A 57671-nucleotide genomic window follows, 5' to 3' on the forward strand; every position below is an offset into this window, starting at 1 on the left:
GACGGTCTCAGGTTCGAATCCTGACGCGCTCACTAAAAAAGAGAAATCAATATTTGGTTTCTCTTTTTTATTTATATTTACTCATGTGTTTCTGCTATATACTTTACTCTAAATCGATTGATAAATATTATATCGGTCATTCTTGTGAAGATTTGCAGGAACGATTAAGAAAACATCTTGCACATCATAAAGGATTCACTTCAAAAGCAAAAGATTGGATAATTGTCTATTTTGAAACTTTCAAAAATAAATCAGTGGCTTACAAACGAGAGATCGAAATAAAAGCTTGGAAAAGCAAAGCAAAAATTAAAAAATTAATCGAAGGTCAATCCAGATAGAGCATCCCGATTTTTTAATCGGGACGGTCTCAGGTTCGAATCCTGACGCGCTCACTAAAAAAGAGAAATCAATATTTGGTTTCTCTTTTTTATTTATATTTACTCATGTGTTTCTGCTATATACTTTACTCTAAATCGATTGATAAATATTATATCGGTCATTCTTGTGAAGATTTGCAGGAACGATTAAGAAAACATCTTGCACATCATAAAGGATTCACTTCAAAAGCAAAAGATTGGATAATTGTCTATTTTGAAACTTTCAAAAATAAATCAGTGGCTTACAAACGAGAGATCGAAATAAAAGCTTGGAAAAGCAAAGCAAAAATTAAAAAATTAATCGAAGGTCAATCCAGATAGAGCATCCCGATTTTTTAATCGGGACGGTCTCAGGTTCGAATCCTGACGCGCTCACTAAAAAAGAGAAATCAATATTTGGTTTCTCTTTTTTATTTATATTTACTCATGTGTTTCTGTTACATCTGTATTCAGCATCCACTGACAAATGAATCTTACGGCAGATATTGCCGGAACAGAAAGATTCTACACGAACAACTTTATTATAGTAGATCAACTTTCCGAGTATTTCAGGTTTAACTGATTTAAAGAAGTGAATCTCTTTCTGATGATTTTCAAAACCTCTCATCACTATTTCAGATTTTAGAAAACTTACTTGCCGGCCAATATTATTTTTCTTATGCTAAAATAAGATAAAAAAAAGCATAAAATGTTTCAATACGAAGGAAGATATTCCGAATTTCTTCCAGCATTTTATTTTTTCCTTCCGTTCAAAATTCCCCATCAATACTACTGTTTCAAAACACACAATTGTTCAATTTCGATTTTTAGTGAAATAAAATGCAACTACAATGCATTACTATTATATATTAGCAAAAAACCAAACCAAAACTCACACAATATGGATAATGAAAATTTTAGTACCCTTGAACTCCTTCGCCAGCAGTTCAGATACCCCTTCCCTACATTAAAAAATCCCAATGCCGAACAATTACAACAGATTACCGAAAATCAATGGATCGACGGAGAATACCTTTGGTTGTATGAGCAGAACCCCGACCTTCGGAAAAAGTACAAAAAAACCAAAACAGCACATATAGCAGCCCAATGGTTTCCAACAGCACCACCGGAAAGGTTCAAACCCATCTGCAGATTAATGCTATGGACTCTGTACAATGATGATCTGTATGAAGAAAGTGAGCCGGAAGATATCGGATATGTACACACCCAGTCTATTGCAATATTGAAAGGTGAAATAACCGCTAAAGATTCAGGAATACCTTTAGGACCTATGTTAGCTTCTTTAAGAGAAGAACTCTTGGAATTTATCCCAGAGGAATCAGTTTCCCGTTTTACGCAAATGATCAGTAGGTATTTTACAGGATTAGAAACGGAATTAAAATACAAGAAAAACAAAGCCTATCCCAGTGTAAATGAATGTATTGCATTGCGTGAAAATTCCATCTGTCTTTATCCCTTTCTACAGCTTACGGAGTTAGAAACAGGAATCGTGCTTCCGCCGGAGATTCATGCACATCCTGTAATCATTCGCCTTCAAACACTTGCCTGCCATCTGGTTACTTTTTTTAATGAAGTACAATCTGTACTGAAGGATGAAGCAACTAATAGTATTTACTACAATATCGTAAAAGTGATCCAACACGAACGGCAGATGTCCCTCAAAGAAGCTTGTATTGAAGATTTACGTCTTCACAATGAAGATCTGAAAGAATTTTTAGAACTACAAGCCAATCTTCCTGATTTTGGGATCTGGCAGGATGCGGTGATCAACTGGGTACATTATATGAGCATGGTGCTGAGCGGATGGAAAAATATATCTACAAAACTGGATCGTTATACCGCAGCTGAATTTCCTGGAGCAGCAGAGCTAAAAGCAAAGCTAAATCAGGTTCAATAATACTTTGAACAAGAATATTTTTAATTTAAAATATCCTATCATAATAACAAACTATCAAACATCAATTTATCACTTTAATTTTAAAAAAAATGAAACCAGAAGATTACAACCCGTCGAATTACCTACCTCAAGGTTATTACCCTTGGCCAGATAAAATCAATCCGAATGTGGAACAAATGGGTATTGATTACAGAAACTGGATTGATACTGATTATGTATATTTATCTGAAAATATACGTGAACGATACAAGAGCATGAACCTGCACAGGTGTTCGGCAAGAATGTATCCTTATGCAAGTTATGAGCGCGTAACACCTATGCATCGGTATGTTGTTTTCCATACCATATTTGATGATCAACTTGAATATTCAACCGAAGAAGAGGTCAGTAGATATTGCGACCGACTCGTAGCAATATTCAGAGGAGACAGTCTTACTCCGGAAGATCCCGGTTATTTCATCCAAGCCGCCAAAATCAGAGATGAATTTGGTGCTTTTATGCCTGATGAATGGATGAAACGCTTGGCAGATACTTTTTACACCGTTACAAGATATGGTGCTCAGGAAGAGGCAACTTATAAGGCAACCCAAACAGTACCTTCACTTGCATTGTTTAAAGTACTCCGTGAATATTCAATTGTAATATTCCCTTATTTCTATCTGGTTGATGCAGAGTTCCATACCTTTTTAACAGAAGAAGTAGAGCGCCATCCTGTGATACAACGTGTTCGATCTCTATGGTCCAGAATTATTGCCTGGCAGAATGATATCCAGGGATTGAAAAAAGAACTCAGCAAGGATACTGAAGTTATGAATATCGTTATCGTCTTACAGAGAAACTATAACTTGTCATTAGAAGATGCCATGACTGAAGCCATGAAAATTCATGATGATGATCTTGCAGAACTTGTTGCTTTACAGGAAGACCTTCCCGATTTTGGTAAGTACCAGGAAGACGTAAAACAATTGTTCCTAGGCTGGGGCAGCCTGATACAAGGTCTGAATACTTTTTACCTGGTAGATACCAATCGTTATGATCCCGAATGCTTTGCATGGCCAGATAGGGAAACTGAAGATACATCACTTTAGATTATAACTGATTTCATCACAAAAATTATAGATAATGATATACAATTTTGTGGTAAAATACTCAAACAACAGTTCTACAACTAAAACAGCATCAATCTTGGTGCTGTTTTTATTTTTTGCTTGTTCTCAGTCATGGAAACTGAAAAAAATAACATCGAGAAAATATGCTAAATAAAAGCCACTGTAAAATACAGTGGCTTTCAGATTTATAGTTAAAAATTATTTCAGTCGATAAGAATCACCATTCCAAAGATAAGTTTTAGATGCATTTTTCTTCTTTTCCCGCTCTTTCTCATCTTTTTCCATCTCTTCCATTTTAAAGATAAAAGCATTGGGAATTCCGCCTTTATCGTTAGGAAAAACAAATTGTTCACTGTGATAATAAACATCTGCATCACCAACATTCATCAACTGAGGAAGTGCAATCATTTTTTTATCTTTCACCAAAACATATTGGTCATAGCTCGCAATTCCGCAGGCTTCACCAGAAACCATTGCTTTTAAAGTAAATTCTATATTTTTAAGCTTATGATTGCTCTCAATATTGAAAGTTCCGTAGCTCAGACTTTCGCCTGAACCGGTATCGAAAGAAACCTCATCAATCAATGTGTTTCCTTCAACCATTTTGATGGAAGCAATATTTTGCATAATCATAATCTCAGGATATTCCTTGTCTTTTTTACTAATGGTTTTCGTTAATCCAAAAAGAAAATCATATCCATTTTTAGTTCTGTAGCCTACACAAAGATTTCCGCCCCAAACATAACCTTCGGAAGTTTTATCACCTTTCTGGTAAGATATTTTATACCAATTTGCTCTTCTTTCTCCTAATTTAAGGATGGTTTCATCTTTTTTGAGAATTAAGATTTGTTGATTCGTTTGGAGAGAATCCAGAATTTGAGCATTAACATTGGGCGATTGTCTTATTCTCGTAAAATGGGTGAAAATTTTCTGTGCTTTATTTTCTTCAAACTGAAAAACTCCATTCGCATACTCGTAATCTTCTTCCTGCGCAGAAAAAAGCTGAATAATGCACAAAAATAAAATGGTGATGAATGTTTTCATATTAATATTTTACGATTTACTTTTCAAGCAATAAGCTTACCCATTCTTCACGCTGCAATTTCTTTTTCAATTCTAAATTATTTTCTTTACAAACTTCTAAAATGTCATCTACATCGAAGAAACATAATCCTGACAGTAATAATTTCCCGCCTTCATTCAAAACGGAAACATACGTTGGGATATCTGAAATCAAAATATTTCTATTGATATTGGCTAAAATAATATCGTAATTCTCTTTTCCTAGATTATCTGCTGTTCCTAATTCTATATCCAGCTCAACATTGTTTCTTACCGCATTTTCTTTTGAATTTTCTACTGACCATTCGTCGATGTCAATTGCTTTTGTATCTCCGGCTCCGATTTGTTTAGCATAAATCGCCAAAACTGACGTTCCGCAACCCATATCTAAGACTTTCTTGTCTTTGAAATCAATATCCATCATCTGCTGAATCATCAGATGCGTTGTCGGATGATGACCTGTTCCGAAAGACATTTTCGGTTGAATAATGATTTCGTGCATTCCTTCCACAGACTCATGGAATTCTGCTCTGATTAAAACTTTATCATCAATATTAATAGGTTCAAAATTCTTTTCCCACTCTTCATTCCAGTTGATATTGGGCATTTCTGTGAAAGTATATTCTATTTTCACTTCTTCGTTTTGAAAAAGCGGTAGCGCTTTCAGTTCTTCTTCTTTGAAAAGATCTTTCTGAATATATCCTAAAATCCCATGAATTTCTTCCGTAAAACTGTCGAAACCTATTTCAATAAGCTCGGCCATTAATATATCACTCCAAGGTTGAAGAGGTTGTATTTTAAAATCGAATTCTAAATAATTTTGCATGTGAGTAATTTGTTGCAAAAGTAAATATTTAAAAAATTATAAATTGAAAGATTAGAAAAATTAACCGTTAAGATTGATTGGAAATATTAAGAATAGTAAGTTTTGGCTAAAGCCGATGTATTGAGGCAAAGAAAAAGCGGACTAAAGTCCGCTCCTATTGATATTACATCTTGATATAAAGTTGCAATTATTTATAACTACCCCGTCTTTTTGTTTCACAAAAATCCACCCCTTCAGAGAAGGGAATTTCTTTATGGGTTTGTAGAAAAAATAGATCCGTTTGCAATCAACGCACGTCTGTTCATTTTCAAAATATCTCTTACCCATTCTGCAAAATCTTCAGGTTGAAGAACTTTATCAGGATTTCCGTCTGTTAATCCGCCCTCAATTGACATATCTGAAGCAATTGTACTAGGAGTTAAAGTGACAACTCTGATGTTTTGTTTTCTCCATTCCGCCATCATTGATTGAGACAAAGAAACCACTGCAGCCTTTGAAGCTGCGTAAGCTGACATATTAGGTCCGCCTTTCAAACCTGCTGTTGATGCAACATTTATAATATCACCCTCACCTCTTTCTTTAAGGAAAGGATAAACAGCTTTCGCAGCGTAATACACTCCGAAAAGATTGGTTTTGATCACCTGCTCCCAAACTTCAGAAGACATGTCTTCAATGCTACCAAAGTCGCCGATTCCTGCGTTGTTGATGAGAATATCTACACCGCCCAATTGCTCTACAATTGATTCTATTCCTGCTTTTACATGAATTTCATTATCTATGCTGAAAACTGCGTACGCTGCTTTTACACCCAATTTCTGGATTTCGTCAACAGTCATTTTAAGATTTTCTTCGTTTCTTCCGGTGATTCCTACATTCACTCCTTCGCTGGCAAGGATTAAAGCCACAGCCTTTCCTAGACCCCTACCACCACCTGTAACGATGGCGTTTTTTCCGTTTAGATTCATTATTTAAATTTTAATGGTGCAAATTTACAAAACCATTTTTTTAAACAAGCGTTTATGATTTTGATTTAATAAAAATACATCATCAGGAAATTCTATATCAAGACAAAACCAGCTCACGAATAAGCTGGTTTCTGAAAGTAATATATAAAAAGTAAAAATTAATCTAAGGAATAAGAACTGAGTGTTGAACCTCAAATTCTTCTGATGCAGAGAACTCGTTTCCGAACATGTCCTGAGCTTTTACCTCAACTTTATGTTTTCCGAGGGTTAATTTGTTTCCAAATCCGACTGTCCATATGTGTTTCGACTGTTCAGGGTTTGAAGGTCTTCTTCCCGGAAAAAGATTGTCTGTATTATCCCATTTGAAAACGGCTTGTGCAAAATTCGGGTCTATGGTTTCGCTGTATTCCATTTCTTCCCATTTTCCGCCGTCGATTCTGTAATGTACTTTGTCTTTTTTGCTTCCCATAAAGAAATTCGCCAAAACCTTAGCCGAAGTTTTTGAAGGATACGGAATCACTTTCGGAACATACAATTGAATTTGATAATCTTCAGGTTTTCCCGCAGTTTTGTATTTTACGGTGTATTGGTTATCTTTAAAACTAATGAAAGAATATCCTTTTGCCGTACCGTCTCTCATCGTAGAAGTCGGCAAACCGATTTCATCTGAAGTTCCTGACCACCAATCTCCGCAAGTTGTACCAACGTTGTATTCATGAAGATCTTTTGTACCGTTCCAGCCCTGAGCTTTTCCGTAAAAAATCTGTTGTTGAATGTGCGTGTGAGCCGATAACATCAATGCATTCGGAAACGGAGCAAGTGCATCAAACAATTTCTGACGATCTGAATTTCTGAAATTATCTTCGTTGTTATGTTCCAAAGGAATGTGGAAAGACACAACGATTAGCTTGCTTTTATCAACCAGTTTTAGATCATTCTGAATAAACTGCATTTGGTCTTCTCTGAAACCGCCCCAATATCCTTTTCCATCTCTTGGATCCGGATACAAAATATCATCAAGCACGATGAAATGGACATTTCCGTAGTTGAAAGAATAGTTTGCAGGACCGAAAGTAGCTTCGAAAGTTTCGTCTGAAAGCTGATCTTCTTTCGCATCATAATTCATATCATGATTTCCCATCACGTTGTACCAAGGCAAACCAATTTCTTTCATAACATCGGCGTAAGGTTTCTGCAGGCTCAAATCGTCGCCTACCAAATCACCCAAACTGATTCCGAAAACTGCATTTTTCTTGTTCCCTTTAACTTCATTAACGATGGCTCTTTTAAAATAATCCAATTGCTTTTCTGTGTAAGGCTGAGGATCTCCGAAAACCAAAATGTCGAAATTTTTGCTTTCGTTCTGTTTATTCAAGCCAAAATTTAATTCTTTCGGAAGTGTTCCCGTGGGTGCTGTTCCTTTGTACTTAAAATCTGAAGGAGAACCTTTCGGCTTGTACTGATAATAATATTGCGGTAAATTATTTTGATTTAAACCCATCATGTATCCTGAAGGTTTAATGACAAAAATCGTCTGTCCATCTGAAATTGGCAAGCTGTATTTTCCATTTTTATCGGTTAAAACAACCTGAGCTCCGTTGGATACGGCTACGTTTTCAATTCCTTTTTCACGGTTTTCTTTCTTCTGGTTTTTATTAAGGTCTTCAAAGACAAATCCTGAAACTGAAGTTTGGGAAAATGCCATTGCTGAAACGAATAATGACGGAATGATATATTTTAAATTCATTTTATTTTTTGATTATTTAATAATTTCTATTCTAATTACGGTTTATTCCACCAAACTTTTACATTGATATCATCACCACCCATTTGCTGAACTGCTGCCTGATAATTTGACGTATTTAAAACTCTCGGATTGGGCGGATACATTAATCTTGAAGGCATCATTCCGTTATTTAAGAGACCTCCGTTGTTTGGCAGTATCGGAAAACCTGTTCTTCTCTTTTCAAACCACTGTTGCTGATCGACAAAGAATAAAGCCACGTATTTCTGAAGCATAATTCTCTCTAAAGATCCGTTGTAAGCGACATTTGAATTTGTAAAATAATTCGATGGCATCGTAGAACCCCATTGCTCGATGGTTGCTTTCACCCCATTTTCATAAAAAGTCTGTGCATTTCCTGGGATAACTCCTCTCCAGACTAATTCTGAAAGAATAAACTGCAATTCTGCATAAGGAAAAACCAAAATATTAAGAGGAGCTTTTGATAAATTCTGGTTCATATTTGAGGGCTGATAATCGAAAGTCGTACCGTAAGCATAACCTGTCGGAGCTCCTTTATAGCCAATATTCGCCTGAGGAGGTGCAATATTTTTTGCCTGACCAAAAAACAGAGCCATTCTCGGATCATTATTTGCTTTTAAAGTTTCAACAAAAAATGCTGAAGCTGCTCTTCCTGTAGTAAAATCCTGAGGTCTTGCAATGGGCGGAAGAAGTGGTGCAACTCCCGTTACATTTACCTTTGTCGTTTCTGCATTGCTTTGAATTAAAGGATATTTTACAGGATCATTAATGATTTCGAGGATTCTTTCATTCACATTTACTTCCCCATTTCTTTTTAAAATTCTTGTCAATAATCTTAATGATAGAGAATTACAGAATTTCTTCCAGTTGACAATTCCGTTGGCATCGCTTTCTGCTTTGTAGAAAATGTCTGAACCTGTTAATAATTTCGTAGTAACAAAAAGTGAGTTGGCCGTTTTTAAATCATCTAATAATTTAACATAAATATCTTTCTGTCGATCAAATTTGGGCTGGGTAATTCCACCATCTAAATTTGAAGCTTCCGAAAAGGGAACATCTCCGTAAGTATCCGTTAGATTTGAATAAACCCAAGCATTCAGAACCATAGCAATTGCCTGATAATTGACATCATTATCTCTCAACGCTGCTTTTTTCATATCCTGAATCTGCATCAGCCATTTGTAACTGTTATTCCAAAAACCAGCACCTGTATTTTCCGTAATATTATATCTGCTCAGCGTATTCCCTTCATTCGGAAAATCAAGAGAAACCTGCATGATATCAAAAGTGAAATCGTTGGCTCTCATATAATTAACCGCAGACATATTATACTGAATAGGAACTAATAATTTTGACGCTACAGGCTCGCTGATCCTACTTTCGTCAACATTAACCTCATCTAAATTTCTGTCGCAAGACATAGAAACCAAACTTATTCCTGCAATCAATACTATATTTAAAAGTAATTTTTTCATGATTTTAAAATTTAAAATTTAACGTTAAGCTGAATACCTACTGTTCTGGCTGTTGGTAATTGCCCCATTTCTACACCCGGTGTGATTTGGTTATCATTTAAAGTTGCCGCTTCCGGGTCAAATAATGGAAATTTCGTCCACATCCAAAGGTTTCTTCCGAATAAAGACAAAGTAAGATCGGTAATCTTAAGCTGCTCGGTTACATTTTTCGGGAAAGAATAGGCAATTCTGGCATCTCTTAATTTAATGAAAGAGGTATCGAATGTATTTGTTTCTACGTTGGCTCTTCTGTAATAATCTGCGTAATAGGCTGATGCCAAAATACCTTTTGTATTTGGTGAGAACGTTCCATCCGAGTTTTGTACAACACCTTGTCCTACAATAAGACCTCCCGGATTATCTCTTCCTGCCAATGTATGCCCAAGCTTTCCTTGTTCAGTCATTTTGTGGTGAGACTGAGAATATGCCATTCCACCGTACTGACCGTCAAATGAGAAACTTACCGTAATATTTTTATATCTGAACTCATTCTGAAGACCTGCTCTCCATTTTGGGTAAGCATTTCCTATTTTTTTCATCTGAGTTGGCTTGGCTGTTAGTCCGTCATTGGCATTGAAAATCACCTGTCCGTCTGGTGCATACATCAATCCGTAACCGTACATATCCCCTAATGAACCGCCAACAGATGCGTTATAATAAACAGCTCCACCTACACTTGCCATTGTGTAAGGCTCACCTTTGAACTCTTCGGGAAGGGAAAGAATTTTATTTCTGTTCATCGACCAGTTTGCATTCACACTCCAAGAGAAATCTTTATTTTTAATCGGATAGGTATTTAAAGTCATTTCCAACCCTCTGTTTCTTACTTCTCCTGCATTGATAATCCTATTGCTGTAGCCCGTTTCCCACAATGTTGGGATTCTTACAATCTGGTCTTTAGAATTGTTCTGATAAGCTGTAATTCCGTAGCTGATTCTATTTTTAAGAATACTGAAATCCATACCCGCTTCAATATTGGTAATCATATTGGGTCTAAGGCCGGGATTCGGATACAATGAAGGAGATTCTACAGATCCTGTGAAATCACTATTATTATAGTATTTGATTAACATATATGGGTCTGTATCATTACCGACTTTTGACCAGGAAGCTCTTAATTTCCAGTAATTGAATTTATCAGACGTCAAACCAAAAATATCTGAAACAATAAATGACGTTGCCACCGATGGATAAAAATAGGAACGGTTTTCCTGAGGAAGTGTGCTGCTCCAGTCATTTCTTGCTGTTAAATCTAAGAAAGCTAAATTTTTATAGCCTAAAGTTGCCAATGCATACGTACTATTGACCTGCTTATCATTTGGTTTTGCAAATTTTACTATTGTTGAGATCCCGTTTGGCATTGTATAAAGACCTGGTTTTAAAAGTCCTTCTGCCAGATAATCATTCATCGTGTATTCTGTGTAACGGATATTTCCTCCTACTGATGCACTGAAGTCGAAATCGTTGAATTTGTTTTTGTAAGAGAATAAGATATCATTATTTAAATCCATCAATCGGATATGTTGCTCTCTGTACATCCCCTGAAGATAATTTGCGGAGCTCCAAGGTCTTTTCTGAGTACGAAGTTCATTGGTCAATTCCATCCCCGAACGTACCATGACATCGAAGTTTTTAGCAATTTTATAATTTAAATTTACATTTCCGGTGATGAAATTTTTGTCAACACCATTCAACATTTCGTAAGCAATCAAATAAGGATTGTCGATAAACGAACTGAACGGGTGAACCTGATCAACCTGCTCTTTTCCAGCTTTCCAGATGGGTGCATACCAAGATAAATCGACATTCGGATTCTGGAAAATCATGAAGTAAGAAATCGACTGGTTGCTATAGCCAGTTGCCGGCAGGTTGTCACTTTTTGTTTTATTATAATTTAATTTAATCCCGATTTTCAATTTTTCATTTAATTTGTGATCCACTGAAAATGCCGCATTAAATCTGTCGAAGCCTGTATTTGGCATCATCCATTCATTCTTTAAATACGTTAAAGATGACCTGAAAGATGTATTTTCGTTCGAAGCTTCTACAGAGACATTGTTTGAGAATGTTGTTCCGGTTTGCCAGAAACCTTTGATATTATCTTTGTAAGGTCTCCATAACTGTCGTGTTGCACTCTGACCTTCCGTTGTGGGATCATATTGAAAAAAAGACTGTCCATCGAATTTTGGTCCGAAAGCACTACTCGTTCCCCCGGTATTTACGCCATCCGCAGATGCCTGATAAGAATAAAAGTAATCTCCGCTGGTCCCTTTCTGCATTGTTCCCTGACCGTATTCGTATTGATAATCGGGCCATTTCAACACCGTATCATAACTTGAGTAAGAGTTGAGAGAAACCTGTACTTTTCCTTGCTTGCTTTTTCCTGATTTTGTGGTGATCATTACTGCTCCACCAGCACCTCTGGAACCGTACAATGCGGATGCGGTAGAACCTTTTAAAACCGTTATAGATTCAATATCGTCAGGATTGATAGTATTAATTCCGTTTCCATAATCGATGGGAAGATCAGCCTTGGAACCTGCTCCATAAGCTGAAAAACCTGTTCCCGTTGTACTATTATTCATCGGAACACCATCCACAACAATAAGAGCATTGTTTTGATCAGCGTTCATAGAAATGTCACCTCGTAACTTGATGAGAGAACTTCCTAAAGGTCCCGCTCCCGCCGTCTGAATTTTCAAACCAGCTACTTTTCCTTCCAATGCCTGTGACCAGTTATTGTTCTGAGTTTTTAGAATCTCTTCTGACTTAATAGTTTCAGCAACATAACCCAAAGACCGATCCTGTCTTTTGATACCCAGAGCGGTCACTACAACTTCATCGATATTCTTGATCGTATCTTTCTTTACCTGTTGCTGAGCTGCCATATTGACGCTCACCAATCCTAATACGGATAACAGAAGTAATTTTTGAGTCTCTTTACGCATACACTTTTTTGTTTGCGCAAAATTAGAAAGCTATGACGAGCATAACTTTAATAGGGTTTTAACATATTTTAAAGAATTCTTAAACGCCATATTAATTTATGATGAACACAAACACATAAACTTCTAACTGACAGCTATTTAAAAGAATGAATTATTTTTAATACAAAAAACGAATTATTTTCGCATACCTTTATTGTCTTTTCTTGAGAAAATAATTTTTCACACTATATATCTTCAAATCAGAGTATTGTACAATAAAAAACCTATCTCTTTTGAGACAGGTTGAATAATATATAAATCTAAGTAAAAAATGACAGCTTATTTATTCTTCAGCTGATCTGGAATATTGGTTGTAATAAAACCGATTCCCTGCTTTTTTAATTCGTCATAAACAACAACATCGTTTACCGTCCAGGCATTTGTGATCAATCCTAAAGCTTTAGCATCAGCAATCCATGTCGGGTTTTTCTGGAAAATGCTGTAGTGATAATCAATTCCGTCTAAACCTTCGTCTTTGATCTGTTGCGGAGACAATTCACCCTTCAAATACTGAACTTTGAATGTTGGCTCTAATTTTTTAATCTCTTTGCAGATATTTAAGCTGAAAGAAATGAACTCACTTTGAGATTCAAGCTTTAACTCTTTTACCAATTTGATGGTTTTTGCCGTTAACTCATCTTCTTTTTCTTTCGTTTTGTCTGGCTTAATCTCAACAATCAGCTTTAAAGATTTATCTTTTTTTCCTGCTTTTAAATAATCTTTTAACAGAGGAAAATTTTCGCCGTTTGATAATTTCAGTTTTTTCAATTCTTTGAAATCTGTTTCTGAAATTTCCATTTTATCGTGATGCTCGTCGTGGTTTACAACCAAAACACCGTCTTTGGTCATTCTCACGTCAAATTCGGCTCCGTAAATCTTTAAATCCTGTGCATTTTCTAATGCTTTAATTGAATTTTCTGTTGTGGGAGGATTGGTCTGCCAATATCCTCTGTGTGCGATAATCTGGGTTTGTGCGCTCATCATTGCTGTACTTAAAACTGCTAACCCTAAGATAAAATTTTTCATGATATAATGTATTAAATTAAAAGCTCTTTGATTATCTTTCTTTTAAAGACTTTTTAGATTTTCTTAATTACAGATCATCTCCGAGCTTTTAAATATATTGATATTTAATAATATTTTTGATTAAAAAGTATATTTTGCGCCCAACTGTATCTGGTAGGGATTACCTGATAAAGGCTCTAAACCACTGGTATTTTTAGAATACACAAATTGTTTTGTAGCTGGGTCAAATTTGTCAATTCTGTACAATGCTGTATTTCCGTAAGATTTATTGACACCCCATTCTTTATTCAACATGTTTGCTACGTTGAAAATATCGACAGAAAGTTCAAAACCTCCTATTTTTTCAAGTTTAATTTTTTTAGCGATACGTACATCCCAAATTCCATAAAAACCATTTTTACCGCCATTCCTTTCTGCAACTTGGTTGTTGTAATCTGTAATATAATTTTTCAATGCCTTTCCTACTTCAGGATCGTCAACTAAAGCCTGTGTAATCGATGGAAAAATATATGCTAAATCGTTGGTATCTACGAAGTCTCCATTGATGTTTCCTCCAGAAGTTACTGAGAAACGTGTTCCTCCAATCCCAGAATATCTTAATCCTAATGTAAATCCTGCAATGGTAGGTGAATTACCATACAATACTACTTTATTTCTAAATTGGTTATCAGAATAAGACATTCTTAAATCTCTTGGATCCCCTTGAACCAAAGTTGACAGTGTTGCAGAGTTGGCTACGTTTCCGTTGTAAGATGTGTTGTCTTTAATATCAGACCACGTATAACTTGCAGTGATTTCTCCGTCTTTCCAATAGCGGTAGCTCGTGTCAACTACAAAAGAGAATTGATTAACCTTTCCATCACTTACCAGTTCTAAAACTCTTCCAAACTTTTTATTGATAGTTCCATTTTTCCAACTCATTGTTCCGTTTGCATTAATTGATGCTGCCGGAACATAAACACCTCTTCCACCCTCATTATTTAAAGTAAAGAAAGGATTTGCCTCCATGTTTCTGTCGTAATAGAAATAGTTATTTCTTCCTAAAGCCATGTATCCTGCAACGCCCGCTCTGAATCTTTCGTTAAAGAAGTGTGTATAAGAGATGTTTGCTTTGTAAACAATAGGAACTTTCGCATCTTCACCTGTATAATTGATGGTTGGAAGCTGGTATTGAGATAACGAAGGAACTGTACTGTAATCATTTCTATAACTATTAAAATCTGGAGTAAGACCAATAGCAGAAGGATCTACATCTACTGTTGCCAAATGATTTCCATCAAAAACCAAATTATTAATCACCATATAATTGTTGATATCAGAAGAGAATACACCCGCTCCAAATTTCAGGAAATCTTTATTGCCTTCATTGATATTCCAATCAAACTGGAATCTTGGCTGAATAATAAAAGACTTGATATTATTATCTGTTCGGATTCCCATTTCATCAAATAATCTTTGATTAAACTGAGCTTTTGGATACCCACCATAATCAAATCTTATCCCCGCCATTAAATCCAGACCTGTAGCAATTTTGGTCTGCATCTGTCCGTAAACACCAACATTCCAGATCGATGATTTTACTGAAGGGTCTTCTACTAAAGGCACTTCTCTGTAATATCTATACGATTTAAGATTATTAAAATTATCTATTCCCAAAAACTGAAACCTTCCGTTGACCTCGCTTCCGTACACTGATTTAGATTTAGTATACATTAAATCTGCACCGAAAGTATATTTAATCTTGTCTGTGTTGTAGTATAAGTTGTCTACAATCTGGAAAACATTATTTTTAAAACCCTCCTGTGCAAAACGGTGCCCACCCATCTGAATATTGGTCGTCAGACTGGTTCCGTCAATAGAAGAAGCTACACGCTCTACAATTGCTCTGGGAACCGTTCTTCCCAACTCATCATTTTGGTAGCTGTTTTGGAAAGTGTATAAATGTTGTACTTTTAATTCGTTTGTTAAGTTAGGCTTTAGATTTGACCTCAATGTCAGTAACAAACTGTTGTCAAGGTTTTTATCATTGGCGTATGACTCGAAGAAATTAATTGCGGTATTATCCTGCAGTCCGTTTTTATTAAAATCATAAGTAAAATTATTTCTAAGGGTCAGCAAGTTTTTTTCATTAATCTGCCAGTCTAAACGCAAAAATCCTGCATCAGAATTTCTTACTCTGTCAAAAGATCCAAACTGCGGCGTGTTTCCAACACCATATTTTGCTCTTCCAATATTTAAAACCTGATTCAAAGATTGATTGGTTACCCCAAGTCTTAAAGCATCTGCATTAGTCTGCACATCAGCAATAAGTAACGGTTTTGAATCAATCTGATGATCCCAAGCAGCAAAAAAGTGTAGTTTATTTTTGATGATCGGGCCACCAAGAGAAACCCCAAACTGAGATGTTGAGAAATCATTCACTCGTTCATTCCCTCTGATATCGTATTTACTCGACAGCCATCCTGTTCTTAAATATTCCCAGGCACTTCCTGTAAAAGTATTTGTCCCGGATTTTGTCACTGCGCTTACGGTACCACCACCGCTTCTGCCTAAAGTAACATCATATTGGTTGGTCGTGATTTTAAATTCGCGCACAGCCTCAATTGAAATTGAGTAAGGAGCACCACTTCGGCTTGTAGTAGAACCTGCAGAAGTCGGGTTTTTTGCCGTCATCCCGTCTATTGTAAAGTTAGTTGAAGATCCTAACTGACCCGATAAGTTTCCGCCCTTACCACTCAAAGGAGATAATTCGGTAAGATTATTGAAATTTCTTCCGTTCACAGGTAAGATTCCAATGTTTTTCGCAGTGATAGCAGTGGCTGCACCTAAGTTTCCAATCTTATTTTTTAAATTTCCAACGATAACAACCTCTTCGATTTGCTTTTCACCAGAATTTCCCAAACTCATGTTGACCGTCACCTGATCACCGAAGTTGACATTGTATCCTTCTCTTTTTTCGTCATTGACGATTACGGTATAAGGCCCGCCCAAAGGAATTTCTTTAAAAATATACTCTCCTTTTGAGTTGGTTTCCGTTTCAGTTTTGAAACCCGTCGATTCATTGATAATGGTCACTTTCACTTTATCCTGCGCACCGGTATTGGTGATTTTCCCTACAATAGAAGCTTGCGTGGTTTGAGCATAAGCGATTGTTCCAAATCCTAAAAACAATAATCCTATAACGATTTTTACTTTTTTCATTTATTTCAAATTAACTGATTGCAAAGGTATATTGACTTTGCAAGCCCTCTGTTTACGGCACTTTTAACATTTTTTTAATTAAATTGAAACCAAATATTAACGTAGCATAAACGCAGAATTTTATTGATTGAATTATCAGCTACTTACACGGTGTTAAGTGATTTTAATGATACCACATCATTTAATTGTCTTATTTTTTTAAATTGAAATTACTTTGGTTATTTTTGCTCTAAATAATTTTCCCGATGTCCGAAAACATTCAACAAAAGATAGAACAGCTCCGTAAAGAACTCAACCAGCATAATGAAAACTATTATCTGATGGATGAGCCCAGCATTTCTGATCTCGAATTTGATTTATTATTAAAAGAACTACAAGATCTCGAAGCCAAACATCCGGAATTTCACGATGACAATTCTCCTACAGTGCGTGTTGGCGGCGGTGTGACGAAAATTTTCCCGACCATTCAGCATCAGTTCAGAATGTATTCTCTGGATAATTCTTACGATTTTGATGACTTGGCAGATTGGGAAAAGCGGATCATTAAAACCATCGATGAACCCGTAGAATTTGTTGCAGAATTAAAATATGACGGAGCTTCGATTTCTATTTTATATGAAAACGGAAAACTAACACAGGCGGTAACGCGTGGTGATGGTTTTCAGGGTGATGAAATTACTTCTAATGTAAAAACTATCTCAGATATTCCGGTAAAACTGACCGGAGATTTCCCCGAGCGCTTTTTTATGCGTGGTGAAATTTATTTGACAAGAAAAAATTTCGATAAAATCAATAAACAACGTGAAGAAGAAGGTCTTGACCTCTTTATGAATCCAAGAAATACGGCAAGTGGAAGTTTGAAAATGCAAGACAGCGGTGAGGTGAGAAAACGAAGATTGTCATCAGTTTTATATCAGTTTGTTGCTCAGGAAACTTCAGCAGAAAGCCATTGGGAATTGCTACACAAAACACACGATTGGGGCTTTACCATTTCTGAACAGGTTAAACTCTGCAAAAATTTAGAAGAGATAAAAGAATTTATCAACTTTTGGGATACGGAAAGACATAATCTGCCTTTCGAAATTGATGGAATTGTATTAAAGGTCAATTCATTAAAACAACAAAGACAACTTGGTTACACCGCAAAGTCTCCCCGTTGGGCGATGGCATATAAATTTAAAGCCGAAAAAGTTGAAACTGAATTACAAAGTGTATCTTATCAGGTTGGAAGAACAGGAGCTATTACCCCTGTCGCCATTTTAAAACCGGTTTTATTAGCTGGAACAACGGTAAAGCGTGCTTCACTTCACAATGAAGACATTATTAAAAAACTCGGTTTGCACGAGCATGATTATGTTTATGTAGAAAAAGGCGGGGAAATTATTCCTAAAATTGTCGGTGTCAACACAGAAAAAAGAACGTCAGACAGCAAAGAAATTAAATACATCAAAAACTGTCCGGAATGTGGAACTGAATTGATAAAATTGGAAGATCAGGCGATTCATTTTTGCCCAAACGATTTGCATTGTCCGCCTCAGGTTATCGGTAGAATGATTCATTATGTTTCGAGAAAAGCTTTGAATATTGATAATTTGGGAAGTGAAACCATCGAACAGCTTTATAAAGAAAGACTGATTGAAAACCCTGCAGACTTTTATACGTTGACAAAAGAACAGATTCTTCCTTTAGAAAGAATGGCTGAAAAATCGGCTCAGAATATTATTGACGGAATCGAAAAATCGAAAGAAATTCCGTTTGAGAAAGTCTTATTCGGAATCGGAATCAAGCACGTTGGAGAAACGGTTGCGAAGAAATTGGTAAAGAACTTCAACACGATTGACGATTTGAAAAAAGCGACCGCAGAAGAATTGTGTCAGGTAGAAGACATCGGGATGAAAATCGCAGTGAGCATCGTTGATTTCTTTAATAATCCTGAAAATATTCTGATGTTAGAGAGACTGAAATCTTATGGCGTTCAATTAGAAAAAGGTGAAAATACCAACGAAGTTTTATCAAACACTTTAGACGGAAAAACATTTTTATTTACAGGAAAATTATCTCTGTTCACAAGAGAATCTGCCGAAGAAATGGTAGAAAAACACGGCGGGAAAAACATTTCTGCAGTTTCTAAAAATCTGAATTATCTGGTTGTCGGTGAAAAGGCAGGAAGCAAACTAAAAAAAGCGCAGGATATTGGAACGATTACGATTTTGGATGAGCAGGAATTTTTGGATTTGATAGAAAAATAACAACTCATTTAATAATTTAACAAAATATATCATTGAGATTTTATCTTAATGATATATTTTTGTTTATATCCTCTAAAGAATTTTAAAAAATTAATAATTTATATGAAAAAACTTTATTATTTACTTTTACTGTTTTCACTTTCCCTATTTCGTTCGCAAATAGTGAATATTCAGGACTCAAATTTTAAAGCAAAACTACTTTCTGCAAATACAACTAATGGTGTCGCAAAGAACAGTTCCGGTCAAAGTATAGTGCTGGATGCCAATGCCAATAGCGAAATAGAAGTTTCTGAAGCACTGAACGTCTACCGATTAGAATTTTATTCTTCAAACATTTCGGATATTACCGGAATTACAAGCTTTAGCAATCTTACAAATCTGAAAATGGGATCTATTAATGCCACATCTATGAATCTGAACGGCCTCAACAATCTTCAAGTTCTTGATATGTCTAGCTTTAACGCTTTGCCCACACTAAATATTTCCAATTTTAACAATCTGCAGAATTTTAAAATCGCATTCTGCTCCAATCTTACAACACTCACGCTGCAAAATCTGCCTGTACTGTCGCAGCTCACTATCAATACAAACAGTAGTCTGAATAATCTTACGATTTCAAATTTTCCTGTTTTGGCTGGTATAAACTGTACGAGTAATAATGCCCTTTCCAATCTCATCATACAAAACTGCTCTTCGGCTACAGGTATAGACCTTGGAAACAACAGTCTAAGTATGCTACAGCTAAACACACTGCCTCTATTACAAAATCTGGTTCTAAATAATAATGAACTTACAACTCTTAATGTTGGTACATTTAGCAATCTGAAGAGTCTAAGTGCAGTGGGCAATCTGTTGACATCTGCAGATCTTAACGCAAATCCACTCCTTCACACGGTATACTTGTCGGATAATCAACTGCAAAATGTCAAGATTAAAAATGCCGGACAAAATTTCCCATCAACATTTCAGATTTTCGACAATGCACCCTTTCAATACCTTTGCTGTGATGCTGACGATATTGCTATTGCCACATCAAATATAAATCAACAGGGATACACGTCTGCCACAGTAGATTCATCTTGTCCGGCAGCTCCTATGTTATCTACTGCAGAAACATTAAGTAAATACGAACAAATATCTTTCTATCCAAATCCAGTAAAAGACATTTTGTATTTTAAATCAAAAGAAAAAGCAGTGAAAGCTGAAATTTTTGATTCTTCGGGACGAATTTTAAAATCTCAAAGTATTAATGGTGATTCAATTAATGTTTCCGAACTCTCAAAAGGAAATTACATTATTAAATTTTATACAAAAGATCGATTTGTAACTCAGAAATTTATTAAAAATTAATCTACAAAAATAAGACTGTCAAAAATGGTGTCTTATTGTTTAAATTGAAAAAACCAGGCAGAAAAATTTGATGACTAATTCTAATTTTTCTTCAACCATTCCAGGCGACGCTGGTCGGGAAGATGCTTGACAGAGAAGTTTTCGAAAGTCGCTTTGAAGCCTTTTCCATCGGGACTTGCCGCCATAAATCCTACCTGAACGGGAGTGTTGTCCTGCAGATAAGCATTTCGCATCATCACATATTCTTTGTCATCAAATGAGTAGAAAATCTCGACTGCATCTAATCTTCTCACGGCTTTTATCCAGACAAACGGTGGTGTTTTTTCCAAAACAATGACGCTCCAGTCGCTGGTTTTATGCGTAACTACAGTACTTAGATTGAATTTTCCGTCTACAAATTCTACTCCGGTTTTGATGTAATTTTGTTCGTCAATTCTCAACATTAATCCCATTTGGTCGAAGCGGGCTTTGTAATCTCCGGTGATTTTTACTTTGGTTTCGAATTCTCCGCCGTAAGTTGAGTAATAAAATGGGGCATCATCCACTGTAAAACCATAATGTGAAATTCTCCAATAATCACTTTGTGGTGTGACATTCATGATGAGTTTTTTGTCTTTGATTTCCCATTGTTGAGGTTCGTTGAACCAAGTCATTTTTTCTAAAGACTGCGCTTTTAAACCTTGAAATAAATTCAATGCTATGATTGATGATAGTATTATTTTTTTCATTTCTGAATGATTTTGTTCTCGCAGATTAAGTTGATGTCGCAGATTTTTTTATCTGCTAAATCTGGGCAATCTGCGAGAATTTTAAAAATTTAAATATTCTAAATTTCTCTGATTACTTTACATGGATTTCCCACAGCCAAAACATTGGAAGGAATATCTTTTGTGACTACACTTCCCGCTCCGATAACGGTATTATCGCCAATCGTAACTCCGGGAAGAATGCTGCAACCTGCACCAATCCAGACATTATTTCCTACCGTAATTGGGTAAGCATATTCCAAAGCTTTATTGCGTTGCTCGACATCGAAAGGATGACCAGCCGTGTAAAATCCGCAGTTGGGAGCGATAAAAACGTTATCTCCGAAAGTCACTTTTGCACAATCTAGAATGACAACATTCACGTTGGTGTAAAAATTCTCGCCAATCTCAATATTATAACCGTAGTCGCAATAAAAAGGTTGTTCGATATGGAAATTTTCTGTCGTTTTTCCGAAGAGTTTTTTAATTAATGCTTTTCTTTCCTCAATTTTCGAAGGTTGAAGGTGATTGTATTCAAAACAGAGATCTTTGCAAAGATTTCTTTCTTGTATCAAAAGTTCATCGATGGCATCGTAAATTTCTCCGCTCAGCATTTTTTCTTTTTCTTTCAGATTATTCATTGTATTTTTACGTTGATAATGGGCAAATTTATAAGCTTAAAGCTCAGAAATCAATACTGATTTATAACCATTCTCAATGAAAACCATCCAATCCGACCTCAACGAAAAACTTCTGCAACAAGAATTCGCTTCCATTTCCGAAAGCGAAAATCTGCAACTTAAAAAATGTCAGGAAATTGCCCAGAATTTTGTGGATTTAGAAAATGGAATAGCCGTTTTGAGTGACCTTCAAAACAATAAAAGTTATGTTTACTCTGGAAAATTGGCAGATGAATTGAATATTTTTCAAGAGCAAAATACTCAGGAAATTGAAAGTATTTGGGAAGAAGAACTTTTCGCAAAATTAAATCCTGAAGATGTTTTACAGAAGCATCTGCTTGAACTTCAGTTTTTTCAGTTCATTAAAACCATTCCTTTTGAACAGCACAAAGATTATTGTGTGGTGAGCAGACTGAGACTTGCCGATAATCCAACTCAGAAAGCACTTTTGCACAAAATGTTCTACTTCACAAATGCCAATGATAAAAATGTAGAACTGGCACTTTGCCTCTATCATTTTGATTTTCTGAATTCTTCTCTTCATCACGGGATGATCATCAATACGGCAAACAGTTCAGTCATTCATCAGACGGAGGCGGGAAATTCATCATTTTTATCAGTTCGTGAAAAGGAAATTTTGAAAATGATTCAGGATGGAAAAAGAAGCAAAGAAATTGCTGAATTACTTTTCATCAGCATCAATACCGTAAACCGTCACCGACAGAATATTTTGGAGAAACTTCGTGTTGGAAATATGACTGAAGCCTGTATGATGGCGGTAAAGTTGAGATGGATTTAATTTTTATATTCAATTCAAACTAATATTGTTTCTAACAAAGATTATTATCTTAAATTTATCTAATCAATAATTATCGTAATTTTATTTTAAACAAAATCAAAAAATGGATTTTCTAAAAGATCATTCGATTCAGAACGAGCTGGTATTGATTTTTATTTCGGTGATTCTTGGGCTTTTTATCGGGACCGAAAGAGAATACCGGAATAAATCTGCAGGTCTACGAACCTTCATTCTCGTGTGTTTCGGATCTTGTCTTTTCACTATTCTCTCTATAAAAATTGGAGTGAACGATCCAGATCGTTTGGCTGCAAATATTATTACAGGAATTGGTTTTTTGGGTGCCGGAGTTATTTTTAAAGGAGATAATAAAATCGACGGAATCACGACAGCAACCACCATTTGGGCAACGGCATCCATCGGAATGGCAGTTGGTTCAGGATATGTTTATCTGTCTTTGATGGGAACTGTTTTGGTGCTTTTGATTTTGAGTTCGCTTACTTATTTGCAGAATTTCATAGACAACAATCATAAAATTCGAGAATATAGAATAGTTGTGAAAAATTTTGAAGATGTTGCTTATTTTGAAAATATATTTAAAAATTATCACTTAAAATTTTTTGTTGTCAGACAAAAATTCAATCAGGAAAATATTACGACAACATGGATGTTGACAGGGAAACATACCAATCATGATCTATTTATTCAACAACTTCGACATGACGAAAAAGTAAATGCATATGAATTTTGAGAAATTAAAGAAGTTTTTTTACAATTTTACGGGAATCATCATCTAATTCAAAGATTTTAGATTTAAAAACACCGAAAAAAGGCTGGAAATCAGACATAATTCACTAATTTCGCATCCATATTTTATGGAAAATTTATTGCATTTTTACGTTAACCGATTAGGAATTTCTTTGGAAGAGGCGAAGCGTCAGACAGTCAAATTTGAGAAGATCGAAATTCCTAAAAAAACAATCATATTAAACTCAGGAGAGACAGAAAATTACCTTTATTTTATTGTTGAAGGGATTGTGCGTTTTTTCATGCACAAAACCCATCCTACAGAGCCACCTAAAGAGATTACTTTTTCGTTTATTGCTAAAAATATGTTTTACAGTGCATATGATTCTTTCATTACTAGAAATCCCTGCGAATACAATGTTCAGGCATTACAAAACACTGTTGTTTACAGAATTCACCACCTGGATGTGCACGATTTGTATGAAAACACAAAAATTGGTAATTATATAGGCAGAATTTCCGCAGAACAGCTTTATTTAAAAAAAGCACAGCGGGAGATTTCATTGGTATCGCATAATGCAGAAGAAAGATATCTGAATTTGCTTAAGTCCTACCCGGAATATATCCTTCAGATTCCGTTGAAATATATTGCCTCATATCTGGGAATTACCCCGCAGGCGCTAAGCCGTATCAGAAGGCACATTTCTTAACATAGATTCATTTCATTAGACTTATTAAACACTTAATTTTGCTGCTACTTAAGAGACACAAATGATGAGACTTTATTTGTCGGATTAAGTTAGATTTTTCAATCTAGAAGATATAAATTCCCAAACCCTTCAGAATAAAAATTCGGAAGGGTTTTCTTTTTTCTAAGAAAATTAAATCCGTATTTTAGACAAAATTTTTTTGTAATGATAAAACGTACTATTTTGATTGCTTCGGCGTTCTTCAGTTTTTCTTGGGGAATGGCCCAGCAATACGGCGGAATGTGGATTCCCACTGAGTTGAATGAAAAGGAGATGAAAGACCTGGGAATGAAAATCTCTGCCAAAGATATCTTCAACACTCAAAAACCAAGTATAAAAGACGCCGTGGTACAATTTAACGGAGGTTGTACGGCTGAAATTATTTCGCCAAAAGGTTTACTTCTTACCAATCACCACTGTGGGTACGGACAAATTCAGGCACATTCAACGGTTGACAATGACCTTTTGTCAAACGGATTTTGGGCTAAAAATATGGGAACTGAATTACCTAATCCCGGAGTTACCGTTGATTTTATCTTAGATATCAAAGAAGTTACGACTCAGATTTTAGAAGACACAGACAATCTTCAGGAGCCTGAACTTTCAAAAAAAATCGCCGCTAATATTGAGATTTATAAAAATTCTCAAAAAACAGAACCCTATCAGTCGATTTCTGTAAAATCGATGTATTACGGAAATAAATTCTACGCTTATGTGATTGAAACCTACAAAGACGTTCGTTTGGTAGGAGCTCCGCCACAAAGCATCGGTAAATTCGGAAGTGATACCGATAACTGGGTCTGGCCAAGACATACGGGAGATTTCTCCATGTTCAGAATTTATGCTGACAAAAATAATAAACCTGCTGAGTATTCTAAAGATAACGTTCCTTACGTTCCGAAACATTACCTTCCGGTTTCTATAAAAGATAAGGCTGAAAATGATTTCACATTTGTATTTGGTTTCCCTGGCAAAACTACCGAATATCTTCCGGCAATTGCTGTTGAGAAAATCATGACTGAGATTGACCCGGCAAGAATTGCAGTGCGTGACGTTGCTTTGAAAACTTTAGACGAAAAAATGCGTGCTGATGATGCTACACGTATTAAATATGCTTCAAAATTCGCTTCCGTTGCCAACTATTGGAAAAAATGGATCGGTGAAGTAGAAGGTTTGAAAAAATCAAATGCCGTTCAGAAAAAAGTAATGTACGAAGGTTCTCTGGTTTCTAAAAACCCGCAAATAAAAACCACCCTAGACGAGCTTAATAATTCATATAAAGATCAAGCACCTTATGCTCTGAACAACGCATACTACACTGAAGTTATAAAAAACGCTGAAACATTAAAGCTTGCAAGCGACTACTACAGCTACATTAATTCTGTTGAAGCAGGAAGAATGGATGAGAAAGAGCTTAGCAAACTAAAGAGCAAATTAACTTCATTCTACAAAGATTACAGCGCAGAACTTGATGCTAAAGTTACCGCAAAACTTTTGGCTTTATATGCCAACAAAACTGCACCACAATTTTTACCGGCTGGTTTTGACAAGTACAAAAATGAAGCTCAAAATATCACCAATATTGAAGAAATATCAAAAAACTCCATCATTACAGGAAGATCTGCAGTCAACGGAGCTTCTTTGAATGTTGATATTGACAAAGCTTTTTCTAATCCGGATAAATTGATTAAAACTTTAAAGAAAGATCCTATTTATCAACTTTTCTTAAGCATCAGAGATACTTATATGAAAACTGCTGATCCGCAATTCACTTCTTTGCAGGCAAAAATTGATGGATTGCAGAAGAAATATATGGCACAGCAAATGTCGACAGATAAAGACAGGAAATTCTTCCCAGATGCCAACTCTACCCTTCGTGTGACATACGGAAAAGTAAAAGGATCGACACCGAAAGATGCCGTAACTTACGATTACCAGACGCATTTGGCAGGTGTCATGGAAAAATATGTTCCAGGAGATTACGAATTTGATGTTCCTAAAAAACTGATTGATCTATATGATAAAAAAGACTTCGGAAACTACAAGGATAAAACAGGTGATGTTCCTGTAGGATTTACAGCGACCAACCACACTACGGGAGGAAACTCTGGTAGCCCAGCCTTAGATGCGCAAGGAAATCTTGTAGGATTGAACTTCGACAGACAGTGGGAAGGTACAATGAGCGATATCAACTACGACCCACGTTTCAGCAGAAACATCATGGTTGATACAAAATATATTCTTTTCATCGTTGATAAATTCGCCGATTCTAAATGGCTAATTGACGAGATGAAAATTGTGAAATAAAATTCAATTTCATGTATAAAAGGAGCGGGCGAAATCTTTGATTTCGCCCGCTTTATTTTTTTGTTTAAAAGTCAAATTCAGTTTAAAAACTAATGATCTGCAATATTCTTCTGACTCAATTTTAGATTAATTCAAATATAAAGATCTCCTTAATCTCTAAATATGCACAACAAAAAAATTAATACCCAAAAATCTCTTCCAATTCAAGTTCTTTAAAACTTCCCATTTGCTCTACAGCTTCCAAATTCAGGTTTTCTTTTTTTCCGATAATGGCTGTATTGAACTGTACAGGCTTGATAGCGGTCTGATAAAACTGCTTAATTTCGTCAAAATTCAAGCTTTCAATCTGACTGTAAATATCTTTTCTGAAATCGTGAGTGATTCCTAGTTTCTGTAGTTTTAATGTATTGAAAAATATATTGGTTCTTGTAATTCTCGTTGATGCAATCTGCTTTAATGCGGCATTTTTTGCATTTTCAAACTGAGTAGTCACTTCCGGAAGTTCATCCATCAGTTCGGTCATTGTGTCTACTGCAATCTGCAGTTTATCAGGCTGTGTTCCGACATACGTGGTGATGTAATCGGGATGACCAATTTCTGCATTGGGAGAATAAGAAACATATGCTGAATAGGCTAAACTCTTACTCTCACGAATCTCCTGAAAAACTATTGATGACAAACCACGCCCAAAATATTCATTAAAAACATTGATTTTACCAAAATTTTCCGTGTTCACATGATGTCCCTTCCCTATTTTACTCATCTCCATCTGCACCATATCGTAATTGGTGAAATAGACATTTCCTACCGTTTCCGGCTCAGGATACTTCTTTGGATCAGGGATGCTTCGGCTCTGGATTTCAATAAAACCTTCTATTTCCTGCTTAAATTTCTCAAAATCTTTCCCGTAGAAAAATATCTGATATTGGAATTTAAATAAACTTTTAATACGCTCTGTAAAATCTTCTACTTTTGTATTTTCAAGCTCATCTTTCGAAAGAAAATCTAAAAATCTTGAACCTTTACCCAGCTTTGTGTAGTTCGTCAAAGCCGTCATGATGCGGTTTTTATCTTTCTTTCCTGCTTCACGGTTTTCCAGAATCGTTTCTACAAACTGATTGTAAATTTCCTGATCAGGCTGTACATTTTTCATCCAGTGTTGAAGCAATTCAATTCCTTCCTTCATGTTTTCCTCTAATCCGCTGAGAGAAATATGAAGCTGATCTGAAGTGGTTTTAAAATCATTGGTAATTCCTATTTTAAAGAATTCCTTTTTCAAATCTTCGGGCGAGAATTTTTCTGTTCCGAGATATTGTAAAATTTGGGTAGAAATTCCCAATTCACGATCATTATCGCTTCCAAATGGGAAAATAAAATGTACCTGAGCAATTTCGTTGTATTTATTTTTAACGAAACTTATTTTTTTGTCTTTTACAACGTCTGTCGTAATTTCTTTCTGATAATCAATAAATTCAGGCTGAATATCTTCAGTCTTTTCACTGATGATTTCTTTTAAAAATTCAGATTGAGCATCACGGTTGATTTTGATTGCGGTAATTCCGGGATTGTCAACTCTCAACAGTTTATCATTAACGCCTTTCTCTTTGTTCACGACCACATAATTATCTTTAAAGAAATCATTGGCAAATGCAATCACCTCTTCTCTGGTAATTTCTGCATATTCATCCATCTCATTCAGCTCCTGTTCCCAGGTTCTGCCTTTGATGTAGGTGTCGTAAAGATTATTGGCTAAACCTCCTGCAGTTTCCAAAGCTTTCATTCTCTGAAGTTTGAAATCGTTAATAATGGCAGGAAGCATCCAATCCGGGAAATCTCCCTTTTTCACAAGTTCGATTTGCTCCAAAACCATTTCTCTTGCTTCCAATAAGGTTTGATTTTCTTTCGGAACGGCAACTATCGAAAAGAAACCATAATTTTTCAATCCTAAAGAATAAGCCTGTGCCCAAAGCATTTTTTGAGTCTGATTGATATGTAAATCCAGCAAACCGGCTTCTCCTCTATTGCTTAAAATGTTGGCAACCACATCGGCAAGCATCGCTTCTTTCGAACCATAACTATCAGTTCTCCAAGCCAATTGAACTCTCGGTGTTGTCGGACTGTACACTGTTCTTTCAACGATTTCCGTCATTGGTTGTTCGATAATTGCCTCTTTTTTTGGCAATTCTTTGTAAGGAATTGCTCCAAAATATTGATCGACAAGTTTGACGGTTTCTTCAAAATCTAAATCTCCCACCAAAACAATTGCATAATTATTGGGAACATAATATTCGTCAAAATACTTATGAATTGCCTTCATGGAAGGATTTTTCAGATGTTCAGGCTTCCCTAAAGTTGTTTGCTGACCATTCGGATGGGTTGGAAAAAGAGCTTCCATCAAAGAATCATTCACCAAACGAGAATCGTTGTCCTGCGCACGGTTGAATTCTTCATAAACGGATTCTAATTCAGTATGAAAAAGTCTGAGGACCAATTCTGAAAATCGTTCTTTTTCAACTTTCAACCATTTTTCAAGTTCATTATTGGGAATATTGTTTTTGTAGACTGTTTCATCAAACCATGTGTGGGCATTCGTCCCGCTCGCTCCGAGAGATGAAATGATTTTATCATATTCATTGGCGATTGCAAACTGACTTGCTTCCTGAGAAATTTCATCTATTTTTTTATAAATCTCTTTCTTCTTTTCAGGATTTTGCTCGGCTTTATGTTGTTCGTATAAATCTGAAATCTGATCAAGCAATACTTTTTCTTTCTCCCAATTTTGTGTTCCGATTTTTGAGGTTCCTTTGAACATCATGTGCTCAAGATAATGCGCTAAACCCGTATTATCAGAAGGATCATTATTACTCCCCGTTCTCACAGGAATGTAGGTTTGAATTCTTGGAGCGTCAAAATTTTGAGCCAAAAAAACATTCAATCCGTTTTTTAGGGTGTAAATTCTGACTTTATTTTCGTCGTGGGTGACGGTGATGTATTCGTAATTATTTTTGTCGGTATGAATCGTTTCCTTATATCTTCTGTCAATCATATCTAAATTCATTTTCACTCTTTTTTAAAATCAGAATGCCTTACAAATGTAAGGATTCAAAAAATAAGAGTGATTACAATTGTTTATATTAAATCTATGGTGATGATTTAATTTAAGTGTTGTCTTTTAAGTTCAACGTTTCTTTTTGATTTAATAAATTTTAAATCATTTTAAAGGGATTTTATTATCTTAGTTGTTTATTAATTCAAATAAATGAAACTTACCTATTTCCTGCTATTTTTAATGATTGGTTTTACCAACGCACAAACTCACCGTTTCTTTTATGAACTAAAATCTAAGGAAGATTCTACCCAAACTGAGTCTAAAAAAAACTTTATGGTTTTAGATGTCAATCCTGCTGAAACAAAATATTACGACTATCGTTTATTGGAAAAGGATTCTCTCAACAGACTGCACAATTCTCAGGATACCAGCTGGACACACCAAATACCTGTTGTAAGGAAGAAAAACTCTGATAAGAACATCAATTTTGCTTTCGCAGGTGAACAATTATATTCTTATCAGACAGAAGATTTGGTAGAATGGAAACTATCTAATGAAACGAAAAAATTAACGGGTTTCAATGTTCAAAAAGCAACAACTAATTTTGGTGGCAGAAAATGGACGGCATGGTTTACAAAAGAAATTCCATTTTCTGAAGGACCGTATAAGTTTAGGGGGTTACCTGGTTTGATTGTTTCAATAGAAGACAGCCAGCAACAGTACATTTTCAATTTAATTAAAAGCAAAAAATTGGCTGAAACTTACGACACTTCAAACATTTTAGAAATTAGATATGGAGATAAACCCTTAATGGTTTCAGAAAAAACATTTGTCAAAAAATCACTTGAATATTACGCTGATCCTTTACAGGAAGATCGTGAAGAACTGAGCAGAGGCAAAACTATCAGTATAGAGATTGACGGAAAAAAGTATACGAAAGCCAGCGAACTGATTCCTCTTATCAAAGAAGAACAGGAATATATCCGGAAGAACAATAATCCGATTGAAAGAAATAAAGCAATAAAATATCCTGTGAAATGACAGCAAGCTTTTTCCCCTCCCAACAAGACTTCCGCAAATGGCTGGAAGAAAATCACAAGACAAAAACAGAGCTATTAGTGGGTTTTTATAAAGTCGGAACTAAAAAACCTTCTATGACATGGTCTGAATCTGTAGATCAGGCTTTATGCTTTGGCTGGATTGATGGTGTGAGGAAATCAATAGATGAAGAAAGCTACAGCATTCGGTTTACCCCAAGAAAACCGACGAGCATCTGGAGTACCATCAACATTAAAAAAATGGAAGAATTGACTAAAGCAGGTCTTATTAAGCCAGCAGGCGTTGATGCATTTAAGCTTAGAAAAGAAAATAAATCCGGGATCTATTCTCACGAAACTGAAAATGTGAAACTTTCTGCAGAATATGAAAATCAATTTAAAGCAAATAAAAAAGCCTGGGAATTTTTCGAAAAGCAAGCGCCATCATACAAAAAAGTCATGACCCATTGGATTATGAGTGCTAAACAACAAAAAACGCAGATTTCACGTTTAGAAAAAACAATTTTGGAGAGTGAAAAAGAAAAGCGAGTTTCGTAAGCTAACAGCAGCTACAATTCATCTCATCAAATTTTATTATTTTTAAGTTCCAAATCAAAAATATAAAAGAAGCTTTTGCGGCGTTAATCCTAATCTTTTGCTTTTCATGCACACCGTCTGAGCCTAAGAATCAGTCACGGGAAAAAACTGAGCCTAAGACAGGTCCACAGATTGAAGCAAAAAAAGATACAATAAAAAGAGATACGCTTGAATTTATTTCTTACAATGATAACTTTGATTATACTCAACTCAACGGTAGAAAAGGAAAAGAAGAAATCGATTTTGTTAATGACAATAACAACGACCGCAGTTTTCTTCGGGGTGATCTCATCGCCATTGAATGGAAAAATGACACAATTTACATCGCAGGAGATGGAGAAACTCCGCAAATTGCACAGTGGATTGTTTCTGCCAAGAAAATCAAAGACGGAAATGTTTCAAAACTCAGAAAGGAATATCGCAAACCTATCAAATATCATTACTCAAAAGAAGATGAAATTTCAGATTCTTATTTAGACCATTTACATAATCTCGCAGAATATTATATTGCCAATTCCAAGAATGATTTGGTTAAATTATCCCTAAAAGACAAGATCGATCTCGCCTACTCCGTTGAAAAACAGACCAAAGACAATAAAGAATATTATGTCTTGGGGATATATACAGAATCTGAACACAAAATCAGTACCTTCCAATGGCTCTACATCGATCCGGAAAATGATAAAATCTATGAGTATGATTTGCCCAATGACAAACTGATTTATTTCCCTTAAATTTTTAAAACTAAAAAAACACCATCATGGCATCAAAAAAACAATTATTAGAAAGAGAAACCACTGAATTACTGAATATTCTACAGCAACGTTTTGAGAAAAACACCAACCGTCATCCAAAAATGGACTGGTCAAAAATTGAAACAAAACTGAAAGCAAATCCGCAAAAACTTTGGTCGCTTAACGAAATGGAAATTTCCGGTGGCGAACCTGATGTTGTAGATTATGATAAAAAATCTGATGAATACACGTTTTTCGATTGTTCGCCAGAAAGCCCGAAAAATAGAAGAAGTTTTTGCTACGACCGTGAAGCATTGGATTCGAGAAAAGAAAACAAACCACAAAATGATGCATTGACTGTCGCTGCGGAAATGGGCGTGGAAATTTTGGATGAAACCCAATATAGATTTTTACAAACCTTAGGAGAATTTGACCTGAAAACATCCAGCTGGATAAAAACTCCAAAAGATATCCGAGCTTTGGGCGGCGCACTGTTTTGTGACCGACGTTACAATACCGTTTTCGTTTATCACAATGGTGCCAATTCTTATTATGCCGCGAGGGCTTTTCGTGGATTTTTGAAGGTTTAACCGAATAGAAAACAATTCGTCAGTTCGAGTGTTTTTCGGAATGAAATGGAGAAAAATGTATCGAGAACTTGTCAACTTCTGGCCAAATATACTTACAATCATTCAAAAAAAAATCGAAAAGTTCTCGATACGATTTTTTCAAAATCTACTCGAACTGACGGTTTACATACGTTGTTATCTTGTAAAATCATAGAAAACTTTTTATATAAAACTATTAATCTTACCTTTGACGCTTCAAAAAATTAGCATGAATACACAGACTTTAGATTTTTGGGTAGGGAATTTTAATTCGGAAGAAGATTTTCTGCAGTTTGTAGAAGAAGATGACAACTACTATCTGAATGAAGAAGACGACGACAATTTTATCTCAAAATTTTCTGAATCTCAAGATACAATTTGGTTTGACGGGGATCTGGCAGAATATGGTTTCGAAAATTTAAGCAAAAATATTTATGAAAACTTTTCAGAATACTCATTTGCCGAGCAATGGCTTCCTGAATTGGTGCATAAAATCAACCTTTCAGAATTGAAATTCGACATCAACGCTTTGATATTTGTAAGTCAAGGACAAATTCCAAAACCAGTTTCTGTGGAATCTGATGATTTTTCTTTGGTGTATTTGGGTGGCGTTGAGATTGAGTATTAGGATTTGAAAATATCTTTTGATAAAAATTAAAATCTATATTAAAAACTCTACCTTTTCACAGAATCATAAAAGTAAGGCGGTCTCACACCCATAGGATACACCACAAACCTTCCTTTGTTTGAAAAAAAAGTAATAAATCTATTGTCTTTATCATCTTTATTGGCATAAAAAATAATCTCGGCTGATTTTATTTTAGATGAGTTTTCTTCAATTTTTCCAATTTCATAATACTCAAAAATGAAAGGATTATCATCGGGAAAATCGTAGTAAGTGATTTCATTTTTGTCAAAATCGATGTAAGCGTTTTGTTCTTTATCAACAAATATTTTGTGATTTGCAAAATACTTTTCGATGTCACTTTTATTTTTAAATGAAATAAAATTTGCATCCGGATTGGCAAATAAAATATCATCTACAGTCTCTATTTCTAATGCCAGTAAGGTAAGTTTATTTTTTTCTAATCTAAAATAAAAATCAAACGTCTTTTTCTGATCTTTGGAAATTCCGGTTGCTCTGAAATTACACAATGTCTCAAGTTTTTTATTTTCTTCAAAAAATGAATCCGGATGCGCTGTGTAAGAATTGTCAAAATCATTTAAAGAGAAACCACCCTCATTTTTGTTAACAAAAAAACCGATTTCTGCGAACTTAAAATCTCCAATATAATCCAGTGTTTTGCTGAATTTTATGTTTTCAAAAATCTCGCTTTCTAACCAATCAATTTCATTTTCAACACTTGATTTCAAACTGATTATTGGATATGGACCGTCGTGATAATACATCATCATACCCAATTTTGGGTCTATGTATTGATCTAAATTTTTAGCTTTATGAGAATTGAAATCTTTCGCAAACTTTGAAAAAACTGATATAGAATCTACTTCTACTTTCACAGAATCATTTGATTTTGAAGTCACGACAACTTTCTGTTCCTGATGTTGTTTATCTGATTTAAAATAAAAAACCAAAGAAAGGATTGCTGCAATAAGCAGAAAAATCAGAAAATATGCCGTTTTGGTTTTCACTTTTTCAGCTATTAAAATTAATGCGCTTCCAACCAATTCTTCCCTACTCCCACCTCAACCAATAGCGGAACTTGTGTTTCTATAGCATTTTCCATTTCTGTTTTAATGATATTTGTAGCCACTTCCACCTCATCAATCGGAGATTCGAAGACCAATTCGTCATGTACCTGAAGAAGCATTTTGGTCTGTAATTTTTCTTTTTCTAATTCTTTTTGAATTTTAATCATCGCCATTTTCACAACATCAGCCGCACTTCCCTGAATGGGAGCATTTACAGCATTTCTTTCGGCATGAGCCCGCACCACAAAATTTCCGGAGTTGATGTCTTTCAAGTGACGTTTTCTTCCTAAAATCGTTTCTACATAACCGATATCACGAGCTCTTTTCACTTGCTCCGCCATGTATTCTTTCAATTTCGGGTAGGTTTCATAATAGGCTTCAATCATTTGTTTGGCTTCAGATCTCGATAATCCGGTTTGTTCTGCCAAAGCAAAAGCTCCCTGACCGTATAAAATTCCAAAATTTACGGTTTTCGCCTGGCCACGCTGGGTTTTTGAAACTTCTTCCAACGGAATATTAAATAATTTCGCAGCCGTAGAAGCGTGAATATCTTCCCCATCCTGAAACGCCTTGATCATATTGTCTTCACCAGAGATTTCGGCAATCAGACGCAATTCGATCTGAGAATAATCGGCAGAAATAATTTTCTTTCCTTCCGCGGAAACAAACGCCCCACGGATTTGCTGACCTCTCAAAGTACGAATCGGAATATTCTGTAAATTTGGATTTACACTTGCCAAACGACCTGTTGCAGCCGTCGTTTGCGAGAAATTGGTATGAACACGATTATCGTCTTTATCAATCTGCGACGGCAAAGCATCTACATATGTTGATTTTAATTTTTGATACGTTCTGTACTCCAAAATATGCTGAATAATTTCGTGTTTTGAAGCTAATTTTTGAAGCACATCTTCGGAAGTTGCGTACTGTCCGGTTTTTGTTTTTTTGGCTTTCGGATCAAGCTGCATTTTATCAAACAAAACATCACCCAACTGTCGTGGTGAATTCATATTAAATTCTTCACCGGAAATTTCAAATATTTTGGATTCTAGTTCTCTTAAATCATTTTCAAGGTCGATGCTTTCCTGAGCGAGCCATTTTTCGTCCAAAGAAATTCCCTCCAATTCCATTTTAGCTAAAACTTCCATCAATGGCATTTCTATGTTGTAGAAAAGATCTTCAAGATTTTCTTTTTTCAATTGAGGCGCAAACAATTCATATAACTGGAAAGTTACGTCAGCATCTTCAGCTGCATAATCAGTCTGCGTTCTTAAGTCTACATCTCTGAAACTTCCTTGATTTTTTCCTTTTTTACCGATAAGGGTTTCGATGGAAACAGGTTTATAATTTAGATAAACTTCTGAAAGATAATCCATTCCGTGTCGTCCGTCCGGATTTAAAAGGTAATGGGCAATCATGGTATCAAACATTGCACCTTTCACGGTCATATTGTATTGCTTCAGAACTTTGTAATCGTACTTTAAGTTATGAGCAATTTTCAGTAAATCTTCTTTTTCAAAAAACGGCCTGAAAATCTCGAGTGTCTGTAAAACCTCACCCTGATCTTCCGAAAGCGGAATATAATACGCCAAACCTTTTTTATATGAAAAGCTCATCCCGACTAATTCGGCTTCCAGTTCATTCAAAGAAGTGGTTTCGGTATCAAAACAAACAGCTTTTTGTTTTAATAGATTTTGAACTAATATTTTCTGAGCTTTAGGATTATCTACAAATTGATACAAGTGATCATTTTCAGTTATCGTTTCTTTGGTAGAAGTTGCTTGATCGAGTTCTTCAAAATTGGCAAAAAGATCGAGTTGACCTACGTTTTTCGCAACTTTTTGCAGTGGAGTTTCTTTTGCTTCAACTCCACTATCTTTTTTCTCAACATCGCTTGTTACCAAACCTGTTTGAGCAGGCGCAAATGCACGGTAAAGATTTTCATATAGTCTTGTGAACTCAATTTCGTCAAAAATCTCCTTTACTTTTATAAAATCCGGAGTTTCAAGATCATATTGTTCCTGATGGAATTCTACGGGCGCATCACAAATAATCGTCGCTAATTTTTTAGATAAAATTCCACGCTCGGCTGAGGCTTCTATTTTTTCTTTTAATTTTCCTTTTAATGTATGGGTATTGGCTAAAAGATTTTCGATAGTGCCAAATTCCTGTAAGTATTTCATTGCAGTTTTTTCGCCGACGCCATCTAATCCCGGAATATTATCAACGGCATCACCCATCATCGCAAGAAAGTCTATGACCTGTTTTGGATCTTCGATTCCGTATTTTGCTTTTACTTCTTCAACACCCAGAATTTCGATTTCGCCACCTTTTAATCCTGGCTTGTACATTTTAATTTTATCGGTTACTAATTGCGCAAAATCTTTATCGGGAGTTACCATAAACGTGGTATAACCTTCTTTTTCAGCCTTGCACGCAAGTGTTCCTATCAAATCATCTGCTTCATACCCCTCCACACCCAAATGCGGAATATGCATGGCATCTAAAATCCTGTGTAAATAAGGAATCGCAATTCTGATGGCTTCAGGAGTTTCGCTTCGATTGGCTTTGTATTCTGCAAAATCATTGGTTCTGATACTTGCTTGCCCAACATCAAAAACCACTGCCAAATGAGTAGGTCTTTCACGTCTGATTAATTCGATCAAAGAATTTGTGAAACCGAAAATCGCAGAGGTATCAACTCCCCCACTCGTAATCCTAGGGCTTCTGATCAATGCGTAATATCCTCTGAAAATCATTGCATAAGCATCGATCAGAAAAAGCCTTTTGTCCTGTGTTGCGTCCATATTTTGAATAAAGAACAAATATAAGAAAATGGGTTTGTTTGGGATAGATTTATATCAGGAGATTCTTTATCACTTCAATAATTGAAATTTTTTGTAATGAGGAAAGGACTTAATATTTTTAATATTTTGACAGTTAAATCATATTTAAAACAAAGAACGCATCAAATTGATGCGTTCTTTGTTTGATTTATTCTGAAGCTTATTATGATCTAATATTAGTTGTTTTCAGAAGCAAATTCCTGAGTAAAAAACTATTATAAATTATATAATAATTCTCATTGCCTTCAATATTAAATTACAAACTTTTAATAAAAAAAGCTGCCCTAATGAACAACTTTAACAATAATTACTATTTTTAATCAGACAATAGTCATTTATATTATATTTTTAAACTTATCAATTGGAGGCAAGCCTACCTTCTTTCTTTTTATATTAATTTGCTCAAGTTCATCATCCGAAAGAGGTTTTTCAACAACATCATTTTCATATTTAATAAAAAAAGTATCAATAAAATCCTGTAATGTGTCAGCAATAAGTATATTTCCCTCATCAATATCGCTCTCGTGATGCCAATAATAGATTTTGCTAAAAAAATTTTCTTCTAAAGAATAATAAATAATATCACCCGGATAACCTTCAAATAAAGGAAAAAACTTTAAATTTATTTGATCTGTCGAATAATATTGATCTATTATTGACTCTATACTTTTACTTGATTGCCCCCATCCGAATATCGTTCCAATTTCTATTTCTCCTGATTGTAAAAATTCTGATTTATTACTATTTTTCGCAAAAACATCTTTAGTAAACCTGCTGTTACCAAATTTGGAGATAAATTCAGCAATTTCACTATCAGGAATATTTCCCATAGTTTTTTTTACAAAAGACAAACCTTCATCTTGCAATGATTCTGAATTTTGATCTTTTAAATATTTAACACCTCCTAAATCTTCAATCTTATTAAATATATTACTCATGATTTTTTTTTTTAAATTCCGTTTAATTCTCTCATATCAGATGCACTTCCTTTATGAGGAACATTCCCATGTAAATCTGTAGGGATTAACTGTACAGTTTTGTCATCTAAATGGTGAGGAGTAAGACCTTGCTGGCTTAACCATTCTTTTGCCTCTTTCTGCGTTTTAAATCCATATTCTTGTTTCATTTTTTCATATATTTTAGGGAAATCACTATCAGCACCTGTCATTCCGTCAACTTTTAAATCATCTCCAACTTTCCATTTGCTAAAATCCGGTCTTCCATTTGTAAATGGAATAGGTTCGTTATTAGTTATTGCATTTACCTCTGGTTTGTCAGATTTCCACAGTCCATTACCTGGAGTTCCCTCAACCCATTCTCCATTAGTTTTTGGTAATCTTCCTCTTTGATATCCATTATGCACCAAGATCCCGTCTTCAGTCACGTAATAATTCTCATTGCCTTCAATATCAAAATTATAAACTTTTTCGTAATGAGGCAAGGTTTCTATGCTGATAACGGTAGTATAATCTCCGCCTTTTAAATGTAAAAGATCTCCGGCTTTAAGGTTTCCTGCTTCTATCCATTCATCATTGCAAAAAAATCTGTGCTCAGGAGTGACACGAATAAATTCCCCTGTTGGCAACTCCAAAGAGAGCATTTGCTGAGTAAACCTTTCGTGTTTTGTAAGAATAGGTTTGTATTCCTGCTGTTTAGTTTCTTCATTAAAGGTGAGTACGAAATCTCCTTCATACAAATCTTCAATATTAGCCAATCCATTTTGAATATGTACTTTTGTTCCTGCAGGAAAACATACTAATGTAGCCCCTTTAGCTGCAAAAATTCCTAATATAAGACTTACGCCGCTTTCCTGTAATTTTTCAATAGCACTTTTATCACTGCTCCAAATATTGTACTGTTCATAATAAGCTCCGCCAATTCCCAGTCCACGCATGGTTTTACAAAATAAGGATGCATTTTTAAAGCCTTTAAAAGTAAACTGTTCGATTAATTCTTTTCTTGCAGTATTGGCAAATTGTCGTCCAAATTCACGCCCAAATGTAACTGCAGTCTGACGTGCTCCAGTAACTCCCGCAGCTGTGGTTGCTCCTGCTGCACCTCCTACCATTCCTACCGCACCGCGACCGGCAAGAAACCCGAAAGCAAAATTGGCAACGTGACCAAGATTTGTAAGTGCCGCACTACCCCACGCTTCCCAAGCTGTTTCTTTCGGAGTAATTGTTCCGCCTTCTGCTACACAAATCATCACAGAAGATAATGTGAGTGCATTATTGCCTTCTATCTCAAATTTTTCTGCTGTATTTTCCCATTTTCTGCTTGGTGCTGCTGCTTTACATTTTAGTGCTCCAATTGCAACTGCGGCTAAAATAGCTGCTGCAATAATTGCTGCTACAAGCCATCCCGGTCCGGGAATCATTGCACAAATTCCCACAGCAATTCCGGCAACGGCTCCTGCGATGAATGCGGTTTTGCCAAGACAGATAAAGTTATTGCCTTTTAAAGTATCAAGTTCAGTGGCAGCTTTATCTCCGCTGAAGGTTACAAAATCCTGGCTTGTAACTTTCATCTTTTTGGGTGACATCCCTTTATCGCAAACAACGTAATGTTTTTCGGTAAGATATTGTTCGTCTGCCATAATACTGTTAGAATTCTAAGTGAGTATCCATATAACAATGATAATAGAAAAACTCGCCAAGCTGCTCTGTGATTGTAAAATCAGACTTTAGCAAGATTCTGTCATCATATAAGTACTTTCCTTTTACTTTGTAATCGGGATGCATATAATTGTCTTTTGCAAATTCCCGTAACCTTCGAATCATTTTATCATCTCGGATCATCATTCCATCAACATTCCATTCGCTTAATTCCTGCTCGTTTAGTTTTTCAGTAACTGAAATATTGACAGGAATCACTACACCAGCTCCAAATCGATCCATATCTTCTCTTTTCTGATAACTTTTGCTACCTTCAGCAAGAGGTTCTTTTCCAAAAATATAGAAGAACTGATACAAAAAATGAATATATCTGATGCTTTTGATTTCCATTTCTTCGTTAGTGAGCTCGTATTCTTTTGCCCTGATAATTTCATAAGCTTCGATGGGATGCGCATTTGTTAACCAATCTTTTACTTCTTTCCATTTATCACGAATCATTTCACCATTATAAATTTTAGCGATTTCACCTTTTTTATTAACGCCAACTTCAAGCGTACTGTAAATACTGCATACTTTGTTGGTCATTTCAGTAATCTGTAGAATTAAAGGATCTTCATACATTTCTAAATTATATTCCGTTTCTGTAATTTCAAAAATGTGAAAATCTTCGTCCGGATCTTTTCCTTTATAAGTGACTGATGTTTTAATGTTTATTTTATAATTACTGTCTAAACTATGAACTTTAGTTTTTCCAATAATATCGGTATTGTATAAATATTCTTTACCTACTTCCATCAGGATTTGCTTATTTATTAATATTTACTTTTTTACCATTAATCTGCACTTCTGTACTTCCCGTTACATTTACATTTTTCCCTCCTACTGTCGTATCATCTGTCGCAGAAAGATTAATCGATTTTGTAGCATCAACTACGATTTCTTTTCCATTGATTGTAATTTTACCTTCTTTATCAATAACAATGGTACTCGCTCCTACAATAATTTTAAATTCAGTTGTCGCTGTAAGTGAAACTTTACCAGATTTATCCATCTGAAGAATTGAGGCTTCACCCACATTAATCATGCTTGTATTTCCGGCTTTTACTGTGTTATCATTGGCAACATTTACCGAATTGTTATTTCCAACCGTTACTGTTTTATCCTTATTGGTATTGGTTGTTGCATTTCCCGCACCGTCAAATTTCATATTAGCACCACCTTGATCGGTAAGAAATACAGAACCTGCACCATCATCAAGTTCCAATTTATTTCCGCTTCTGCTGCTTAAACTTTTTACATTATTTCCTGCGCCGCCACCGCCACCTACTTGTCCATGGAACATTCCGCCCATCACAAATGGTCTGTCAGGATGCTGGTGCGCAAAATTGACAACAACCTGATCTCCCACTTCTGGAATTGCCATAAAACCTCGATTTTTACTTACTTTATCGCTTCCTCCGGCATCGGGTGTCATAACTCTGATAAATTCTGAAGTATCCTGACCGCTCTGCCAGTCAAACTGTATCTGAACTCTTCCTTGGTTCAAGGGATCGGTATTAGAGATAACTTTTGCAAACTGTGCATCTGCTCTCGGGCTTTCAAACTCAGGTCGTGGAATATATCCGCAGTCTGCCGCAATAGCTTCAAAGTTTCCGGTGTAATATCCTCTGGCATCTACTTCATGCGAGACTTCTATCATCAAAAGTTTCGTAAAATATGAGGTCTGATTGGTATCAGATTGTCGCATCTCGATATCAGCAGCACAACCCGGATACAAAAACGGAACTGTAGTTGTTCCTGAAGTTACAAAAACCCCAGAAGCTTTACTTCCCGCCGTTCCTTTTTGTGAAGCATCCACATCCATGAAAGAAGATGCTTTAATCGGAGCAACTCTTAGTGATGGTGTAGTGAATGTTTTTTCAGAAATTTCGTATGCCCTTTTAGCAATATCTGAAGAATGATTTATTTTTGAACTTCCTGTTGTCAGCTTTTCATTTTTACTGCTGTTATAGCCATAAAATGTAGGATTTACATGCTGAGCTTTCATTTTAATTTTAACATCATTGACGCTGCTTCCGTAAGTAAGCTTTACAGGTTGTTCCGAAGGTGGAAGTTTTCCAAAATGCAATACTTCGCCGTCATAAAAAAACTGTTCGCCATAGGCTTCAGCAATTCTAGCTAAATAATTATAATGCGTCTCTTCGTATTGTGAGCTATAGGAAACATTTCCATGTTGAGCGTCTACCCTAAAGTCAAATTTGCTTTCACCAAGACCTTCTTTTATTACACGGTCTGCAATACTGTTCAGGCTTATTTCTTGTGCACCGCCAAAACTTTGAATGTGTGGAGCAGCATCTAAAAGAACCGTAGGGCTGAAACCTGTGAGGACAATATTTCCCAGACTTCCTTTATCCTGACTGAAACCGACTTCTGTAATAACGCCGACAAAATTTCTTTCGGGACCATCGATGACATCTTTATATTTAAAAATAACCGTCAGTCTTTTTCCTAAAAAATTTTGGGCTTCTTCTAAATTGTGATTTTCTGAACTTCCCAAAGTATCATGGGCTAAAGTCAAACTAAAACTATGATGTTTTACGGCACTCTGATTCAGTTTAAAATGTTTAAAATGCTGAATCTGTTTTCCCTCAATAATTACATCAAGCTTTACTACTCTGTTGATGCCTAAAATCTGGCTGGTAGGAATTGCCGTTGCATTATGAATCTTTGAAGTTGGCTGCCTTGCCCAAACTTTTCCTTCGGTTGTCAGAGCATTGTTTGACTGCATATTTTGATTCATAAACATCGTTGAAGAATTCTGTACAGTTCCGGAGAGCGATTGTGCCTGAGAAATTTTCTCACCAGCTTCTTTCACTTTGCCCCCGGCCTTTTGAGCTTTTTCATTGGCTTTATTCACCACCTGCGAGGTAGCGGAATCTTTCGAGGCTTGCAGCTTTTCTGAGTTATTATTCTGAAACATAGCAATATTTTTTCGATTGATGAATTGCGAATTGTGATTCTATTCAGTTATTTGACAACATATATTGCACCAAAATCTTATTTTGTTAGAAAAAAATGCAATTTTATGAAGTCAGTCATGTAATTTTTAACAATTTAAATATTTAATTAAAAAGTTAAAAATCCCTTAGAAACAACAAAACAGAACAGCTTGCTTTTTGACGAGCACGCTATTCTGTAATAATTTGATTTTAGATAATTCGGGTTTTATTTTCCTGGCCAAATACCTTCATAAGCTGCATTTCCGTAGTTGATTTTTTCTGCGCTTACGATGAAGCTGATCAACATAGAATTTTGGTCTACAGCGTCAAAATCAACTTCATGCTGAATAACGTAACCGTTTTCCCAGTTTAAAGTGATTAGAGTACCTTCTTCGTGAGATTTGTTGAATGTGATTTCACCAGAAGTTGGTTTGTATTTTCCATTAAGCAAACTTTCAAGAATTTCAGATTTCTCTGTAGCTTCTATAGTAAGTTTGATAATTGCATTGGAAGGATCTGAAGCTACGCGTCCGGAAACGTCTGTAGATCTTGATACACTGTAATTAAGCTTTAATAATTTTTGTCCTTCGCTTCCGTTGAATTTTAAGATTCCTCTTGAATTGTCTGCCATGATTTTGTAAATTTTAAACTGTTGATATTGTGTGATTTGATGTTTTAACTATAGCGAAGATAGAGCCAAAGATTGGTTACAAAAACATTTTTAGTAGTTATTTGACATTTTGTAGTAGAACTACGATTTTATGTAGTAGAACTACGACTTTTATTAAACAAAACAATAAAACCCTTTACCAGAAAGGGTTTACAAATATTCATTTTGTAAAAAATCACTTAAAAATGAAAAAATTAAGATTTAATTAATAAAATTTTGGAATATTTAACAAATTCAATTTTTTTTTATTTGAGAATCCTTTTACTTTATATAATTCTCTCAGTCTAAAGCAGATCACTTCTTTTCTGTTACATCTCCGGTTTCACCATCAATTATATAGTAAACAGGAATAAAAGCTGGCGGCTCACCAATTCCAAACTCCGGATTTGTATTTGCTTTACCTTTTTCTAGTGTCACAGTGTATTTATTTTTATTTTCATCAAAAGTAATGATAAAAGCGGAATTTCCGTTTTCGTCAAATCTTCCTTCTCCTTTAGATAAATTAATAATTTTCTTCTTATCTAAAATCTTTAGAACATCTGCAGGTTTTATTTTCCCGAACTTTTCATCTTCATTTTTGGTATCAAGTTTTCCTTTCTCATCATAATATTCTGAGATTCCTACTCTAGTGTACTGACCTAAAAGCGTTTCTTTCTTTTTGAGAAAACCATCAGGATAAAACTCTTTGTAAATGGTATAAAATGATGGTTTTGGCAGTAATTCTTCTTGCACTCCGGTTTCATTAAGAGCAGGAGCGGCCATCGATAGGATTGTTTTTCCGTTTTGTAATTTAAGAAACTCGCCATTTTCTTGATATTTCTTAAACAACTGAAAGTCAAATTTTTCAACCGTAGTATTTATTTTATGATTGTTTTTATTGCTATCGTCTTTTTTAGACTGACAATTACACATTAAAAATAATAAGATGAGTAGATGAATTAGTATTTTCTTCATAACAGAATGATTTTCTATATAGAAAAACAGTAGAATAAGAGTTCGCTAAATTGATACTTAATAGATGATACTTCCGCATTACTCATGAACAAATTGAATAAGTAAAACAATATTCCAATTATAAAACCTAGAAGCACAACTATCTAATATATCTTATTTTTTTATAATTTAAATTATTCAATATATTCAATAAAGCTTGACGTGAAGGTGATTAATTATGATACTATCTTTTGTTTAAAAATAGAATTATGAATAAAGCTCCGGTGCCCATTATTCCGTAAATAAAAAAGATAAAATAATCTATATTTCGTACAAGTTCTTGCGGCTCGTGGTCTATTGAAGAAACCTCCGAATTGCTTACGATCATATTACAATATTTCTAGTAAAAAGCCAGAGAATAGTATGAAGTAACTTATTTTGTTTCTCATAGCATTTTTTGGCAGGAATAAGCCTTGGATTCATACCTATATTTTAACAACACCTGCATTTCTTTGACATCATCCGGAATTTAATCGAAAACGTCTTTTTAAGAACCACCTAATTCAATTACATTTAGTAAATAACGAATCAATTTGATTTAGATCATTATGCGATATAGCGTTTATCTCATAATACTTTTCTTTATTGATTAATGCTTTTCGAAATACATCATCTTTTTCTATATCTGATTTTCTACCAATAAATTTCACATAGATTATGTTATCTTTATCTTCAATATATAAGTTATTAACCTGATCTGAGGCATTTCGAAAAATATTTTCGGTGGTTAGTAATTCAACATAACTATCCTTGTAAGAAAAATAGAACTTATATATTGCAGCAGATTCATTTTCAGTTTTAATTTGATTTAATTTTCCATTACACAGAATATTATTAACACTTTCATTACCTGCCTCATCTATTTTCACAAGATTTATTTTACACTTTTCCAGCAACTCTTTATTGCCAAATACCTGAAAGTACTCATTATCCATATTTTTACAACTTATATTTAAACATATTAAAAAGATACCACAATATTTAGCGATGGTCATTAAAAACACCTTGATGTGTTGATTTGATAAGTAATCCATTTTTGTATACATTTAACGGGTTAGCTTTAGGAAACTCTGATTTTCGCAAATCTTCTTTACTTATATTATTTTTATCACTACTAAAACTCATTGCTTTCCATCCTTCTCCTGGATTACCTGCCACTTGATATGTATTTCCGCGGATATCCCATCCAAAACCATTATCCCCAGTACTTCTTGCTGCACTTGTAACACGATAATCGGGATAAAATGATGGAAAAGAAGATGTTGATTGTCCCCACACCTCAACGTTTTTAAAATTTGATAAGCTTGATATATTTTTAGCAAAATTATTCCAATTCTTATTCGTATTTCCTGTATTGCATCCATAAAATACAAACTTTGCCTGCGTTGTCCACTCAACATTTATTTGTTCCCAGCCACACATCAGCATTTGAGATTTATATTGTGGTTCAGGGCAAATTTTAACTTGCTTATTATAAGAAATTGGTCCATCACCACCTGCATGAGAAAATATCCCTATTTCAGCAATCATTACTCTTTTTTTATCACCCTCAGAATGCTTTTTAATAATTTGGGGAATTTGGTCTAATATTTCATCTACACTTTGTATAGGTATACTAAAAGCTTTATGTTTTTTATCATCATACCAACTTTGTTTCTTAATATTTTTCAATCTTGTTTGGCTTCCCTCTGAAATCATCAGTTTACCTTTATGATCTTCATCAATGAAAAAGATTAAATATAAAAACACATCTTCTTTTATACCCTCAATTATCGGAGCATCCTCATTAACACCGTATTTAACTCCAGAATCAAGTCCATTTTGTGTAAATTGATTTGCAAGAGATGAATTCTCAATACTTCCTCCTGCAAAATTTTTTGCTGAGCCTCCCGTTGTTTCTATATAATCTCCTCCTATGTAAGATTCCTTACCCATAATTAGTGATTTTTTGAAATTTCAGCAGAATTGTTTTTTATTTCTTTCTGAGAATGTTGTTCAAATACTCCCTGACTTTGATTGGTAATTTTTCCGTTGGCAACTCTCAATCGATCTTTATCAGTATGAGATTCTTTATTACCTTGGATATATTCTGTCATTTTGCCGGTAACATTGGTAATAAAATCTGTTCCTACAGAAAGCATATTGAGCATAGCTACACTTGATGTTCTATTCATCCCCGCACTTTCGGAGATATTCATTCCAACAGTATTACTTTGATTCATTCCTACATTTGTGGTCATACTTTCTATAACATTAATATTCATGTTCTTACAATTCAGCGTCATCGTTTCAGGTGCTGTGATATTGATATTACTTCCTGTCGTATCCAGATGAATTTCATTGCCGGATTTATCTGTAATAATAATACTTTCATCCTCTGTGAAGACTATCTTATGGCCACTCCTTGTCATGATAGATTTTACCCGGTTGTCTACAAATCCTCCTAGTGCAGTTCCTCCATGAAACATTCCGCCCATGACGAAAGGTCTATCGGGGTGATTGTGTACAAAATTCACCATCACCTGATCTCCAACTTCTGGAATCGCTACATAACCCCTATTTTGAGTGATCTGGTCCGTTCCTCCCGCATCAGGACTCATCATTCGGATAAAATGAGTCGTGTCATTCGTCTGCCAGTCAAATCTTACCTGAACTCTTCCCTGTCCTTCCGGATCGGTGTTGGAAATTACTGTGGCAATCTGTGGTTGAGCTATTGGAACTGTGAACTCAGGTTTTGGCAAAAATCCTGTATCTGATGCGATTCCGTTAAAACTTCCGCTATAGTGACCAATCGTATCTATTTCATGAGTTGTTTCAGTCACCATGATTCTTGTGAAATACGAAGTTTCGTTCGTATCTGGTTTTCTCATTTCTACATCTACGGCGCAACCGGGATGAAGAAAAGGTACCGTCGTTGAACCTGAAATATTAAATACATTGACCGCTTCACTTCCAGAAGTACTTTTTTGTGAATATTCTACGTCTAAATGGGTTGTTGCTTTGATTGGAGCAACTCTTAACGACGGAGTTTTATAAATACTATCATTATGTTGGTAAGCAGTTTTTGCCAAATCTCCGACATGCTGAATCGGGGTTGCACCTGACTTCAAAACTTCATTTTTATTACTATTGTAGCCATAAAACTGAGGCTTTGTATGAACTGCTTTTAGTTCAACTTTTATGTCATTAGCACTGCTTCCATACGTCAGTTTGATGGGTGTATTTTGTGGTGGAAGTTTTCCGAAATGAAGAACTTCACCGTCGTAATAGAACTGTTCGCCATACGCTTCAGCCATTCTAGCCAAATAGTTGTAATGCGTTTCGTCATACTGACTGCTGTAAATGATTTGAGAATAATCATTCGTATCGATTCTGATGTCAAAACGGCTTTTGTCTAAACCTTGCTTAATAACTTCTTCAGCAATAATTCCCATATTCACGGCTTGACTTCCGCCGAAACTTTGAATATGGGGAGCTCCATCGAGCAAAATAGTCGGGCTGAAACCGGATAAAACGATATTTCCCAAGCTCATTCTTTCCTGACTGAAACCTACCCCCGTAATAACGCCGACAAATGTACGTTCAGGACTTTTGTCGATGTCTTTGTAAGAAATAACTGCCGTCAGGCGTTTGCCTAAAAATTTGTTGGCTTCTTCTAAAGTATGGGTTTGGCGGTCGCCTAAAGTGTCGTGAGCTAAAGTCAAGGTAAACTCGTGGTGCTTCTGTGCACTTTGGGTAAGCTTGAAGTGTTTGTAATATTTGATCACTTTACCTTCAATAACCAAAGATAATTTGACCAGGCGATTGATGCCGGTATGGTGACTGTCTGAGATTCCTTCTGCGTTTTGTGACGGACGGAAAGAAGAACCTCTGGTTTTTTCTGAGGTATTCATATTGTTGTGATTGTGTGGTGGTTTAAAGTTATTAAATTTTATTTATTCCTGCAGATTTTATGTATTAAATTTTTGATTTTAACTTTTCTTAAACATTTGGAAATCTGTATATTCTGTGAGAGAAGTTCTTTTTCAGATCAATTTTTCTAAAACATACCAAATTGTAACCCGGCTTGAACGGACTCTTCGACAAGCTCAGAGTGACAGAGCTGGGCTGGAAGACATAAATGAGAAAAAGCGTCGGCTTTTTCGAAGTTTACGAACGAAGTTAACTGCTGACCAAATAAAAATATTGCAGACAAAAAAGACCGTCTTGCGGACAGTCTTTTTGTATACCATAATACTTAAAATGAATCGACGAATTTTAGCTAGTTGGCCAAAGACCTTCGAAAGCTGCAGTTCCGTAATTGATTTTTTCTGCACTTACGATAAAGCTGATCAACATTGAATTTTCGTCTACCGCATCAAAGTCTACTTCGTGCTGAATAACGTAGCCGTTTTCCCAGTTTAGGGTAATCAAAGTTCCTTCTTCGTGAGATTTGTTGAATGTGATCTCGCCTGAAGTCGGCTTATATTTTCCGTTTAACAATGACTCAAGGATGTCAGATTTTTCTGTTGCCTCGATTGTTAATTTGATCAATGCATTCGAAGGATCTGATGCTACTCTACCCGATACGTCTGTTGATCTTGAAACGCTGTAGTTCAGTTTTAATAATTTCTGACCTTCGCCACCGTTGAATTTTAAGATTCCTCTTGAATTTGCTGCCATGATTTGTAAATTTTAATCGTTAATATTTCGTGAAATGTTTTTTCTTTATTCAAAGATAAATACACCAAAAATATTTTTAAAACTTTTAAAGAACTTTTTGAAAATTTGTAGTAATTCTACGATTTGATGTAGTAAAACTACGACTGGTTTTTATTTAAATTTACAATCACCCCAATTTATCTATCTTAAAATCAGAAGAGTACACAACACCAAAGTCTATATATGAATGATTGATTTCTAAAGAATTTATCAAACCATTCGCTTTCGAAAGAATATATTTCCCTTTAAAATCAGGTTTTGCAGAATCTTGACTGATTATGATTTCATCATTATTTTCCGAGATCTCTGCAGTCTGATTAATATCTAACAATTCATTTTCTAGGATGATCTGAAAATGAGATTTTCCGTTTTTGAAATCGTTCCTGATTGGTGCAAAATAGGTTTTTATCAACCAGTCTTGTTTCATTTTTTTCTGAAATAATTCCTGATTGAGAACGGCATACTCAAATTCTTCGATGTAAATTTTTGCATATTGATCAGGAAATCGATCTACCAAATTTGCTTTTATTTCTGGGAAATTGTCAATTGTTTTCTTTAAAAGGTTAATTGAAATAATTTCACCTTTTGGATTGGTTTGAATTTCAATCGGATCGATAGATTGAAAGCAGGCAATCGCCATATCGCCAATTTTCGTCTGATTTTGAATTGAAAAATTGTTTTTAGAAAGATGAAAAATATGATGATTGAGTTCGTTTTTTATCCATTTTAAAGAAAATTGATATGAAAATGAATTTTCAGTTTTTTTATGATCAACAAAAGATGATTCGGTGATGCTGACTTTATATTGAATATTTAAATTTTCCGGATAGAAATTGATCTTAGGATTTCTTTCAGGGCTTTTAAAGGGTGCATCATTTCTTGAATTGTATTTTTGGATTGTCAAATAATCTGGCAGAAACAGTTTTCTTCCTGCTACTAAATTCTCGACAATATAATCTTCTCTCGCACAATGCTGGTTGTGAAATTCTTTGATGTATAAAGGATTTTCGAGATTGATTTGCTCTGCAATGCTTTGGAGAGTGTCGCCCTGGCGGATAAAATGAAGCGTCATAGATTATATCATCTTATTTTTCGGATTAAAATTTTAAAGTTATACACGTCAAAATTTACACTACAAATTCTTCTTGAGCTTGTAGGTTGCAATTTCCCCAGTGGTTTTATTAAGTAAATCACTGGTAAGTATAAGGTCATTATTTTTTCTTGTAATGGTAAATTTTGAGTTGACGTTATCTTTTTCACGTAAAATGATTCTACTTGGGTTACTATCCAAAATAAGCAATTTTTTATCTAAAATCTCTTTATAGCTATCCAATTTAAAAGTGGCAGTATTGTTTTCAATAGTAATATTAATCATTGCGTATGCACGCGGATCGGCAGATTCTTCTTTAATTCTAAGAAAATTGCATTCATATTCGCCATTCCAACTTTTACTTATTGCACTATTACTTAGTTCGAAGTTCCATTTTTTTAAAACTTTATCTTTATCTAAAAACAAAACTGAATATCCATCTTTCTGATCTTTTATTTCGATTTTATTATTTGCGGAATTATAATCATTAAACTTGAATACATCTACTATTTTGTATAATTCCTGGTCTTCATTTGATACCAACTTTTCTATACTGAATAAATAACTTTCTTTATCATTTTTTTTATAAATAGAATAGGTCAAACTATCATTTTCATGTATTTTATCTGACTTGAGAAAAGTATAGGTATTGAGTTCATCCCCTGAATAAAATTCTTTTCCAACATAAATTTCATCTTTGCTTTCTACTTTAGTGATGGCATTATCGGAGGTAATTTTCGCAGGAGATATTTCTTTTGTATTTTGCTCTTTACAATTAATTAGGATTAATATTAAAAAAATCCACTTTAGTTTCATTGTTATTTTCATGGTTGGTTTTCTTGATTAGGAGTTTTATTCACGCCTGTGTCTAATTCTGAAATATTACTGAGTGGATCTATCCTTCCGCCAGTTCTTGCACTTGTTGTGCGTAATTCAAAATGCAAATGTACCTGATTTGCATTGAGTGCTGTAGCAGAGGAACCAGTTTTCCCGCTTTTTCCTATCGGATCACCAGCTTTAACTTTCGTCGGATTCCCACTGCTATCTTTTGCTACAATATCTACCGAACTTAAATGAGCATAGAAAAAATAATATGTTGTACCATTATATTCGCCTTTAAGGTTGATGCACTCTCCATAACTTCCGGAAGTGTATATTTCATTGACTTCACCATCTACACAAGCATAAATTTGGGTTCCGGTTGGAGCATATAAATCCAATCCATCATGTTTTCCTTTGCTTCTACCTGGAATGTTACTGCTGTGAATACTTCTTTCAGGTGCCCATACTGCATACCAACCACGTAATTGTGGGTTGTCTACAGGATGATGCCAAGTAGAGTTGTTTGTAGAATCTCCTCCACAATTACAAGGAATATCAAATGTTTTCAAAAACCCTTTTTCCAAATGCAGTGGACTGTTTCCGGCTAATTCTTCCTTAAAAAATTCATCGAAATGTTCTAAAACAGTTTTCATGGGTGTTACAGGTTGTGGCTCACCTTTAAATAAGTACCTGCTATTATCACCTTTTTCTGGTAAACTTGCCCAAATTCTACTGCCCCTACCTCTGATAGAATTTTCCGTTTGACCACTCAGTAGTATACTTAATAAATCTGAACATCCCGGATGATGTTTCATTAATAAAACAGAAAATTTATCTTGATTTTCTTTACTAAATGAGTCGATATTATATTGTGTCTTTTTTGCTGAATATTGAGCATCATCCCATGTATCTTTCATTACCTGATATGCTCCGGCTGCTGTAGATCCTCCATAATTTATTCTTGGATGATCACTCAAGTCAGTAATTAAATTACCTCCAAAACCAGTGGTATATCCTTTCTCAAAATCATGTGGAACATAAATTGTTTCTTTCGTTACCTTATCTTTAGCTTTAATGATTTCTCCTGTTCCTTCACCTACTCGCAATGTTCTTAGGAATGCTCTGATTCTTTCTTCGCACTCACATTTTTTCCCGATAGTAAAGTAAGCTCCATCAGCTTTTAGAAACTCCTTATCGTGTTGTTTTTCGCCTTGCGCCTTTGCTTGTAAATACAGAAGTTCTGTCTCTTTTTTGTATAAAGAAAAAGTTATTTTATCGCCCGGATTGTATGTTTTTATTTCCAGAACTTTTTCTATATCTTCCAGATAAGTTGTTTTACCATTTTCAATTTTAGGATTACCTCTTTTTCCTTCTTTCGCATTGGTAAGTATAGCTTTTGCTATATTTTTCTTTCCATTTTCATCTGTAATTGTGGTGGCGCCGGCAAAGGTATAATTATAGTCGCCATCTTTCTTTCCTTTATCTAGTTTCTCCTTCCATTGCTTCAATTCATCATCAGATTTTGGTCTCAGATGAACAGGAACTTTTGCAATACCATTTTCTATCGTGGCTGTGAATTCTGTTTTTTCAGTTCCCTGTACCTCCTCTGAAGCGGAAGTTTGTTCCATTTGTGCTTCTGTAATTTCTAAAATCGGAAGAACAGCTCCTGCAGAACCCTTGATGAGACCATCTTTTTCCTTGATAATGATTGTAGCCTGTTTTCCATTTAAACCTGAAGTACGGGCAACCAAATACACTTTTGCTTCGAGCGGAGCACTGTTTATTTTCTTAAATTCCGCTCCCAATTTAAACGTCTGGAAGGTAACTTTTTCATCTTTATTATACACCTCTTTTGTAAGCGCTTGCTTGATGGCTTCCAGTGTTGTATATTCTTTTTTAGCTGCCAACGCTTTTACTGCAGGCTTGGCAAGAATTATTTTTGCAATATTTTCCTTTTCGGCATCGGTAGAAGTTTTATTTCCATTACTACCAATGTTGTATTCGAAAGTTCCGGCTGCTTCACCTGTTTGTCTGGTATATTCTTTTTTAGCAAAATAAGCATCCAAAAGGTCTTCTACTGCGGAATCCTGTACAATGCTTACGGTTCTTCCGCCCGTATGTTGCTGAGTTGGAGGTTGTGTTGGTTCGATGGTTCCAGATGATTCTGCCCAATCCCAAAGTTCAAGGTTATTCCACCAGTCAGTTACCGTATCGATAATTCCTTTTTCCTCTTTTTGAGACTGAGGTTTTTCAGCTGCCGGTGAACCCTGGGCTCTCGGTGGCACATTATTATTGGGCGAAGGTTGAGATGGCTGAGCCGGCTGGCTATTGTTGGATGATTGTTGTGATCTTGGCTGAGGTCTTGTTGGCGGAACAGGCAACGGATTGTTGACATTTACATTATCTGTAGCATGCTTCCTATTTGAAAAGTATTCTACAGTTACATAAAATTCCAATTGTTTAGGATCTGTTTCTCCCTGCATTGCTTTTTGCATCAATGCTCGGGTTAACATAAATTCCGCGACGGCAACTCCGCTCGAATTAACGGTGGCTTCTTTAGTTTCAATTAAAAGATTATTGGCATTATGTCCATCACCTGCCGCATCATCTTCCCAAAGAGAAAATTTTAGCTTTTGACCAGCCAAATTAACACATTGTGCTCTGGCACGCATCTTTTCAGTGTAGCTAAAAACTGTTCCGGGCGAATCATCTACATATTGAAGCTCAACCTTATTAATTCTGGGAATAGCAACAGGTTGAGGATTAATCTCAATAGAAGTAGGTCCCGATCCTTCTGGCTCATAAAGATAGGCTTCAAGACGATACGTATTTCGTAGAGCAACCTCACCAAAAGTAAATGTTCCTGAACCGGTTTTCTTGATATTCGTTGTTGTAAAACTTCCGTTGGTGCGTTTTTTAAATAATTCCCAAGTTACACCTGATGCATTTCGCTGTGCTGAAGGTGTAGCAGGATACCATTCTGTAATGCTATATGTGGTGGTTTCTCCTACTTTTGGAGAAGAATTACCAGATATTTTTGAAACTCCTTTTTTTGACATCGCAGAAATTTTTAGATTAATAAGCGTCTATTTCACTTTCAAAAACAGTTTCTTTGAAGTCATTCACATCCACAAGAGGATTCATGTGTCGTACCGTTTTGGCATTGGCGTTTTTCACATTTTGCTTGCTGATCTCACCCCTTTGACCATGATCTTTGATGGTGATTTTTCCACCTATGGTACATTGAAGCTCTGAAACTTCTGTCACCGCTTTTTTACCCATAATCATGACTTTGTCATAGGTTTTCTGCCATTTTCCGGCTGGAGCATAAGAGCAGGGAAGATATCCGCTTGAGCTTGGTTTTAGCTTGCATTTTCCGAAACTTGGTCCTGGAGGGTTGAATTGAAGATCATCTTCTGTAACGGCTAGATAATCTGCGCTGCCTGCAGCATCATTCCAATAATGCTTTTGATGTGCGGTAACTTTATGCTGTGGGAACTGATCACCTTGATTACACTGGCATTTCCCTTTCTGTACGACAAAGTGTTTGCCGTCATGAGATGATGATTGCTCTGACATATTTTGTGATGTTTGGTAATCAAAGATAACAAAAAGTTATTTAAAATAGAAGAAAGCGGAAATTAAATTTTCCGCTTTCTTTATGTGATAAGTAATTAATGTTGAGTATATTCCGGCTCTTCTACCGGTAAGGTGGTTGGCATGAAATATTCGTTCAGCCAATAAAATTCTTGTCCGTTTTGTTTTATTTTTACAGCAGGATGTTTTCTGTGTGTAAGCATTCTTTCAGCTAAATCTTTGTAATATTTAAAATAAGTCTGCGCCTGATCGTTGGTGACAATCTTAGATTTTTTCCAGCCTTTTAATTTAAATTTTGACATCAATTCGCCCTCAGAATTATCAAAACCAGTGCTGACACCTACTGCGTAAGACATTGGTTGCTCATACAATTCACCTTTATCTAAAAACTTCAAGGTCGGATTATATTTTTTCAGGAGTTTCACATATTCTCTCAAAGCTCTTGCCTGCTTAAAATCTGTTCTGGCTGCTCCTGTCTTCTCATATACTTCCGTGTAGAAGGCTTTAAGCTGATCAAATTCAGCCTCAGAAATTAAGATTCCTTTTTCCATGCCTGATTTTAAATCTTTTAAATCTTTAGGAATGTAGCCTTTCACCAAGAATGGGTTTCCGTAATTGATTAACTGTGCTGCAATACCAAAAGGAACAAGATTTGTCAATCCAGGATACATATATTTATATTTGAAATCGACGCCAGTTCTACCAGCTCCTACCGATGAATGGAATTTCTCGTTGAGTGAATTATCAATCATTATATTGTCCGCAGTTACCTGAACAATCAGACTGTCTACTGCTTTTTTCAGAAATCCAGGAGTTCCAATATCTCCTTTTTTAGGAAAGATAACAAATCCGGGAGCCATACTTTGTTTTGGGAAGTCTAATGAATAGAATCCCGCATCACCTTCAATTAGATTAAAATTATTCTTGATTAAAACGTCACTTTGATTGATAATTTTCTGTTTTTTGAGTTCAGCAACGTTTTTAGCAGTATTGGTCACAATGTTTTCTGCCATCAAAACAAAATCATTGTATGTGTCTGAAGACCTCGCACTCGTCTGGAACATAATCAGTTTTGCCTGCGCCTGAGTCAACGAATTGATTACACCATACATATTTCCACTTCCATTGGCAGAAGTGCCTATAGTGATCACAATATTGGTCTCGTCCGGAACTTCAGACAGCAAGTTTCCAGCTGCAATCAGACCTTCATTAACTGGTTGGTTTCCTCCTGTGCTCTGGCAGTTCATTTCGTTAATCTTGTCATTAATAAATGTCGTTATTTTGCTATAATCTTTACTTAATGGCGACGGTACCACATTTTCTCCACACGGATTATTTTTGTAAAGTACCACACCATATTTAATTGAATTAAAATAAGATGGCTTTTCAAATCTCAACTGAAGATCCTGCAGCAATGACTTTACTATAGGCGTATAAGGAGCATTTGCGGCACTCACGTCCAAAACAAAAACAATATTTGCTTTTTTGTTTTTTTCAATAATTTCTCTGTATCGATCAAAGTAAATCTCGTCACCTAAAACATTGGAAACATAATTTTTGCTGTAATCTAAAACATTTGTAAAATATTTCGTTTTGGTATCCCCTGCAATGGTATCATTTATGGATAAATTGACCGGAAAAATATTCTCCAATGGTGTTCTTTTATCAACGTCAGTAAGGAAAATTGCTGTTCTTTTATCTGCATCAGTACCTCCTGGCGATCCTTCATGAATTCCCAATGCAGTTTCTTTGATACCGGTTGGATTTTTCATTTTTACCGCTGAACGTTCACCCCAAGGAGAAATTACATCAGAGCTCACCCAGCCATAAATACCAGTGCTGATACTATCCATATCAACAGATGGTTTTTTACCTACCAAAAATCTTTTATTGTTTTCTGCCATTTTATAGACGTACACCATCTGTCCGTTTGGAATTTTCACCTTGGCATTTTCTATTAAGCTAGGAGAATTAAAAACCATGATTGAATCATTTTTATAATACCTCTCAGCACTTTTAATAACTTCAGGATGATTAGGCACCACCGCTACTCTTACCGGATACCCGGTTTTTTCGCTTTTCAGAGAATTGCTCCAGAGAAGAAGGTCAGATTCTGGAATCCAGCCGTAGGTTTTTACCGATTTGGAAGATACTTTTTTCATTAAAGCATCCGGAATATATTCTGCTACCTTTACCATTCCGTCTCTGTTTTTCAGCACCATCAAAGGCTCTAGAAATTTAACTTCTTTGTATGATTTTTCATCACTTTTATCAAGATAAGCAGTATTTCTTGATCTGTCTGAGATTGCAATCCACGGAACAGATTTTTTAGAAAAACCGTCGATAACAGGAGCGTTGTCTATCTGACCATATTGTTTGGGTTCAGGTGTTTTTTTGGACGGCAATTTTACCTGACAGCTTGTAAGCAGTACTGATAACCCGATATAGTAAGCCGCTAGAGGAAATTTATTTTTCATCTTAATTTTCTTTATAATTGGTGTGGTGTCCGGAAAAAATCCGGATTAATGATTTATTTGCTTTGGTTGATATCTACTTTGGTGACGCAGTTTTTCTCATCATAATTGAGTTTCACAGTCTGAATCACATTATTTTTATCAAACTGGAGTCCTGCGCAATACAGATAAAAGTTATTGACTTTGCTGTCACTTACCTGCACAATAGAATTTTCGTTATTGCATAAATATTTGTTTAATAAATAATTGTAATGCGTATTGAAGCTATTTCCATTAGCAATTTGCTGAAGATGATATTTAAAGTCGTTATCTCTTTCTTCATAAGAATTATCTATCGCTGCAGCTTCTTCTACATCGTTGTACTCCGCAAGGATTGTAATTCTGTGGATGATGGGCTCTTTATCGGCATCGGTATAGAGAGTTACGACGTAATTTCCTGGTTTTTTGTATGAGTATGTTGCAAGCTTCTCTTTTGAATCGATTCCTGTATTTTCACCAAATTTCCAGGTAAACTGAGTGGCATCTGATACTGCCTTAAACTGGACAGTCTCAAACTGCATCGCTTGTGATTGTGCATCAATGATCGTAGGTACTCTCACACTATCTCTCTGTACTTCACGTCTCCCGGAAACAACAATAGGGTATGTTTTTGTGTACTGATCATCAATAATAAGTGCCACGTTATAAAACCCAGGTCTTTTGTAGATGTGAACACCTTTGTTCTTATCTGATGTAGATCCGTCTCCGAAATTCCATTTTCTGGTTTTTGCAAA

General features: G+C 35.3%; 46 protein-coding genes and 2 tRNA genes (1 of these 48 running past the window's edge). 18 read left to right on the top strand and 30 right to left on the bottom strand.

The annotated features are described in order from the left end of the window. The 4 genes from MQX03_RS14215 to MQX03_RS14230 form a co-directional block, all read left to right on the top strand. Positions 1 to 338: GIY-YIG nuclease family protein (locus MQX03_RS14215; protein ID WP_242803855.1), on the top strand; the 338-nt coding region annotated here is incomplete at its 5' end. Next, positions 321 to 392, top strand: a tRNA-Lys gene (locus MQX03_RS14220). The genes MQX03_RS14215 and MQX03_RS14220, both read left to right, overlap by 18 nt. 51 nt (positions 393 to 443) lie before the next feature. Further along, the gene (locus MQX03_RS14225) at positions 444 to 698 is read left to right on the top strand and encodes a GIY-YIG nuclease family protein (RefSeq protein WP_129536348.1); all 255 of its coding nucleotides are present in this window, start codon (positions 444 to 446) and stop codon (positions 696 to 698) included. Continuing rightward, positions 681 to 752, top strand: a tRNA-Lys gene (locus MQX03_RS14230). The genes MQX03_RS14225 and MQX03_RS14230 overlap by 18 nt, the downstream gene beginning before the upstream one ends. A gap of 49 nt (positions 753 to 801) precedes the next feature. Here the strand turns inward: MQX03_RS14230 and MQX03_RS14235 are convergent. Beyond that, positions 802 to 984 carry an RteC domain-containing protein gene (locus MQX03_RS14235; protein WP_242803857.1) on the bottom strand — a complete coding sequence of 61 codons (183 nt, stop codon included), beginning with the start codon at positions 982 to 984 and terminating at the stop codon, positions 802 to 804. A gap of 81 nt (positions 985 to 1065) precedes the next feature. On the opposite strand from MQX03_RS14235, the gene MQX03_RS14240 reads away from it, so the two are divergent. Both MQX03_RS14240 and MQX03_RS14245 read left to right on the top strand, forming a co-directional pair. After that, positions 1066 to 2274, top strand: a complete 1209-nt coding sequence (locus MQX03_RS14240; protein WP_242803859.1) for a terpene synthase family protein — start codon at positions 1066 to 1068, stop codon at positions 2272 to 2274. An 89-nt stretch (positions 2275 to 2363) separates the two neighbouring features. Beyond that, entirely contained in the window at positions 2364 to 3362 is a 999-nt protein-coding gene (locus MQX03_RS14245; RefSeq protein ID WP_242803861.1) for a terpene synthase family protein, read from the top strand. A 219-nt stretch (positions 3363 to 3581) separates the two neighbouring features. Here MQX03_RS14245 and MQX03_RS14250 read toward each other — a convergent pair whose 3' ends face one another. The 8 genes from MQX03_RS14250 to MQX03_RS14285 form a co-directional block, all read right to left on the bottom strand. Beyond that, positions 3582 to 4427 (bottom strand): SH3 domain-containing protein, encoded by an 846-nt coding sequence (locus MQX03_RS14250; RefSeq protein ID WP_242803863.1) that lies wholly within the window; start codon positions 4425 to 4427, stop codon positions 3582 to 3584. Between the two features lie 16 nt (positions 4428 to 4443). Then, a complete protein-coding gene (prmA, locus tag MQX03_RS14255) occupies positions 4444 to 5271 on the bottom strand; it encodes a 50S ribosomal protein L11 methyltransferase (RefSeq protein WP_242803865.1) in 828 nt (275 codons plus the stop codon). Between the two features lie 251 nt (positions 5272 to 5522). Next, positions 5523 to 6236, bottom strand: a complete 714-nt coding sequence (locus MQX03_RS14260; RefSeq protein ID WP_129536343.1) for a 3-ketoacyl-ACP reductase — start codon at positions 6234 to 6236, stop codon at positions 5523 to 5525. Between the two features lie 163 nt (positions 6237 to 6399). Next, complete coding sequence (locus tag MQX03_RS14265; protein ID WP_242803867.1) at positions 6400 to 7983, bottom strand: calcineurin-like phosphoesterase C-terminal domain-containing protein; 1584 nt, start codon at positions 7981 to 7983, stop codon at positions 6400 to 6402. Between the two features lie 35 nt (positions 7984 to 8018). After that, a complete protein-coding gene (locus tag MQX03_RS14270; protein WP_242803868.1) occupies positions 8019 to 9476 on the bottom strand; it encodes a SusD/RagB family nutrient-binding outer membrane lipoprotein in 1458 nt (485 codons plus the stop codon). 11 nt (positions 9477 to 9487) lie between these two features. Next, a complete protein-coding gene (locus MQX03_RS14275; protein ID WP_242803869.1) occupies positions 9488 to 12463 on the bottom strand; it encodes a SusC/RagA family TonB-linked outer membrane protein in 2976 nt (991 codons plus the stop codon). 318 nt (positions 12464 to 12781) lie between these two features. Further along, positions 12782 to 13528: a glycerophosphodiester phosphodiesterase family protein gene (locus tag MQX03_RS14280; protein ID WP_129536340.1), complete on the bottom strand. Its 747-nt coding sequence runs from the start codon at positions 13526 to 13528 to the stop codon at positions 12782 to 12784. A 120-nt stretch (positions 13529 to 13648) separates the two neighbouring features. Then, entirely contained in the window at positions 13649 to 16729 is a 3081-nt protein-coding gene (locus MQX03_RS14285; RefSeq protein WP_242803870.1) for a TonB-dependent receptor, read from the bottom strand. Between the two features lie 245 nt (positions 16730 to 16974). Between MQX03_RS14285 and ligA the strand changes: the two genes are divergently transcribed. Both ligA and MQX03_RS14295 read left to right on the top strand, forming a co-directional pair. Further along, on the top strand, positions 16975 to 18978 hold the full coding sequence (gene ligA / locus MQX03_RS14290) for an NAD-dependent DNA ligase LigA (RefSeq protein WP_242803871.1): 2004 nt from the start codon (positions 16975 to 16977) through the stop codon (positions 18976 to 18978). A 102-nt stretch (positions 18979 to 19080) separates the two neighbouring features. After that, positions 19081 to 20328 carry a T9SS type A sorting domain-containing protein gene (locus MQX03_RS14295; protein ID WP_242803872.1) on the top strand — a complete coding sequence of 416 codons (1248 nt, stop codon included), beginning with the start codon at positions 19081 to 19083 and terminating at the stop codon, positions 20326 to 20328. An 80-nt stretch (positions 20329 to 20408) separates the two neighbouring features. Here MQX03_RS14295 and MQX03_RS14300 read toward each other — a convergent pair whose 3' ends face one another. Then, positions 20409 to 21056, bottom strand: a complete 648-nt coding sequence (locus tag MQX03_RS14300) for a DUF1349 domain-containing protein (RefSeq protein WP_242803873.1) — start codon at positions 21054 to 21056, stop codon at positions 20409 to 20411. 98 nt (positions 21057 to 21154) lie between these two features. Then, complete coding sequence (locus MQX03_RS14305; protein WP_317224701.1) at positions 21155 to 21715, bottom strand: sugar O-acetyltransferase; 561 nt, start codon at positions 21713 to 21715, stop codon at positions 21155 to 21157. Between the two features lie 76 nt (positions 21716 to 21791). On the opposite strand from MQX03_RS14305, the gene MQX03_RS14310 reads away from it, so the two are divergent. The 4 genes from MQX03_RS14310 (at position 21792) to MQX03_RS14325 (ending at position 26353) form a co-directional block, all read left to right on the top strand. After that, on the top strand, positions 21792 to 22553 hold the full coding sequence (locus MQX03_RS14310) for a response regulator transcription factor (RefSeq protein WP_242803874.1): 762 nt from the start codon (positions 21792 to 21794) through the stop codon (positions 22551 to 22553). A gap of 103 nt (positions 22554 to 22656) precedes the next feature. After that, positions 22657 to 23301, top strand: a complete 645-nt coding sequence (locus MQX03_RS14315; protein WP_242803875.1) for an MgtC/SapB family protein — start codon at positions 22657 to 22659, stop codon at positions 23299 to 23301. 124 nt (positions 23302 to 23425) lie between these two features. Continuing rightward, positions 23426 to 24007: a Crp/Fnr family transcriptional regulator gene (locus MQX03_RS14320; RefSeq protein ID WP_242803876.1), complete on the top strand. Its 582-nt coding sequence runs from the start codon at positions 23426 to 23428 to the stop codon at positions 24005 to 24007. 204 nt (positions 24008 to 24211) lie between these two features. Next, positions 24212 to 26353, top strand: coding sequence for a S46 family peptidase (locus MQX03_RS14325; RefSeq protein WP_242803877.1), 2142 nt, complete (start codon positions 24212 to 24214; stop codon positions 26351 to 26353). Positions 26354 to 26531: 178 nt separating this feature from the next. On the opposite strand, the gene MQX03_RS14330 is transcribed toward MQX03_RS14325, so the two are convergent. Continuing rightward, entirely contained in the window at positions 26532 to 29411 is a 2880-nt protein-coding gene (locus MQX03_RS14330) for a M16 family metallopeptidase (protein ID WP_394801752.1), read from the bottom strand. 201 nt (positions 29412 to 29612) lie between these two features. On the opposite strand from MQX03_RS14330, the gene MQX03_RS14335 reads away from it, so the two are divergent. The 6 genes from MQX03_RS14335 (at position 29613) to MQX03_RS14360 (ending at position 33006) form a co-directional block, all read left to right on the top strand. Next, a complete protein-coding gene (locus tag MQX03_RS14335; RefSeq protein ID WP_242803878.1) occupies positions 29613 to 30443 on the top strand; it encodes a GLPGLI family protein in 831 nt (276 codons plus the stop codon). Beyond that, positions 30440 to 30997 (top strand): YdeI/OmpD-associated family protein, encoded by a 558-nt coding sequence (locus MQX03_RS14340; RefSeq protein WP_242803879.1) that lies wholly within the window; start codon positions 30440 to 30442, stop codon positions 30995 to 30997. The genes MQX03_RS14335 and MQX03_RS14340 overlap by 4 nt, the downstream gene beginning before the upstream one ends. 207 nt (positions 30998 to 31204) lie before the next feature. Continuing rightward, complete coding sequence (locus MQX03_RS14345; RefSeq protein WP_242803880.1) at positions 31205 to 31513, top strand: hypothetical protein; 309 nt, start codon at positions 31205 to 31207, stop codon at positions 31511 to 31513. A 50-nt stretch (positions 31514 to 31563) separates the two neighbouring features. Then, on the top strand, positions 31564 to 31770 hold the full coding sequence (locus tag MQX03_RS14350) for a hypothetical protein (protein ID WP_242803881.1): 207 nt from the start codon (positions 31564 to 31566) through the stop codon (positions 31768 to 31770). Positions 31771 to 31796: 26 nt separating this feature from the next. Next, positions 31797 to 32360, top strand: coding sequence for a DUF4256 domain-containing protein (locus tag MQX03_RS14355; protein WP_242803882.1), 564 nt, complete (start codon positions 31797 to 31799; stop codon positions 32358 to 32360). Positions 32361 to 32607: 247 nt separating this feature from the next. Next, positions 32608 to 33006, top strand: coding sequence for an immunity 22 family protein (locus tag MQX03_RS14360; protein ID WP_242803883.1), 399 nt, complete (start codon positions 32608 to 32610; stop codon positions 33004 to 33006). 47 nt (positions 33007 to 33053) lie between these two features. Here MQX03_RS14360 and MQX03_RS14365 read toward each other — a convergent pair whose 3' ends face one another. The 18 genes from MQX03_RS14365 to MQX03_RS14450 form a co-directional block, all read right to left on the bottom strand. Then, positions 33054 to 34031: a hypothetical protein gene (locus tag MQX03_RS14365; RefSeq protein ID WP_242803884.1), complete on the bottom strand. Its 978-nt coding sequence runs from the start codon at positions 34029 to 34031 to the stop codon at positions 33054 to 33056. A 17-nt stretch (positions 34032 to 34048) separates the two neighbouring features. After that, entirely contained in the window at positions 34049 to 36898 is a 2850-nt protein-coding gene (gene polA / locus MQX03_RS14370) for a DNA polymerase I (protein WP_242803885.1), read from the bottom strand. A 374-nt stretch (positions 36899 to 37272) separates the two neighbouring features. After that, entirely contained in the window at positions 37273 to 37875 is a 603-nt protein-coding gene (locus MQX03_RS14375) for an SMI1/KNR4 family protein (RefSeq protein WP_242803886.1), read from the bottom strand. An 11-nt stretch (positions 37876 to 37886) separates the two neighbouring features. Next, entirely contained in the window at positions 37887 to 39533 is a 1647-nt protein-coding gene (locus tag MQX03_RS14380) for a polymorphic toxin-type HINT domain-containing protein (protein WP_242803887.1), read from the bottom strand. Positions 39534 to 39540: 7 nt separating this feature from the next. Further along, entirely contained in the window at positions 39541 to 40347 is an 807-nt protein-coding gene (locus MQX03_RS14385) for a hypothetical protein (RefSeq protein ID WP_129536319.1), read from the bottom strand. Between the two features lie 10 nt (positions 40348 to 40357). Next, positions 40358 to 42532, bottom strand: coding sequence for a type VI secretion system Vgr family protein (locus tag MQX03_RS14390; protein ID WP_242803888.1), 2175 nt, complete (start codon positions 42530 to 42532; stop codon positions 40358 to 40360). A 245-nt stretch (positions 42533 to 42777) separates the two neighbouring features. Continuing rightward, entirely contained in the window at positions 42778 to 43182 is a 405-nt protein-coding gene (gene tssD, locus MQX03_RS14395; protein ID WP_129536317.1) for a type VI secretion system tube protein TssD, read from the bottom strand. Positions 43183 to 43515: 333 nt separating this feature from the next. Then, a complete protein-coding gene (locus tag MQX03_RS14400) occupies positions 43516 to 44175 on the bottom strand; it encodes a hypothetical protein (protein WP_242803890.1) in 660 nt (219 codons plus the stop codon). A 542-nt stretch (positions 44176 to 44717) separates the two neighbouring features. Continuing rightward, positions 44718 to 45248 carry a hypothetical protein gene (locus tag MQX03_RS14405; RefSeq protein WP_242803891.1) on the bottom strand — a complete coding sequence of 177 codons (531 nt, stop codon included), beginning with the start codon at positions 45246 to 45248 and terminating at the stop codon, positions 44718 to 44720. After that, on the bottom strand, positions 45196 to 46149 hold the full coding sequence (locus tag MQX03_RS14410) for a hypothetical protein (protein ID WP_129536314.1): 954 nt from the start codon (positions 46147 to 46149) through the stop codon (positions 45196 to 45198). The genes MQX03_RS14405 and MQX03_RS14410 overlap by 53 nt, the downstream gene beginning before the upstream one ends. A gap of 2 nt (positions 46150 to 46151) precedes the next feature. Then, positions 46152 to 48107, bottom strand: a complete 1956-nt coding sequence (locus tag MQX03_RS14415; RefSeq protein ID WP_242803893.1) for a type VI secretion system Vgr family protein — start codon at positions 48105 to 48107, stop codon at positions 46152 to 46154. Between the two features lie 364 nt (positions 48108 to 48471). Next, positions 48472 to 48876: a type VI secretion system tube protein TssD gene (gene tssD, locus MQX03_RS14420; RefSeq protein ID WP_242803894.1), complete on the bottom strand. Its 405-nt coding sequence runs from the start codon at positions 48874 to 48876 to the stop codon at positions 48472 to 48474. 166 nt (positions 48877 to 49042) lie between these two features. After that, the gene (locus MQX03_RS14425) at positions 49043 to 49987 is read right to left on the bottom strand and encodes a hypothetical protein (RefSeq protein ID WP_242803895.1); all 945 of its coding nucleotides are present in this window, start codon (positions 49985 to 49987) and stop codon (positions 49043 to 49045) included. A 60-nt stretch (positions 49988 to 50047) separates the two neighbouring features. Continuing rightward, on the bottom strand, positions 50048 to 50833 hold the full coding sequence (locus MQX03_RS14430) for a hypothetical protein (protein ID WP_242803896.1): 786 nt from the start codon (positions 50831 to 50833) through the stop codon (positions 50048 to 50050). After that, positions 50830 to 53886, bottom strand: a complete 3057-nt coding sequence (locus MQX03_RS14435) for a peptidoglycan DD-metalloendopeptidase family protein (protein WP_242803897.1) — start codon at positions 53884 to 53886, stop codon at positions 50830 to 50832. Before MQX03_RS14435 ends, MQX03_RS14430 begins: the two co-directional genes overlap by 4 nt. Before the next feature lie 16 nt (positions 53887 to 53902). Further along, positions 53903 to 54406: a DUF4280 domain-containing protein gene (locus tag MQX03_RS14440; protein ID WP_129536304.1), complete on the bottom strand. Its 504-nt coding sequence runs from the start codon at positions 54404 to 54406 to the stop codon at positions 53903 to 53905. A gap of 95 nt (positions 54407 to 54501) precedes the next feature. Next, positions 54502 to 56901, bottom strand: a complete 2400-nt coding sequence (gene tssR / locus MQX03_RS14445; protein WP_242803898.1) for a type VI secretion system protein TssR domain-containing protein — start codon at positions 56899 to 56901, stop codon at positions 54502 to 54504. A gap of 53 nt (positions 56902 to 56954) precedes the next feature. Further along, positions 56955 to 57671, bottom strand: partial view of a PKD domain-containing protein gene (locus tag MQX03_RS14450; protein ID WP_129536302.1) — the 3' portion only. The gene runs 186 nt beyond the window's last position; the window shows 717 of its 903 coding nt (coding positions 187-903); its start codon lies off the right edge, out of view; the stop codon is at positions 56955 to 56957.

It is taken from the genome of Chryseobacterium aahli, assembly GCF_022699665.1.
Classification (GTDB): domain Bacteria; phylum Bacteroidota; class Bacteroidia; order Flavobacteriales; family Weeksellaceae; genus Chryseobacterium; species Chryseobacterium aahli.

Coding starts and splice junctions, on each gene's coding strand:
- MQX03_RS14330 (WP_394801752.1), bottom strand. CDS start 29,411: ATGAATTTAGATATGATTGACAGAAGATATAAGGAAACGATTCATACC.
- MQX03_RS14380 (WP_242803887.1), bottom strand. CDS start 39,533: ATGGCAGACGAACAATATCTTACCGAAAAACATTACGTTGTTTGCGAT.
- tssD (WP_242803894.1), bottom strand. CDS start 48,876: ATGGCAGCAAATTCAAGAGGAATCTTAAAATTCAACGGTGGCGAAGGT.
- MQX03_RS14375 (WP_242803886.1), bottom strand. CDS start 37,875: ATGAGTAATATATTTAATAAGATTGAAGATTTAGGAGGTGTTAAATAT.
- MQX03_RS14385 (WP_129536319.1), bottom strand. CDS start 40,347: ATGGAAGTAGGTAAAGAATATTTATACAATACCGATATTATTGGAAAA.
- MQX03_RS14340 (WP_242803879.1), top strand. CDS start 30,440: ATGACAGCAAGCTTTTTCCCCTCCCAACAAGACTTCCGCAAATGGCTG.
- tssD (WP_129536317.1), bottom strand. CDS start 43,182: ATGGCAGACAATTCAAGAGGAATCTTAAAATTCAACGGAAGCGAAGGA.
- MQX03_RS14325 (WP_242803877.1), top strand. CDS start 24,212: ATGATAAAACGTACTATTTTGATTGCTTCGGCGTTCTTCAGTTTTTCT.
- MQX03_RS14240 (WP_242803859.1), top strand. CDS start 1,066: ATGTTTCAATACGAAGGAAGATATTCCGAATTTCTTCCAGCATTTTAT.
- MQX03_RS14355 (WP_242803882.1), top strand. CDS start 31,797: ATGGCATCAAAAAAACAATTATTAGAAAGAGAAACCACTGAATTACTG.
- MQX03_RS14400 (WP_242803890.1), bottom strand. CDS start 44,175: ATGAAGAAAATACTAATTCATCTACTCATCTTATTATTTTTAATGTGT.
- prmA (WP_242803865.1), bottom strand. CDS start 5,271: ATGCAAAATTATTTAGAATTCGATTTTAAAATACAACCTCTTCAACCT.
- MQX03_RS14310 (WP_242803874.1), top strand. CDS start 21,792: ATGAAAACCATCCAATCCGACCTCAACGAAAAACTTCTGCAACAAGAA.
- MQX03_RS14315 (WP_242803875.1), top strand. CDS start 22,657: ATGGATTTTCTAAAAGATCATTCGATTCAGAACGAGCTGGTATTGATT.
- polA (WP_242803885.1), bottom strand. CDS start 36,898: ATGGACGCAACACAGGACAAAAGGCTTTTTCTGATCGATGCTTATGCA.
- MQX03_RS14270 (WP_242803868.1), bottom strand. CDS start 9,476: ATGAAAAAATTACTTTTAAATATAGTATTGATTGCAGGAATAAGTTTG.
- MQX03_RS14300 (WP_242803873.1), bottom strand. CDS start 21,056: ATGAAAAAAATAATACTATCATCAATCATAGCATTGAATTTATTTCAA.
- MQX03_RS14425 (WP_242803895.1), bottom strand. CDS start 49,987: ATGACGCTTCATTTTATCCGCCAGGGCGACACTCTCCAAAGCATTGCA.
- MQX03_RS14440 (WP_129536304.1), bottom strand. CDS start 54,406: ATGTCAGAGCAATCATCATCTCATGACGGCAAACACTTTGTCGTACAG.
- MQX03_RS14265 (WP_242803867.1), bottom strand. CDS start 7,983: ATGAATTTAAAATATATCATTCCGTCATTATTCGTTTCAGCAATGGCA.
- MQX03_RS14415 (WP_242803893.1), bottom strand. CDS start 48,107: ATGAATACCTCAGAAAAAACCAGAGGTTCTTCTTTCCGTCCGTCACAA.
- MQX03_RS14335 (WP_242803878.1), top strand. CDS start 29,613: ATGAAACTTACCTATTTCCTGCTATTTTTAATGATTGGTTTTACCAAC.
- MQX03_RS14295 (WP_242803872.1), top strand. CDS start 19,081: ATGAAAAAACTTTATTATTTACTTTTACTGTTTTCACTTTCCCTATTT.
- MQX03_RS14285 (WP_242803870.1), bottom strand. CDS start 16,729: ATGAAAAAAGTAAAAATCGTTATAGGATTATTGTTTTTAGGATTTGGA.
- MQX03_RS14405 (WP_242803891.1), bottom strand. CDS start 45,248: ATGGATTACTTATCAAATCAACACATCAAGGTGTTTTTAATGACCATC.
- MQX03_RS14275 (WP_242803869.1), bottom strand. CDS start 12,463: ATGCGTAAAGAGACTCAAAAATTACTTCTGTTATCCGTATTAGGATTG.
- MQX03_RS14280 (WP_129536340.1), bottom strand. CDS start 13,528: ATGAAAAATTTTATCTTAGGGTTAGCAGTTTTAAGTACAGCAATGATG.
- tssR (WP_242803898.1), bottom strand. CDS start 56,901: ATGAAAAATAAATTTCCTCTAGCGGCTTACTATATCGGGTTATCAGTA.
- MQX03_RS14360 (WP_242803883.1), top strand. CDS start 32,608: ATGAATACACAGACTTTAGATTTTTGGGTAGGGAATTTTAATTCGGAA.
- MQX03_RS14390 (WP_242803888.1), bottom strand. CDS start 42,532: ATGTTTCAGAATAATAACTCAGAAAAGCTGCAAGCCTCGAAAGATTCC.
- MQX03_RS14225 (WP_129536348.1), top strand. CDS start 444: ATGTGTTTCTGCTATATACTTTACTCTAAATCGATTGATAAATATTAT.
- MQX03_RS14410 (WP_129536314.1), bottom strand. CDS start 46,149: ATGGGTAAGGAATCTTACATAGGAGGAGATTATATAGAAACAACGGGA.
- MQX03_RS14320 (WP_242803876.1), top strand. CDS start 23,426: ATGGAAAATTTATTGCATTTTTACGTTAACCGATTAGGAATTTCTTTG.
- MQX03_RS14260 (WP_129536343.1), bottom strand. CDS start 6,236: ATGAATCTAAACGGAAAAAACGCCATCGTTACAGGTGGTGGTAGGGGT.
- ligA (WP_242803871.1), top strand. CDS start 16,975: ATGTCCGAAAACATTCAACAAAAGATAGAACAGCTCCGTAAAGAACTC.
- MQX03_RS14245 (WP_242803861.1), top strand. CDS start 2,364: ATGAAACCAGAAGATTACAACCCGTCGAATTACCTACCTCAAGGTTAT.
- MQX03_RS14250 (WP_242803863.1), bottom strand. CDS start 4,427: ATGAAAACATTCATCACCATTTTATTTTTGTGCATTATTCAGCTTTTT.
- MQX03_RS14430 (WP_242803896.1), bottom strand. CDS start 50,833: ATGAAAATAACAATGAAACTAAAGTGGATTTTTTTAATATTAATCCTA.
- MQX03_RS14305 (WP_317224701.1), bottom strand. CDS start 21,715: ATGAATAATCTGAAAGAAAAAGAAAAAATGCTGAGCGGAGAAATTTAC.
- MQX03_RS14235 (WP_242803857.1), bottom strand. CDS start 984: ATGAGAGGTTTTGAAAATCATCAGAAAGAGATTCACTTCTTTAAATCA.
- MQX03_RS14435 (WP_242803897.1), bottom strand. CDS start 53,886: ATGTCAAAAAAAGGAGTTTCAAAAATATCTGGTAATTCTTCTCCAAAA.